The 55831-nt window shown below is 35.0% G+C and carries 74 protein-coding genes and 1 other annotated feature (2 of these 75 running past the window's edge); of the genes, 69 read left to right on the top strand and 5 right to left on the bottom strand.

All coding sequences use genetic code 11. The features are described from left to right. The 4 genes in view from mnmE to rsmG are tightly spaced (at most 33 nt apart) and all read left to right on the top strand, a layout consistent with a single transcriptional unit that may run on beyond the window. Positions 1 to 1167, top strand: the 3' portion of a protein-coding gene (mnmE, locus tag LK443_RS04015; protein ID WP_227932240.1) for a tRNA uridine-5-carboxymethylaminomethyl(34) synthesis GTPase MnmE. It extends 222 nt beyond the left edge of the window; 1167 of the gene's 1389 nt are visible here — the last part of the coding sequence; the start codon falls outside the window, past its left edge; the stop codon is at positions 1165 to 1167. A 33-nt stretch (positions 1168 to 1200) separates the two neighbouring features. Further along, complete coding sequence (locus LK443_RS04020; RefSeq protein ID WP_227932242.1) at positions 1201 to 1680, top strand: NUDIX hydrolase; 480 nt, start codon at positions 1201 to 1203, stop codon at positions 1678 to 1680. 15 nt (positions 1681 to 1695) lie between these two features. Beyond that, complete coding sequence (gene mnmG / locus LK443_RS04025; protein WP_227932244.1) at positions 1696 to 3594, top strand: tRNA uridine-5-carboxymethylaminomethyl(34) synthesis enzyme MnmG; 1899 nt, start codon at positions 1696 to 1698, stop codon at positions 3592 to 3594. A 9-nt stretch (positions 3595 to 3603) separates the two neighbouring features. After that, positions 3604 to 4317 carry a 16S rRNA (guanine(527)-N(7))-methyltransferase RsmG gene (rsmG, locus tag LK443_RS04030; protein WP_227932245.1) on the top strand — a complete coding sequence of 238 codons (714 nt, stop codon included), beginning with the start codon at positions 3604 to 3606 and terminating at the stop codon, positions 4315 to 4317. Positions 4318 to 4384: 67 nt separating this feature from the next. Here rsmG and LK443_RS04035 read toward each other — a convergent pair whose 3' ends face one another. Further along, positions 4385 to 5386 (bottom strand): nucleoid-associated protein, encoded by a 1002-nt coding sequence (locus tag LK443_RS04035; RefSeq protein WP_227932247.1) that lies wholly within the window; start codon positions 5384 to 5386, stop codon positions 4385 to 4387. A gap of 100 nt (positions 5387 to 5486) precedes the next feature. Here LK443_RS04035 and LK443_RS04040 point away from each other — a divergent pair, with 100 nt between their 5' ends. From LK443_RS04040 to anmK, 13 genes are all read left to right on the top strand, one after another. Next, the gene (locus tag LK443_RS04040) at positions 5487 to 5978 is read left to right on the top strand and encodes a methylated-DNA--[protein]-cysteine S-methyltransferase (RefSeq protein WP_227932249.1); all 492 of its coding nucleotides are present in this window, start codon (positions 5487 to 5489) and stop codon (positions 5976 to 5978) included. Continuing rightward, entirely contained in the window at positions 5979 to 6923 is a 945-nt protein-coding gene (locus LK443_RS04045) for an aromatic acid exporter family protein (protein ID WP_227932251.1), read from the top strand. It abuts the gene before it with no gap. A gap of 163 nt (positions 6924 to 7086) precedes the next feature. Next, a complete protein-coding gene (gene rplK / locus LK443_RS04050; RefSeq protein WP_227932252.1) occupies positions 7087 to 7512 on the top strand; it encodes a 50S ribosomal protein L11 in 426 nt (141 codons plus the stop codon). A gap of 100 nt (positions 7513 to 7612) precedes the next feature. Further along, positions 7613 to 8302, top strand: a complete 690-nt coding sequence (gene rplA, locus LK443_RS04055; protein ID WP_227932254.1) for a 50S ribosomal protein L1 — start codon at positions 7613 to 7615, stop codon at positions 8300 to 8302. Positions 8303 to 8592: 290 nt separating this feature from the next. Then, complete coding sequence (murQ, locus tag LK443_RS04060) at positions 8593 to 9504, top strand: N-acetylmuramic acid 6-phosphate etherase (RefSeq protein ID WP_227932255.1); 912 nt, start codon at positions 8593 to 8595, stop codon at positions 9502 to 9504. Then, entirely contained in the window at positions 9504 to 9830 is a 327-nt protein-coding gene (locus tag LK443_RS04065) for a PTS lactose/cellobiose transporter subunit IIA (RefSeq protein WP_227932447.1), read from the top strand. The genes murQ and LK443_RS04065 overlap by 1 nt, the downstream gene beginning before the upstream one ends. A 15-nt stretch (positions 9831 to 9845) precedes the next feature. Continuing rightward, on the top strand, positions 9846 to 10208 hold the full coding sequence (locus tag LK443_RS04070) for a hypothetical protein (protein ID WP_227932257.1): 363 nt from the start codon (positions 9846 to 9848) through the stop codon (positions 10206 to 10208). Positions 10209 to 10225: 17 nt separating this feature from the next. Continuing rightward, a complete protein-coding gene (locus LK443_RS04075; RefSeq protein WP_227932259.1) occupies positions 10226 to 10537 on the top strand; it encodes a PTS sugar transporter subunit IIB in 312 nt (103 codons plus the stop codon). Positions 10538 to 10554: 17 nt separating this feature from the next. Further along, complete coding sequence (locus tag LK443_RS04080) at positions 10555 to 11889, top strand: PTS sugar transporter subunit IIC (protein ID WP_227932261.1); 1335 nt, start codon at positions 10555 to 10557, stop codon at positions 11887 to 11889. Positions 11890 to 11958: 69 nt separating this feature from the next. Next, the gene (locus tag LK443_RS04085; protein WP_227932263.1) at positions 11959 to 13047 is read left to right on the top strand and encodes a DUF871 domain-containing protein; all 1089 of its coding nucleotides are present in this window, start codon (positions 11959 to 11961) and stop codon (positions 13045 to 13047) included. Positions 13048 to 13066: 19 nt separating this feature from the next. Then, positions 13067 to 14497 (top strand): glycoside hydrolase family 1 protein, encoded by a 1431-nt coding sequence (locus LK443_RS04090; RefSeq protein ID WP_227932265.1) that lies wholly within the window; start codon positions 13067 to 13069, stop codon positions 14495 to 14497. A gap of 55 nt (positions 14498 to 14552) precedes the next feature. Then, a complete protein-coding gene (locus LK443_RS04095) occupies positions 14553 to 15398 on the top strand; it encodes a MurR/RpiR family transcriptional regulator (protein WP_227932267.1) in 846 nt (281 codons plus the stop codon). Further along, positions 15398 to 16540, top strand: coding sequence for an anhydro-N-acetylmuramic acid kinase AnmK (gene anmK, locus LK443_RS04100; RefSeq protein ID WP_322563568.1), 1143 nt, complete (start codon positions 15398 to 15400; stop codon positions 16538 to 16540). The genes LK443_RS04095 and anmK overlap by 1 nt, the downstream gene beginning before the upstream one ends. Before the next feature lie 43 nt (positions 16541 to 16583). On the opposite strand, the gene LK443_RS04105 is transcribed toward anmK, so the two are convergent. The 4 genes from LK443_RS04105 to LK443_RS04120 all read right to left on the bottom strand — a co-directional run bounded on the left by LK443_RS04105 (position 16584) and on the right by LK443_RS04120 (position 19143). Then, entirely contained in the window at positions 16584 to 17435 is an 852-nt protein-coding gene (locus tag LK443_RS04105; protein WP_227932269.1) for a BadF/BadG/BcrA/BcrD ATPase family protein, read from the bottom strand. A 96-nt stretch (positions 17436 to 17531) separates the two neighbouring features. Beyond that, positions 17532 to 17798 carry a hypothetical protein gene (locus tag LK443_RS04110; RefSeq protein WP_227932271.1) on the bottom strand — a complete coding sequence of 89 codons (267 nt, stop codon included), beginning with the start codon at positions 17796 to 17798 and terminating at the stop codon, positions 17532 to 17534. A gap of 206 nt (positions 17799 to 18004) precedes the next feature. Further along, positions 18005 to 18196, bottom strand: a complete 192-nt coding sequence (locus tag LK443_RS04115) for a transposon-encoded TnpW family protein (protein WP_227932273.1) — start codon at positions 18194 to 18196, stop codon at positions 18005 to 18007. Positions 18197 to 18627: 431 nt separating this feature from the next. Continuing rightward, on the bottom strand, positions 18628 to 19143 hold the full coding sequence (locus tag LK443_RS04120; protein ID WP_227932275.1) for a hypothetical protein: 516 nt from the start codon (positions 19141 to 19143) through the stop codon (positions 18628 to 18630). A 247-nt stretch (positions 19144 to 19390) separates the two neighbouring features. Here LK443_RS04120 and LK443_RS04125 point away from each other — a divergent pair, with 247 nt between their 5' ends. From LK443_RS04125 to LK443_RS04380, 52 genes are all read left to right on the top strand, one after another. Then, on the top strand, positions 19391 to 20839 hold the full coding sequence (locus LK443_RS04125) for an amidase (RefSeq protein ID WP_227932277.1): 1449 nt from the start codon (positions 19391 to 19393) through the stop codon (positions 20837 to 20839). A gap of 79 nt (positions 20840 to 20918) precedes the next feature. Beyond that, the gene (locus tag LK443_RS04130) at positions 20919 to 22127 is read left to right on the top strand and encodes an NADH-dependent flavin oxidoreductase (RefSeq protein WP_227932278.1); all 1209 of its coding nucleotides are present in this window, start codon (positions 20919 to 20921) and stop codon (positions 22125 to 22127) included. Further along, entirely contained in the window at positions 22117 to 23085 is a 969-nt protein-coding gene (locus tag LK443_RS04135) for an MsnO8 family LLM class oxidoreductase (protein WP_227932280.1), read from the top strand. Before LK443_RS04130 ends, LK443_RS04135 begins: the two co-directional genes overlap by 11 nt. A 14-nt stretch (positions 23086 to 23099) precedes the next feature. Beyond that, positions 23100 to 23432: a glycine cleavage system protein H gene (locus tag LK443_RS04140; RefSeq protein WP_227932282.1), complete on the top strand. Its 333-nt coding sequence runs from the start codon at positions 23100 to 23102 to the stop codon at positions 23430 to 23432. Next, positions 23425 to 24213 carry a protein-ADP-ribose hydrolase gene (locus LK443_RS04145; RefSeq protein ID WP_227932283.1) on the top strand — a complete coding sequence of 263 codons (789 nt, stop codon included), beginning with the start codon at positions 23425 to 23427 and terminating at the stop codon, positions 24211 to 24213. The genes LK443_RS04140 and LK443_RS04145 overlap by 8 nt, the downstream gene beginning before the upstream one ends. A 48-nt stretch (positions 24214 to 24261) precedes the next feature. Continuing rightward, a complete protein-coding gene (locus tag LK443_RS04150) occupies positions 24262 to 25134 on the top strand; it encodes an SIR2 family NAD-dependent protein deacylase (RefSeq protein ID WP_227932449.1) in 873 nt (290 codons plus the stop codon). Beyond that, positions 25121 to 26143, top strand: a complete 1023-nt coding sequence (locus tag LK443_RS04155; RefSeq protein ID WP_227932285.1) for a lipoate--protein ligase — start codon at positions 25121 to 25123, stop codon at positions 26141 to 26143. The genes LK443_RS04150 and LK443_RS04155 overlap by 14 nt, the downstream gene beginning before the upstream one ends. A gap of 61 nt (positions 26144 to 26204) precedes the next feature. Then, positions 26205 to 26324, top strand: a sequence feature (ribosomal protein L10 leader region). A 28-nt stretch (positions 26325 to 26352) separates the two neighbouring features. After that, positions 26353 to 26856, top strand: a complete 504-nt coding sequence (rplJ, locus tag LK443_RS04160; protein ID WP_227932286.1) for a 50S ribosomal protein L10 — start codon at positions 26353 to 26355, stop codon at positions 26854 to 26856. A 61-nt stretch (positions 26857 to 26917) separates the two neighbouring features. Further along, positions 26918 to 27286 (top strand): 50S ribosomal protein L7/L12, encoded by a 369-nt coding sequence (rplL, locus tag LK443_RS04165; protein ID WP_227932288.1) that lies wholly within the window; start codon positions 26918 to 26920, stop codon positions 27284 to 27286. 248 nt (positions 27287 to 27534) lie between these two features. Next, positions 27535 to 28116, top strand: a complete 582-nt coding sequence (locus LK443_RS04170; protein WP_227932290.1) for a xanthine phosphoribosyltransferase — start codon at positions 27535 to 27537, stop codon at positions 28114 to 28116. Beyond that, entirely contained in the window at positions 28113 to 29375 is a 1263-nt protein-coding gene (locus LK443_RS04175) for a nucleobase:cation symporter-2 family protein (protein WP_227932450.1), read from the top strand. The genes LK443_RS04170 and LK443_RS04175 overlap by 4 nt, the downstream gene beginning before the upstream one ends. Before the next feature lie 104 nt (positions 29376 to 29479). Further along, on the top strand, positions 29480 to 30010 hold the full coding sequence (locus LK443_RS04180) for an NUDIX domain-containing protein (protein WP_227932291.1): 531 nt from the start codon (positions 29480 to 29482) through the stop codon (positions 30008 to 30010). Between the two features lie 10 nt (positions 30011 to 30020). After that, positions 30021 to 30173, top strand: coding sequence for a hypothetical protein (locus LK443_RS04185; protein ID WP_227932293.1), 153 nt, complete (start codon positions 30021 to 30023; stop codon positions 30171 to 30173). 722 nt (positions 30174 to 30895) lie between these two features. After that, on the top strand, positions 30896 to 31204 hold the full coding sequence (gene rpsJ / locus LK443_RS04190) for a 30S ribosomal protein S10 (protein ID WP_039849279.1): 309 nt from the start codon (positions 30896 to 30898) through the stop codon (positions 31202 to 31204). Positions 31205 to 31229: 25 nt separating this feature from the next. Beyond that, positions 31230 to 31862 carry a 50S ribosomal protein L3 gene (rplC, locus tag LK443_RS04195; RefSeq protein ID WP_006703267.1) on the top strand — a complete coding sequence of 211 codons (633 nt, stop codon included), beginning with the start codon at positions 31230 to 31232 and terminating at the stop codon, positions 31860 to 31862. 26 nt (positions 31863 to 31888) lie between these two features. Continuing rightward, positions 31889 to 32512 carry a 50S ribosomal protein L4 gene (gene rplD / locus LK443_RS04200; protein ID WP_227932295.1) on the top strand — a complete coding sequence of 208 codons (624 nt, stop codon included), beginning with the start codon at positions 31889 to 31891 and terminating at the stop codon, positions 32510 to 32512. Continuing rightward, on the top strand, positions 32512 to 32802 hold the full coding sequence (gene rplW, locus LK443_RS04205) for a 50S ribosomal protein L23 (RefSeq protein WP_006703269.1): 291 nt from the start codon (positions 32512 to 32514) through the stop codon (positions 32800 to 32802). Before rplD ends, rplW begins: the two co-directional genes overlap by 1 nt. Positions 32803 to 32842: 40 nt before the next feature. Further along, positions 32843 to 33673, top strand: coding sequence for a 50S ribosomal protein L2 (gene rplB / locus LK443_RS04210; RefSeq protein WP_227932296.1), 831 nt, complete (start codon positions 32843 to 32845; stop codon positions 33671 to 33673). Positions 33674 to 33724: 51 nt separating this feature from the next. Further along, positions 33725 to 34006: a 30S ribosomal protein S19 gene (rpsS, locus tag LK443_RS04215; RefSeq protein WP_006703273.1), complete on the top strand. Its 282-nt coding sequence runs from the start codon at positions 33725 to 33727 to the stop codon at positions 34004 to 34006. 19 nt (positions 34007 to 34025) lie between these two features. Continuing rightward, positions 34026 to 34382, top strand: coding sequence for a 50S ribosomal protein L22 (gene rplV / locus LK443_RS04220; RefSeq protein WP_006703275.1), 357 nt, complete (start codon positions 34026 to 34028; stop codon positions 34380 to 34382). Positions 34383 to 34385: 3 nt separating this feature from the next. Then, positions 34386 to 35048: a 30S ribosomal protein S3 gene (gene rpsC / locus LK443_RS04225; RefSeq protein ID WP_006703277.1), complete on the top strand. Its 663-nt coding sequence runs from the start codon at positions 34386 to 34388 to the stop codon at positions 35046 to 35048. A 2-nt stretch (positions 35049 to 35050) separates the two neighbouring features. Then, positions 35051 to 35485, top strand: a complete 435-nt coding sequence (rplP, locus tag LK443_RS04230; protein WP_006703278.1) for a 50S ribosomal protein L16 — start codon at positions 35051 to 35053, stop codon at positions 35483 to 35485. Then, entirely contained in the window at positions 35475 to 35681 is a 207-nt protein-coding gene (rpmC, locus tag LK443_RS04235) for a 50S ribosomal protein L29 (RefSeq protein WP_006703280.1), read from the top strand. Before rplP ends, rpmC begins: the two co-directional genes overlap by 11 nt. Before the next feature lie 24 nt (positions 35682 to 35705). Then, entirely contained in the window at positions 35706 to 35972 is a 267-nt protein-coding gene (rpsQ, locus tag LK443_RS04240; protein ID WP_006703281.1) for a 30S ribosomal protein S17, read from the top strand. A gap of 38 nt (positions 35973 to 36010) precedes the next feature. Next, the gene (gene rplN / locus LK443_RS04245) at positions 36011 to 36379 is read left to right on the top strand and encodes a 50S ribosomal protein L14 (RefSeq protein ID WP_005607465.1); all 369 of its coding nucleotides are present in this window, start codon (positions 36011 to 36013) and stop codon (positions 36377 to 36379) included. Between the two features lie 30 nt (positions 36380 to 36409). Next, the gene (gene rplX / locus LK443_RS04250) at positions 36410 to 36721 is read left to right on the top strand and encodes a 50S ribosomal protein L24 (protein ID WP_006703282.1); all 312 of its coding nucleotides are present in this window, start codon (positions 36410 to 36412) and stop codon (positions 36719 to 36721) included. 24 nt (positions 36722 to 36745) lie between these two features. Further along, positions 36746 to 37285 (top strand): 50S ribosomal protein L5, encoded by a 540-nt coding sequence (gene rplE / locus LK443_RS04255; protein WP_227932298.1) that lies wholly within the window; start codon positions 36746 to 36748, stop codon positions 37283 to 37285. Between the two features lie 26 nt (positions 37286 to 37311). Beyond that, a complete protein-coding gene (locus LK443_RS04260) occupies positions 37312 to 37497 on the top strand; it encodes a type Z 30S ribosomal protein S14 (protein WP_005607459.1) in 186 nt (61 codons plus the stop codon). Between the two features lie 32 nt (positions 37498 to 37529). Continuing rightward, positions 37530 to 37928, top strand: a complete 399-nt coding sequence (gene rpsH, locus LK443_RS04265; RefSeq protein ID WP_006703284.1) for a 30S ribosomal protein S8 — start codon at positions 37530 to 37532, stop codon at positions 37926 to 37928. A 26-nt stretch (positions 37929 to 37954) separates the two neighbouring features. Next, positions 37955 to 38491: a 50S ribosomal protein L6 gene (gene rplF, locus LK443_RS04270; protein ID WP_227932300.1), complete on the top strand. Its 537-nt coding sequence runs from the start codon at positions 37955 to 37957 to the stop codon at positions 38489 to 38491. 59 nt (positions 38492 to 38550) lie between these two features. Next, positions 38551 to 38916 (top strand): 50S ribosomal protein L18, encoded by a 366-nt coding sequence (gene rplR, locus LK443_RS04275; protein ID WP_040507629.1) that lies wholly within the window; start codon positions 38551 to 38553, stop codon positions 38914 to 38916. A 21-nt stretch (positions 38917 to 38937) separates the two neighbouring features. Next, positions 38938 to 39438 (top strand): 30S ribosomal protein S5, encoded by a 501-nt coding sequence (gene rpsE, locus LK443_RS04280; RefSeq protein ID WP_006703287.1) that lies wholly within the window; start codon positions 38938 to 38940, stop codon positions 39436 to 39438. A gap of 13 nt (positions 39439 to 39451) precedes the next feature. Continuing rightward, a complete protein-coding gene (gene rpmD, locus LK443_RS04285) occupies positions 39452 to 39631 on the top strand; it encodes a 50S ribosomal protein L30 (RefSeq protein WP_006703288.1) in 180 nt (59 codons plus the stop codon). Positions 39632 to 39663: 32 nt separating this feature from the next. Beyond that, positions 39664 to 40104 carry a 50S ribosomal protein L15 gene (gene rplO, locus LK443_RS04290; RefSeq protein ID WP_227932302.1) on the top strand — a complete coding sequence of 147 codons (441 nt, stop codon included), beginning with the start codon at positions 39664 to 39666 and terminating at the stop codon, positions 40102 to 40104. After that, positions 40104 to 41402 carry a preprotein translocase subunit SecY gene (gene secY, locus LK443_RS04295; protein WP_227932304.1) on the top strand — a complete coding sequence of 433 codons (1299 nt, stop codon included), beginning with the start codon at positions 40104 to 40106 and terminating at the stop codon, positions 41400 to 41402. The genes rplO and secY overlap by 1 nt, the downstream gene beginning before the upstream one ends. 68 nt (positions 41403 to 41470) lie before the next feature. Further along, positions 41471 to 42130, top strand: a complete 660-nt coding sequence (locus LK443_RS04300; protein WP_227932305.1) for an adenylate kinase — start codon at positions 41471 to 41473, stop codon at positions 42128 to 42130. 112 nt (positions 42131 to 42242) lie between these two features. Then, complete coding sequence (gene infA / locus LK443_RS04305; protein WP_005607446.1) at positions 42243 to 42461, top strand: translation initiation factor IF-1; 219 nt, start codon at positions 42243 to 42245, stop codon at positions 42459 to 42461. Between the two features lie 35 nt (positions 42462 to 42496). Continuing rightward, positions 42497 to 42610 (top strand): 50S ribosomal protein L36, encoded by a 114-nt coding sequence (rpmJ, locus tag LK443_RS04310; protein ID WP_005607444.1) that lies wholly within the window; start codon positions 42497 to 42499, stop codon positions 42608 to 42610. A 23-nt stretch (positions 42611 to 42633) separates the two neighbouring features. Then, complete coding sequence (gene rpsM, locus LK443_RS04315; protein WP_006703292.1) at positions 42634 to 42999, top strand: 30S ribosomal protein S13; 366 nt, start codon at positions 42634 to 42636, stop codon at positions 42997 to 42999. Positions 43000 to 43026: 27 nt separating this feature from the next. Then, positions 43027 to 43413: a 30S ribosomal protein S11 gene (gene rpsK, locus LK443_RS04320; RefSeq protein ID WP_005607440.1), complete on the top strand. Its 387-nt coding sequence runs from the start codon at positions 43027 to 43029 to the stop codon at positions 43411 to 43413. Positions 43414 to 43483: 70 nt separating this feature from the next. Next, positions 43484 to 44428, top strand: a complete 945-nt coding sequence (locus tag LK443_RS04325; RefSeq protein ID WP_227932307.1) for a DNA-directed RNA polymerase subunit alpha — start codon at positions 43484 to 43486, stop codon at positions 44426 to 44428. Between the two features lie 32 nt (positions 44429 to 44460). Beyond that, positions 44461 to 44841 carry a 50S ribosomal protein L17 gene (gene rplQ / locus LK443_RS04330; protein WP_227932309.1) on the top strand — a complete coding sequence of 127 codons (381 nt, stop codon included), beginning with the start codon at positions 44461 to 44463 and terminating at the stop codon, positions 44839 to 44841. A 238-nt stretch (positions 44842 to 45079) separates the two neighbouring features. Further along, complete coding sequence (locus tag LK443_RS04335) at positions 45080 to 45931, top strand: energy-coupling factor ABC transporter ATP-binding protein (protein WP_227932310.1); 852 nt, start codon at positions 45080 to 45082, stop codon at positions 45929 to 45931. Beyond that, positions 45907 to 46767 (top strand): energy-coupling factor ABC transporter ATP-binding protein, encoded by an 861-nt coding sequence (locus LK443_RS04340; RefSeq protein WP_227932451.1) that lies wholly within the window; start codon positions 45907 to 45909, stop codon positions 46765 to 46767. Before LK443_RS04335 ends, LK443_RS04340 begins: the two co-directional genes overlap by 25 nt. Continuing rightward, positions 46768 to 47568, top strand: a complete 801-nt coding sequence (locus LK443_RS04345; RefSeq protein WP_227932312.1) for an energy-coupling factor transporter transmembrane component T family protein — start codon at positions 46768 to 46770, stop codon at positions 47566 to 47568. Between the two features lie 379 nt (positions 47569 to 47947). Beyond that, positions 47948 to 49294, top strand: a complete 1347-nt coding sequence (locus LK443_RS04350) for an ISL3 family transposase (protein ID WP_227931024.1) — start codon at positions 47948 to 47950, stop codon at positions 49292 to 49294. A gap of 356 nt (positions 49295 to 49650) precedes the next feature. After that, entirely contained in the window at positions 49651 to 50403 is a 753-nt protein-coding gene (gene truA, locus LK443_RS04355; RefSeq protein WP_227932314.1) for a tRNA pseudouridine(38-40) synthase TruA, read from the top strand. Positions 50404 to 50462: 59 nt separating this feature from the next. Beyond that, the gene (locus LK443_RS04360) at positions 50463 to 51707 is read left to right on the top strand and encodes an aminopeptidase (protein ID WP_227932316.1); all 1245 of its coding nucleotides are present in this window, start codon (positions 50463 to 50465) and stop codon (positions 51705 to 51707) included. Positions 51708 to 51789: 82 nt separating this feature from the next. Then, complete coding sequence (locus LK443_RS04365) at positions 51790 to 52524, top strand: alpha/beta hydrolase (RefSeq protein ID WP_227932317.1); 735 nt, start codon at positions 51790 to 51792, stop codon at positions 52522 to 52524. A 111-nt stretch (positions 52525 to 52635) separates the two neighbouring features. Continuing rightward, positions 52636 to 54114, top strand: a complete 1479-nt coding sequence (gene gltX / locus LK443_RS04370) for a glutamate--tRNA ligase (RefSeq protein ID WP_227932319.1) — start codon at positions 52636 to 52638, stop codon at positions 54112 to 54114. Between the two features lie 193 nt (positions 54115 to 54307). Next, entirely contained in the window at positions 54308 to 55369 is a 1062-nt protein-coding gene (locus LK443_RS04375) for a PTS transporter subunit IIC (RefSeq protein WP_227932321.1), read from the top strand. 15 nt (positions 55370 to 55384) lie between these two features. Next, positions 55385 to 55831, top strand: the 5' end (the start) of a protein-coding gene (locus LK443_RS04380; RefSeq protein WP_227932323.1) for a 2-dehydropantoate 2-reductase. It continues 483 nt past the right edge of the window; 447 of the gene's 930 nt are visible here — the first part of the coding sequence; it begins with the start codon at positions 55385 to 55387; its stop codon lies beyond the right edge, outside the window.

Below are 55831 nucleotides of genomic sequence, written 5' to 3' on the forward strand. Positions count from 1 at the left end.
TTAAGAGCTCCAAAAACTTTTACACGAGAAGATATTGTGGAAATTAATTGTCATGGAGGGATTGTGGCGATTAATCGTGTGTTGCAATTAGTGTTGCGCATGGGAGCAAGATTAGCGGAGCCTGGGGAATTTACGAAGCGTGCCTTTTTAAATGGACGTATTGATTTATCTCAAGCAGAAGCAGTGATGGATTTAATTCGAGCAAAAACGGATAAATCAATGCAATTAGCGATGCGTCAATTAGATGGTCAATTATCGCATTTAATTCAAAATTTACGTCAAGAAATTTTAAATACATTAGCACAAGTAGAAGTAAATATTGACTATCCAGAATACGATGATGTAGAAGAAATGACTTTGCAATTATTACGAGAAAAGACGCAACAAGTATTGCAAGGGATTCGTGCTTTATTAAATACAGCTAGCCAAGGGAAGATTTTACGAGACGGGTTAAAAACAGCCATCGTAGGTCGCCCGAATGTTGGAAAATCTAGTTTATTAAATGTATTATTAAGAGAAGAGAAAGCCATTGTAACGGATATTGCTGGAACAACAAGAGATACAATCGAAGAATATGTCAATGTCCGTGGAGTGCCTTTACAATTAATTGATACAGCAGGAATTCGTGAAACGGATGATGTCGTAGAAAAAATCGGGGTAGAACGTAGTCGTAAAGCGTTAAAAGAAGCGGATTTTGTATTGTTGTTATTGAACCAAAGTGAAACATTACAAGAGGAAGACATTCGTTTATTAGAAACGACAAAAGGAATGAAGCGAATTATTTTATTTAATAAAACAGATTTGCCTTCAAAACTTTCAACAGAGGATATCGCTCCTTATGCTAAGGAAGAAGAAATTGTCACAACGTCTATGTTGAATAAAGAAGGAATCGATCAATTAGAAGAAAAAATTGCGGGATATTTCTTCCAAGGACAAATGAATGAACGAGATGCAACTTACTTATCAAATACTCGTCATATTGCCTTATTAGAAAAAGCAGAACAGGCATTAGTCGAAGTGCAAAATGGGATTGAAATGGAAATGCCGGTCGATTTAATTCAAATTGATTTTACAAGAGCATGGGATTTATTAGGAGAAATCACAGGAGACAGTATTCAAGATGAGCTTCTAACCCAATTATTTAGCCAATTCTGTTTAGGAAAATAAGAGAAAGCCACTATTGGAGAAAGGGAGTTTCGAATGACAAAGTTAGCAACGATTTGCTATATCGATAATGGAAAAGAATTGTTATTACTAAAGCGCAATAAGAAGCCAAACGATGTACATGAAGGTAAATACATTGGAGTAGGTGGTAAATTTGAAGCGGGTGAATCTCCAGAAGAATGTGCCATTCGTGAAATTTTTGAAGAAACAGGTTTGAAAGTTCATCAAATGGCGTTAAAAGGGATTATTACTTTTCCTGAATTTACTCCCGAACATGATTGGTACACGTATGTGTTTCGAGTGACGGATTTTTCCGGGGAATTAATCGACTCTCCTGAAGGTACTTTAGAGTGGGTTCCTTATGATCAAGTATTGACGAAGCCAACTTGGCAAGGTGATTTAATTTTTATGAGTTGGCTATTAGAGAATCGTCCATTTTTCTCAGCTAAATTTATATATGAAAATGGTGAATACATTCGCCATCAAGTGGAATTTTATACAACGAATGAACAATAGAAAGTAGGAGGAAGTATGGTAACAACTTATGAAGCTGGTAACTATGATGTTATCGTAGTCGGTGCGGGTCACGCTGGAAGTGAAGCTGCACTAGCAAGTGCTCGTATGGGTGCTAAAACATTATTATTAACAATGAATTTGGAAATGGTGGCATTTATGCCTTGTAATCCGTCTGTTGGAGGCCCTGCAAAAGGAGTCGTTGTGCGTGAAATTGATGCGTTAGGCGGAGAAATGGGTAGAAATATCGATAAAACCTATATTCAAATGCGTATGTTAAATACAGGGAAAGGCCCTGCAGTACGTGCGTTACGTGCGCAAGCAGATAAACATTTATATGCGCAAGAAATGAAAAAAACAATTGAACAACAAGAAAATCTTGATTTAAAACAAGGAATTGCGGAACGTTTAATGGTAGAAGACGGTGTTTGTAAAGGGGTTGTATCTCATACAGGTGCAATTTACCGTTCAAAAGCAGTTGTTTTAACAGCTGGAACATCTTCTCGTGGACAAATTATTATTGGAGAATTGAAATATTCTTCTGGAGCTAATAATTCTCAACCGTCGATTAAATTATCAGAAAACTTATTAGAATTAGGATTTGAATTAGCTCGTTTTAAAACAGGGACTCCTCCAAGAATTAAGAGTTCTTCGATTGATTATAGCAAGACAGAAATCCAACCAGGAGATGAAACGCCAAATTTATTTAGTTTTACTTCTAAAGATGAAGACTACCGCTATAATCAAATTCCATGTTGGTTGACGTATACAAATGAAGGGACTCATGAAAAAATTCGTGAAAACTTACATCGTGCGCCAATGTTTACAGGAATTGTAGAAGGTGTAGGAGCTCGTTATTGCCCATCTATTGAAGATAAAATCGTTCGTTTCAGCGACAAACCTCGTCACCAAATTTTCTTAGAACCAGAAGGGGAAAATACGGAAGAAGTGTATATTCAAGGATTATCAACTTCTCTACCAGAAGATGTTCAAATTCAAATGATTCATACAGTAGAAGGTTTGGAAAAAGCTGAAATGATGAGAACTGGTTATGCCATTGAGTATGATGTAGTGATTCCTCACCAATTAAAAAATACATTTGAAACAAAAATTGTGGAGAATTTATTTACAGCTGGACAAATGAATGGAACAAGTGGATATGAAGAAGCTGCCGGTCAAGGGCTTTATGCTGGAATTAATGCTGTTCGTAAAATCCGTGGTGAAGAACCATTTATTTTAGGTCGTAGTGATGCGTATATTGGAGTATTAGTAGATGATTTAGTTACAAAAGGAACGACAGAACCGTATCGTCTATTAACTTCTCGTGCAGAATATCGTTTATTATTACGTCATGATAATGCAGATTTACGTTTAACAGAAAAAGGTCGTGAACTAGGATTAATTTCAGATGAACGTTATGTAGCATTCCAAGAAAAACAAGCAACCATTCAAGCAGAAATTAAACGTATCCAATCCATCCGTTTGAAACCAACTGAACAATTGCAATCATTCTTAGCTGAAAAAGAATCTGCAGAATTAAAAGACGGTATTTTATTAAGTGATTTATTAAAACGTCCAGAGTTATCTTATGATGATTTAATTGGCTTTGCAGAAGAAGAGGTAGCTGTTTCTCGTGAAGTAAAAGAACAAGTAGAAATTTCTGTGAAGTATGAAGGTTATATTGCCAAAGCGATTGAAAAAGTAGAAAAATTAAAACGAATGGAAGCAAAACGTATTCCATCGAATATTGATTATGATGCTATTAATGGACTTGCGACAGAAGCTCGTCAACGTTTGAAATTAATTCAACCAGAAACGATTGCGCAAGCAAGCCGTATTAGTGGGGTAAACCCTGCCGATGTATCGATTTTAATGGTGTATATCGAACAAGGAAAAATTGCGAAAGTTCAAGAATAGGAGAATTGTATGAAACCAGAAGAATTTTATCAAAGACTCCAAGAAGTTCATGGCATTATTTTAACAGAGGTACAAAAAGAACAATTTCATCAATATTTTCAATTATTGGTGGAGTGGAATGAGAAGATGAATTTAACGGCAATTACCGATGAAGAAGGTGTCTATTTGAAACACTTCTATGATTCATTAGCGCTAGGATTTCATCATGAATTGTCGAATCAAACATTGTGTGATGTCGGAGCTGGAGCAGGATTTCCAAGTATTCCATTGAAAATTGTATTTCCAGATTTAAAAGTGACAATTGTGGATTCGCTTAATAAACGAATTACATTTTTAAATACTTTAGTAGAAACGTTAGGATTAATAGATGTGCAATGTTTCCATGATCGTGCAGAAACTTTTGGACAAAATAAAAATTTCAGAGCATTTTATGATGTCGTAACAGCTAGAGCGGTAGCAAAATTAAGTGTACTAAGCGAATTTTGTATGCCATTAGTGAAAAAACAAGGATACTTTTTAGCATTGAAAGCTGCTCATACAGAAGTGGAGTTAGAAGAAGCGAAAAAATCGATTGCCATTTTAGGTGGAAAAGTGGAAGGTGATGTGTCTTTTGATTTGCCATATGAAGGTGGAAATCGTCATGTTGTAACGATTTTAAAAACAAAAGAAACGCCAAATAAATATCCACGGAAACCAGGAATTCCATTGAAAAAACCATTATAAAAGAAGAAAGACTTTTCTGTTGTAGCAGAGCTGGTTCGTTAGCCACTGTTACAAAGAAGAGTCTTTTTTATGCGTTGAATCGATTCATGATTGAGTCGATATTTTTAATTAATACAGAAATAGATCCGTCAGGATTATTGATAAACTCCACCATTTCTTTATTTTCGTAAATGTCACTTGGAATAGTAATTTCAATTCCGTTATCGAGTTTGAATTTTTGTTTGCTGTATTTCTTCTCATATTTTGGCACATTTGTAACAGGAATTTTTTCTAGAATTTTTTCAGTCGTAATTGCTTGGTAAGCCGCTTCTTTTGCTAGAGGTTTATCTTTGAAGACTGTATCGAAAATAATACCAGCATCGATTTCATCACTTTCTTCTAATTGTGTTAAGATTGCTTGCTGTGTCGTTGCAAGTGCTAGATAATTTTCTTCGTCATATTTTTTGGCGACATGTGTGACAGTCTTTTTAATTTCTTTGATTTGTTCCTGTGTACTTGTAGGAGGTGTAATTTCTAAAAATTGTTCAGAGAAATACGGAATTTTTTTACCTTCTACGATATATTTTCGTTCGATTAATTGATACTGACCATTACTTGTATCCACAATGAACGCTTCAGATAATTTTTGAGAAGGATTTGGTAAAATCGCATGATTTTGCAAAACGGTATTTAATACTTGATCATCTTCATAATCTAAAAAATGTGTATATTTAGAGCTATAATCTAAACGCAAAATTGCAAAGAAATTTCCGCCTTGATCATTAATGCCTGATGCAAAGACATAATCAGCTGCAGGGATATCTTCTGCTGGAGCGATGATTTCATATAATTTATGAGCCAGTTGTTGTGTTTTTTCAATAAAAGGGATGCTGTCATCTGCCAAAAATCCTAGAAGTGGTTCTTCTGGAGGTAAGACACCATGACGAGGGTCACTTTTTAATGTTTTTTCAATTATTTTTGTAAAATATTCTGTAATATAGGGATTCGATAAAGGTAATTCTTTTTGGGATAACAGTAAGTTTCCGCTATTTTTATCGAAAATGTGTAAATAAGCTTGGTGTAAAATCATAAAAACTCCTTAAAAATATTAGTAATACAAACATACCACTTCTTTTTTTGTAAGTAAATGGAGTATACTATTTTTATTCTGAGGAATGGGAGGTTGAAAAGTGTTTGAGAGTAGAATACAAACCCCTCTAGGAGAAGTTCGATTAAGAAGTGATGGAAATTCACTAACAGGCTTATGGTTTGTAGGGCAAGTGAATGATGCCAAGGACAACCATGATATTGAGATAAAAGATGATTTGCCAATTTTTGGTCAAGTAGAAAGTTGGTTAGAAAATTATTTTTCTGGAAAGCAAATTCCAATTACGATTCCGTTGAAACCGAAAGGAACCGTTTTTCAAGAAAGAGTTTGGCAACTGTTGCAAGAAATTCCTTATGGAGAAACGATGACTTATGGAGAAATGGCGCAGAGAATGGCAAAAGAAAAAGGCGTAGAAACCTACTCCGCTCAAGCAGTTGGGCAAGCTGTTGGAAAAAATCCAATCAGCGTTTTCATTCCTTGCCATCGAGTGATAGGAAAAAATGGTGCATTAACTGGATATGCGGGTGGAGTTCATAGAAAAGAACAATTGTTAAATTTAGAAAGGGGAAAATAAATGGTGTTAAAAGGGATAAAAATGGTATTGGCGGCATTTGGGTCATTATTAGTGGCACAATATTTTGGATTGTCGTCAGCTTCGGTAGCATCGATTATTGCAATTCTAAGTGTTGGGAATACGAAGAAGTCATCCATCGTAATTGCTTGGAAACGAGTAGTGGCTATGTTATTAGCTTTAACAGTAGCGGTATGTGTTTTTTTAATGTTGGGACATTCTACCATTAGTTTTGGAGTGTATTTAATCATTTATATTCCTCTTGCATTTTTATTAAAAGCAGAAGCAGGGATTGCACCAAGTTCGGTACTTGCGATTCACCTTTGGTTAAGTAATACGATAACAAATAGATTACTATTAAATGAGGCGTTGTTATTATTAGTGGGAACATCAGTAGCTCTTTTATTAAATTGGCATATGCCTAGCTATCAACAAGATATTGAAGATAAAAGACAAGAAATTGAAGATAAATTAAAAGATATTTTAAGAAAAATGGCATACTTTTTACGAATGGGAAATGGAACAAATGATGCAAAACTCATTATTGAAGCAAAAGAAAAGTTAGCCCAGGCGCAAAAACTTTTATTTATTGAAAGTGAAAATCAGTTATTTAGTCAATTTAATAAAGATTTATGTTATTTTGAAATGCGAGCGGAACAAATACAGTTATTAGAAGTGATGGCTAAAAATTTAAATGATTTTCATTGTCCTGCTAGAGAGGCTGAGTTGTTAGCGGAAATGTTTGATTCAACAGCAGAACAATTGCACTTAACGAATACTGGGTTAGATTTAATGGCTGAGATTCAGGATTATATTGATGAATTTAGGAACTTAGAGCTACCAAAAACGAGAGATGAATTTGAATATCGTGCAACATTATTCCAGTTATTAAGGGATTTACAACGATTTATTGACCTTAAAGTATGTTATTTTAGAGATCATCATTAATTTGGAAAAAAATATATCGAAAAAGTTGCAAAACAGCTTGCATTTCACAAGAATTCTTGCTAGAATATCAAAGTGCATTTGTGTGCACTGGAACAAAACGTGGGAGGAGAAATCTTCATCTCCATTTAAACCACGCGCGAAACAATCAAGGAGGTAATGTCTCGTGGCTAAAAAAGTTGTAAAACTAGTTAAATTACAAATTCCTGCAGGTAAAGCTACACCAGCTCCACCAGTAGGTCCAGCTTTAGGTCAAGCACAAGTTAACATCATGGGCTTCTGTAAAGAGTTCAACGCTCGTACAGCAGAACAAGCTGGTTTAATTATTCCGGTAGTGATTTCAGTATATGAAGACCGTTCATTCGACTTCATCTGTAAAACACCACCAGCAGCAGTATTATTAAAGAAAGCTGCTAAAGTAGAAAAAGGTTCAGGCGAACCAAACAAGAAAAAAGTTGCTACTGTAACTCGTGATCAAGTTAGAGAAATTGCTGAATTAAAAGCACCTGACTTAAATGCAGCAGATGTTGAAGCTGCAATGCGCATGGTCGAAGGTACAGCCCGTTCAATGGGATTTGTAGTAGAAGGCTAACAAACATGCAGCTTCCAAAAGTCCCTAACACGAGTGTTTCACTCATGGACTTTGTGGGAGGTAGAACCGTTAAAACCACACAATAGGAGGAAATTATACAATGGCAAAGAAAAGCAAAAAATATTTAGAAGCCGCTAAAAAAATCGATTCTTCAAAAGCTTACTCAGTTCAAGAAGCAATCGCATTAGCAAAAGAAACAGACTTCGCTAAATTTGATGCATCTGTAGAAGTTGCATATCGTTTAGGATTAGATCCAAAGAAAGCTGACCAACAATTACGTGGAGCAGTAGTTCTTCCAAACGGAACAGGTAAAACTCAACGTGTATTAGTATTTGCAAAAGGTGAAAAAGCTAAAGAAGCTGAAGCAGCTGGTGCAGATTATGTTGGTGATAGCGAATTAGCTCAAAAAATCCAAGGTGGATGGTTTGAGTTTGACGTTATCGTAGCTACACCTGACATGATGGGTGAAGTTGGTCGTTTAGGTCGTATATTAGGACCTAAAGGTTTAATGCCAAACCCTAAAACAGGTACTGTTACAATGGACGTAACGAAAGCTGTTGAAGAAATCAAAGCTGGTAAAGTAACTTACCGTGTTGACAAAGCTGGTAACATCCACGTTCCAATCGGTAAAGTTTCATTCGAAAACGAAAAATTAGTAGAAAACTTCAAAACAATTCACGAAACATTATTACGTATCAAACCTGCTACAGTTAAAGGTCAATACGTACGTAACGTTTCTGTAACAACTACTTTTGGCCCTGGGGTTAAAGTGGACGTAGCTTCTCTATAATTTTAACAATAAGAAAAGAGTCGAGTTATCTCGGCTCTTTTTTGTGTTTATAGAAAGGACTTCTTGGGATAGTAGCTGAAAGACGGCAGTAGACTCGCAAAGCGAGTCTCATGTATAAATGCTGCTATGGGAAGTTCTTTTTATTTTTTGATTTGAGGGAAGGACGCCATTGTTAGAAGGGAAAAAATCATAATAACGAAATTACATTTTAAAAATAGTTTCTTTTTTATAAAAAACTATTTCATTGTTAGCGCTTTTATGTTAGAATAAACTTAGAAGGAGGTGGGATAATGACAGAAATAATTAGATTAGATACTGAGAAAAATAATGAACGTACTACTGATATAGATATTTTATCTACAGAGGGCATTCTTAAAAAAATTAATGCGGAAGACCAGAGTGTAGCAAGAGTGGTTGAGAAATGTATACCTCAAATTTCGAATTTAGTAGATAAAATAGTAGAACGAATTAGAATTGGTGGACGTTTGTTTTATGTTGGTGCAGGTACTTCTGGGCGACTTGGTATTCTAGATGCTGCAGAATGTCCCCCAACATATGGAGTAGATAATAATTTAGTAATTGGGGTTATAGCAGGTGGTAATGATGCGATGTTTGTTGCACAAGAAGGTGCAGAGGATTCAATGGAGTTACCTATAGTTGATTTATCGTCGTATCATTTTTGTGAAAAGGATATATTAATAGGATTAGCAGCAAGTGGTAGAACGCCTTATGTGATTGGGGGACTAAAATATGGGCAACAACTAGGAGCTCTAACAGCAGCTATTTCATGTGTTACAAATGCAGAAATTTCAAAATATGCAGATTACTCAATTGAAGCTGTAACAGGAGCTGAAGTTATCATGGGGTCTACTAGGATGAAAGCGGGAACTGCTCAAAAATTAATTTTGAATATGATTTCTACTAGCGTAATGATAAAACTTGGGAAAGTATATAAAAATTATATGGTAGATTTAAAGCCTACTAATCAGAAGTTAATGATTCGCTCAAAAAATATGATTAGAACCCTTACGGGAGTTTCTCAAGAACAGGCAGATTTTCTTTATGAAGAAAGTGGACATAATGTGAAAAAGGCATTAATTATGGAAATTATGAATGTAGATAGAAATACAGCTGAGAATGCGCTAGAAAAAGGGAATGGGCATATTAAGAGTGCTATTCAGCTTCTAGGAGGTGAAATTTGATGCAAGATATGGAATTGATAGTTTTTGAAATTATTAGTAATGGTGGGAATGCAAAAGCATTAGTTTATGAAGCGATAGAGGCTTCTGAAAAAGGAAAATTTAAGGAAGCAAGAGAGCTTCTTAATGAAGCAGATACTTTTTTAAATAAAGCTCATCAAGTGCAAACGGATTTAATTCAAAAAGAAGCAGCTGGAGAAAGAAATGAAGTTACTGTGCTATTTGTTCATGCGCAAGATCACTTGATGACTTCGATAGAAGTTAGAACATTGGCAGAAAATATCATTCGAATGAATGAAAGACTTTGGAAGTTGGAGAATAGAGAGTAGAGAGTAGGAATAAGAATGGCTAGATTTAGAAAATGGACTGTAAAAAATATGGAACAGAATAAAAAATACAAAACTTCTTTAGGGATTACTGATTATGATATTCCTATGTTTGGCTATAAAAGTATTATGTTAATTTTTGTTTCAATTATCCTATCAATGTTTTTGATTCCAACTTTTTGTAATTTGATTCAAATTGATTTTAAATGGCCATTTATTATTGTGGGTAGTATTATAGCGGGATTTACAGTATCATTTTCTCAGTTTTTTATAAATTCCAAAATAGGTATCACAAAATTATTTTGGTTAATAGGTATAATTTGGTCTGTTATTATTGGGATAATCTATTACTTTATTGTTATGACTGGAGTAATTTTATAAAAAGTGGAGGTGAAATTATGAAAATATTATTAGTTTGTTCAGGGGGTATGTCAAGTGCTATTGTTGCTAAAGCTTTACATGACGCTGGTGCAAAAGAAGGTTTGGAATTAGTAGTAGATGAATGTGGTACACAAGCTTTTGCTGAGAAAGTAAAAGAAGACTATAACATTTCACTTGTGGCACCACAAATTAGACATCGTTATGATGTATTGAAAGCTAGCGCAGATGAAGTAGGGGTTCCTTGTTTATTGATAAAACCTCAAGGATACACTCCTCTAGGAGGACCGAAATTGCTTCAACAAATTAAAGAAGAATTGGAAATAAAATAGGAAAGTGGGGATTTTTTATGTTTGATAAAATAACAGAGTTTATGGATACAAAGCTATCGACTCCGATGGCAAAATTAGCTGAGCAGCGTCATTTAAGAGCAGTTCGTGATGGTATTATTGCAACACTACCAATTATTATTGTTGCTTCTATGTTTTTAGTAATTGCATTTTTACCAAATTCTTTACCTAAAGATTGGGGAATTACACAATTTATTCAAGCAAATCAAGCGAAAATTTTATTACCATATCGTGTTTCGATGTATATTATGTCATTGTATGCAGTTTTTGGTATAGGTTTTTCTTTATCATCTTCATACGATTTAGATGGTTTATCAGGAGGGATTTTAGCTGAACTTGCTTATTTATTAACAATTGTTCCTAAAGTTGTTCCAGCTGCCTCTGCAGAAATAAAAACTTTAGCAGAAACTAGTGAGCCATTAAAAAATTATTTATCTTCATTACCTTCAGGTTTTGTTTTACCGATGGCGAATTTAGGGTCAGCAGGTATGTTTATAGGTATTTTATCAGCATTTTTAGCAGTAGAAATTTATCGTTTTACTCAAAAGAGTGGATTCAAAATTTCAATGCCACCACAAGTGCCAGCTTCAGTTGCTAGATCTTTTGAATCGTTAACGCCTACAGTTATTGTATTATTATTAGTTTCTACAATTACAATGTTTATTGGCATTGATGTTCATAAAATTGTAGGAGGAATTGTTGCTCCTTTAGTACAAGCAACAGATTCTATTTTTTCAGTAATCATTATTATTTTCTTAACACAATTCTTTTGGTCATTTGGTATTCATGGCTGGTCAATTGTAGGGTCTTTAGCAAGACCGCTATGGTTAGTATTATTAGATGAAAATACCGCTGCGTTTGCTAGTGGAAGTGCTATTCCGAACATTGCGGCAGAACCATTCTATCAATGGTTTGTAATGATTGGTGGATCAGGGGCTACTATTGGTTTGGCTATTTTACTAGTTTGGCGTTCAAAATCAACTTATGGTAAATCGCTTGGAAAAACAGCTTTAATTCCAGCAATTTGTAATATTAATGAGCCTTTAATCTTTGGAACACCTATTGTGTTAAACCCTCAATTGATTATTCCGTTCATTTTAGCTCCTCTAGTAAATAGTGTAATTGCTTGGGTAGCAATGTCTACAGGGCTAGTAAGTAGAGTTGTTGCGAGTGCTCCTTGGACACTTCCTGGACCAATTGGTGCCTTTTTAGCAACAGGAAGCGATTGGAGAGCGCTTGTATTAAATGTTGTATTAATTGTATTATCAATTTTAATTTATTATCCATTCTTCGTAATGTATGACAAATCATTATTGGCTCAAGAGCAAGAGTAGTAAGAATGTATCTTTTAGCCCTGTTCTTGTAACAGGGCTTTTTACTAATATATTTTAAGGAGAAAGTGAATGAAAAGATTAGGATTGTCGATTTATCCTGAAAAGAGTACCTTGGAAGCAATTAAGGGATATATTAAAGATGCGAGTGAGTTAGGTTTTTCTAGAGTGTTTTCTTGTTTGTTATCTGTAAATAAACCAGCAGAAGAAATAAAAAAAGAGTTTACTGAAATAAATACTTATGCACATGAGTTAAATTACGAAGTTATTGTGGATGTGTCTCCAAGAGTATTCGGGGAATTAAATATATCTTATAAAGATTTATCTTTTTTTAAAGAAATTGGAGCAGATGGAATTCGTTTGGACGCTGGCTTTTCTGGATTAGAAGAATCTATAATGACGTATAATCCTGAAGGGTTAATGGTTGAAATTAATATGAGTAATAATGTTCATACAATAGACACAATAATGGATTATAGACCGAATAAATATAAGTTGTATGGATGTCATAATTTCTATCCACATCGTTTTTCTGGATTGAATTTAGATTTTTATAAGGAATGTACACAAAGGTTTAGTAAATACGGCATAAATACTGCAGCGTTTGTGACTTCACAAGATGAAAGAGCTTTCGGGCCATGGCCGACAACAGAGGGATTACCAACATTAGAAATTCATCGCAATTTACCATTAGATGTTCAAGTAAAACATCATATTGCAATGGAATTAGTAGATGATATTTTAATTTCTAATTGTTATCCAACTAAAGATGAATTAGAAAGTCTAAAAGGATTGGATTTGAATCTTGTAACATTTAATGTGGAACTAGTTAAAGATATTCCTGAAATTGAAAAGAAAATTGTTTTAGAAGAGTTTCATTTTAACAGAGGAGATCAAAATGATTATTTCATTCGTTCAACTCAAAGTAGAGTGAAATATAAAGGACATAATTTTCAAGTTTTTAATGCTCCTAGTGTTATTAAAAGAGGAGATATCATTATTGAAAGTAGTGAATATGGACATTATGCAGGTGAATTACAAATTGCTCTGAAAGATATGGAAAATTCTGGAAAATCGAATGTAGTTGGTAAAGTTGTTGATATTGAGCATTTTATATTAGATGAACTTAAACCGTGGCAGAAATTTAAATTTAGATTATGATAAGTAGGTTGAAAATATCATGAAAATATTATGGGGTGGAGCAACTGCTGCTAGTCAATATGAAGGTGGGTTTGAAGGTGGAAAAGGATTAGATACTCAAGATTGTAGACCTTATTTGCCACGTACTTCTAATGCTACAGAGGAAACTAGATTGTTGACGAAAGAAAAAATAGAAGAAGCTAAGATAAAAAGTTCTAATCAATATTATCCGTTTAGAAATGGTACAAAAGGATATGAACATTTAGAAGAAGATATTGAATATTTAGAGGAATTAGGGCTAGATATTTATAGATTTTCAATAAGCTGGGCTCGATTGTTTCCAAATGGTATAGATGAGTCACCTTCTCCTGAAGGAGTTGCTTATTATGATAAAGTTTTTAAATTATTAGTTAAGAAGAAAATAAAGATTTTTTTAACGTTGAATCATTATGCTTTACCTATAAATTTAGTGGAATGTTATGGTGGTTGGAAAGGGAGAGAATGTATTAAATATTTTCTTCATTTTGTACAATTTGTTTTCGAAAGATGGGGGGAGTTGGTTGATTATTGGCTACCGTTTAATGAAATAAATGCGGGATATTTTAGTCCGTTTAATGGAGTAGGTTTATTAAAAGGAGAAGATGGGTATAATTTATCAGAAGTTTTTCAAGCTTTACATCATCAGTTTGTAGCGAGTGCGAAAACGATTCGTTTAGCCAAACAAATGAAGTTGAAAGGGAAATTTGGATCAATGATTGCTTGTTTTTGTTATTATCCTCTAACAAGTAATCCAGAAGATAATCTTAAATTGTTGTTTGAAGAACAAATGAATCAATGGTATTGCATGGATATTTTATCAAAAGGAGAATATCCCTATTATTCATCAAAGTTTTTTGAATCTAAGAATATTACATTAAATATTACGGGTGAAGATAGAAAGGTATTAAAAGAAAACACTTGTGATTTTGTTTCTATATCGTTTTATACTTCGTCTGTCATTACTGTTGATGAATCGGAAAAAGTAGCAGGAAATTTAGTGGTATCCACAAAGAATCCATATTTAAAAGCTAGTGAATGGGGATGGCAAATAGATCCAGTTGGATTAAGAACTTCATTGCATCGAGTATACGAAAGATATGGAAAACCTGTTATAGTCTCAGAAAATGGATTAGGTGCAAGGGATGTATTAACAGAAGATTATCAAATTCATGATTCTTATCGAATTGATTATATGAAAGCTTATTATGAACAAGCTCAATTAGCTTTTTTAGATGGTGTACCTCTTGAGGCATTTATTGCTTGGGGAATTATCGATATTGTTTCTGCAGGTAGTTGTGAAATGGATAAACGTTATGGGGTAATCTATGTAGATGCAGATAATTATGGTAACGGTAGTTATAAACGATATAAAAAAGATAGTTTTTATTGGTATAAGGACTTTATTCAAAGGTATAAATCTGTGGGGAAGTAATTAAATCAGAAGATATTCAAAAGAAGAATAATCAGATATAAAGAGAGTGTGTAGAATGAGTGTATTATATAAAATTAAAAGTTCAATAAATGCTCTTACAGATACAGAATATGTGATAGCAGATTTTATTTTGAAAAATAGACAACTAGTATTGGATTCTAATGCAAAAGAATTAGGAGATGCTACAAAGACTTCAGCATCTGCTTGGGTTAGATTTGCAAAAAAAATGGGGTATAGAGGATTACCTGCATTTAAAGTAGAGTTAGCTAAAGAGACTGAAATAGCTAGTGTTGAAGATGAAATTGAAACTTTTTTAAATCCCAATGATTCTTTACAATTGTTATTGAAAAAAACTGAAAATATGGTATCTCAAAATATAAAAGAGACTTTTAATTTAATAGATTATCATGAATTAGAAAAAGCAATCGAAGCAATTAGTGGTGCTAAAACAATTTATTTATTAGGTGTTGGAGGAAGTAGTGTTGTTTGTTTAGATTTTTATCATAAAATGACTAGGATTCATCAAAATGTTATATATGATAGAGATTTACATACATTAATGGCGCGAATTGCTCAATTAGAAAAAGATGATGTGGTAATTGTTGTTAGTTATAGTGGAGAAACTGAATCTGTTAATACTGTTGTTAAGAGTGCGAAGAAAATTGGTGCGAAAATTATAGGTGTGACTAAATTTAATTTGAAATCCACGCTTTCTAATTTGTCAGATATTAAACTTTTTGTTCCGATTGAAGAGAAGGAAATTCGATTAGGTTCAATCACTTCTAGAAATAGTCTTCTGATTATTACGGACTTACTGTATTATGGTATTGCAAAAATTGATTTTAATTCAACAAAAGGTTTGCTTGTTCGAACTCGTAATTTCATTAAGGGGGAATTATAGTGTTAGCAGTTGGATTGATGTCTGGAACTTCGTTAGATGGTGTTGATGTAGTTCTTTGTGATATTACCGGTAAAGACGAAGATACTCAGGTAAAGCAATTGAAATTTAAAACATATGGAATTCCTGAATATTTGAGAGAAAAAATAAGAAAATGTTGTAGTAGAGAATTGATTCCTGTAGAGTTAATTTGTTCTCTAAATTTTGAATTAGGGAAGTTATTTGCAGAATCAGTAAAAGCTTTATGTGAAGAATCTTCTGTGAATTTAGAAGACATAGCTTTTATAGCTAGTCATGGACAGACGATATTTCATATACCAAAAGCATTTTCTGATTATATTCCTAGTACATTACAAATTGGAGAGGCTGCTATTATTGCTAATGAATGTAGAACTACAGTAATCTCAAATTTTAGAGTGATGGATATGGCTGTGGGTGGAGAAGGTGCTCCTTTAGTACCTTACAGTGAGTATTTATTATATGCAGATGAAAATCAAGCTGTTGCATTACAAAATATAGGTGGAATTGGAAATGTTACGTTTCTTCCTAAAAAAGGAGATTTTACTAAAGTAATAGCGTTTGATACTGGACCAGGGAATATGATGATTGATGCTGCAGTACAAAAGTTATATGGAGAAAAGTTTGATAAAAATGGAGAGTATGCAAGTAAGGGGAAATTAATACCTCTATTGGCTGAGGAGTTGAAGAAACATCCCTATTTTGCATTAGATATTCCTAAGACGACAGGTAGAGAGATGTTTGGAGAGCATTACACATATGCACTTTTAGAAAAATATCAAGATTATAATAAGAATGATATTATTTTTACATTAACATGGTTTACAGCTTATTCTATTGCCTATCATTATAAAAAATATTTTATTCATCACCATAATTTTGATAAATGTATAATTGCTGGTGGAGGAGCTTATAATGAGTGTCTTATAAATTTAATAAAAAGAGAATTACCAGAAATTGAGATACTGATTCAAGAAGAACTAGGGTATTCTTCAGAGGCGAAAGAAGCGATAGCTTTTGTGATATTAGGCAATCAAACTTATCATATGAGACCGTCAAATGTACCTTCTGCAACAGGAGCAAGTAAAAGTGTTATTTTAGGGCAGATTACCTATCCAACTATATAAAATAAATAAACCTATTGTAGATGGACTGCAATAGGTTTATTTGTTAGAAGTAGAAGATACTTTCGTTTGCTGGACGAGAGGGGATAATTGTTAAAGTCTTATTGTGTGATTCGATTTCAGCTAAAACACTATTTAATACATGGGAGTTGTTTTTAATAACACTACCTTCAAAAGCAACAGTAATATTGTTTTCTTGATTACAAGATAATAAAGCTTTTGCAATATTTTTTCCGGCTTGTTTCGCAATAGATGTTAGAAATAGATTATTGTTGTAATCTAAGTATAATGTTGCTAATTTTGCTACTTCTGTTTTAGGACTGTTATATACTGTGTTTATAATTGATTGACGATTTGGGAAAATTTGTTGAATAGTAGGTAGTAAATCAAGGAAGTCCATAGGACTTTCGTTATAATCTAAGAAGTTTATATATGTTTTTAGAATTTGTTTTCCAATCCAATAACCACTTCCTTCATCACCAAGTATGTGCCCCCAACCACCTTTTTGAATAAATTGATTATTTTTTCTGCATAAAAGTGATGATCCTGTTCCTGCTATAAAAAGATTACCATCTTTATTTTTAAAAGTAGCAATATGACTCATTTTTAAATCTGATTCAATTGAAAATTTACAATGAAGTTTTTCCGCGAATGCTGATGTTAACTCTGGAATGAGGGTACTAGCTCCCGCCATCCCAATACTAATATAGCTAATATTGGAATAATTTACTTTATTTTTTAAAAGTAAAATTTCGATTACTTGAATGACATTGTTAACGGCTGTATCGAAATTAACAATAGGATTTCCCATTTCTCCTTTGATTCTATCGACAGCGTGGTTTTCTTGATATAAAATTCCAATTGTTTTTGTTCCTCCTGCATCAATTCCTATTTTCATGAAAAGACCTCCTTTTGATTAATATCGTAAAGTAAAAACACAAGAAATTCAATGCTAAGAATTTTTTCTTTCATTTCTTAACTAAAAATATGAAGATTATCGTTGTGCAACTAAAATAGCGATTGAAGCAGGATTTGATGGGGTGGAAATTTCTTCTTCCGTTGCATGTTGGAAAATATTTTTCGTAAGGAGTAAACGCCACATACATACAACTGGATAATCATTTCTATCATTTTCTCGTTCTTCATCTAATTTTTTTAATAACTTTTCTGTTGGTAATACTGATAGTATTTGTGGTGATTTTTCTAGTTCCCCTAAATTTTCTTCTTCACTAAATAGGTTTATTTGTGTTACAATGCTCATGTGAAAATTCCTTCTTTGATATTTTTAAACCAACTATATTATACAGGAATTTCCACTATTTTTTTAGTCGTAAAATTACAAAATAAACAAAATTGATACCATAAAATCTTTATTTTACGGGATTTCATGGTGCCGATTTTTATTTTAGTACTACTTCTATAGTATTGATTTCATTGGCTTTATTTAACTACGAAAATAATTCCTACTCAATCACCACTATTCCCCTTAGCTTGTATTACTTTGAATAACTTATCTTGAAATGTTTCCTTGCTCTTTTTGTCAAAATATATCTCTGTTACAAAGGTCTTTCCATTTATCTTTTTTGTAAGAATACCATCAGGTTTTTGAGGTTCTTCTGTCTGTATTTCTTTAATATCTGTTTTCTCATTTTCTGCCATTTAGTTCCTCCTTTCAACTTGCACAAAAAAGATTTCCTGTAATTAGAAACCCTCTTTTGTTTGGTTGATATTTAGTTTTAAGTTGTTATTGTAGTTTATTCTTTGATCTATACTTTCTTGCTAATTTTGAAACTAAAAAAAGAACAGTAAATCTTTTGTGGTTTACTGCTCTTTCCATTTGTTTTTTATTGTTTTTTTATTTGAAGCTATTTTCTATTAGCATCTGCACTTGTCCTAATGGGATATTAAATAGGATACCGTAAATGGACATTCCTAGCAACAATATTGCAACAACTATGCCTATTCCATAAAGACATCCGTTACTAACTTTAGATTTTTTTACTTTTATATTGATATAGCTATATATGAGAAACACCGTAAACATAAAAGTCAAAATATAATTTGGCAACATACTCATTATACTTTACCTTTTAGTTGCAAAATTTATTCCAAAACTCAACCCAGTCACTGTGTTCTTCTCTTTGGTCAATGTAAGTGAATGTTTCTTCGTCATACCAATCGTGATTTACTATATCGTCAATAGTCTTAGGAACAAAAAAGTTGAAAAATTCTTTCTTGAATGAGTTTCCGTATTGTAGATAATAGGAACCTACCATCTTGGTGAAATTAGTTTTCTTTACATCTTGTGGTCTATAAAGAAGTGCTTCACCAACCTGAGTTAAATCAGGGCTTACCTCAAGAAAAACTAAACTTAAATCGCTTTTTTTATAGCCAAGTATAAAACTTCTGTACTTATAGGAAACAGTACGAAGTACTGCGAAATTAGCTCCACCTATATCTTCTGAATAAGCATAGATTATTTTATATTCTGAGCCATTATCTACTTTCCTATCAAAGATTTCTCTCATCAATGACTTGTTTCTATCACTTTTTGCTTTATCTAGTTCAACTTCTTTTTTCCCTCCAAACAGTCCGAATAGTCCCATTTTTTGTTCCTCCGTTCATTTTGTTTTTGAATATAATTATATTTTATTTTATTGTACTACTTTTTAGTTATTTTTTCTATCTGGCATCAATTATTTTTTCGTTTGTTGCACTTGACTTGACAATTCACGAAGAATTTTTTCATTTTTTAACTGAAAATATGAAGATTCTTCCCATGCATTCTCATTGCCAATAAAGAATGTACATGTATATAATAACAATGCGAAATAGTGTGAAAGAGGTGTGGAGATGTTTCAAGATGCGACTAGTATGGCGCAAGCGGTTCGGGATAAGAAAGTGAGTCCGTTGGAATTAGTGTTAGAAACGATTGAAAAGGCGGAGCGATTGAATCCAAGATTAAATGCGATTGTTTCGACACGCTATGAAGAAGCAATAGAAGAAGCGAAGAAGTTTCAAGTGAATAATCAACCTTTTGCCGGAGTTCCCTTATTTTTAAAAGACTTAGGGCAAGAGAAAAAAGGGACACCGTGTACCTATGGTTCTCGTTTGTTGAAAGATTATATTTGTCATGAGACAAGTCATTTCGTGAAACGTCTAGAAGAACTTGGGTTTATTATATTAGGAAGAACAAATACGCCTGAGTTTGGGTATAAAATGGTGAGTGATGCTCAGTTACATGGTTCTGTTCGTCATTTTTTAGATGAAACCGTAAATGCTGGTGGTTCCAGTGGGGGTGCTGCTGCGATTGTTGCTGCAGGAATTTCGCCAATGGCAGCTGCAAGTGATGGGGGAGGTTCAATTCGTGTACCTGCTAGCCATAATGGATTGATTGGGTTGAAGCCGACTCGTGGTCGTGTTCCGGTGGGGCCTGGTTCTTATCGTGGGTGGAATGGAGCGACGGTTCAATTTGCTTTAACAAAAACGGTGAGAGATACTCGAAAGTTGTTATGGCATTTACAAACGTGTCAATTAGAAAGTCCGTTTCCATTGCCTTTGTTGCAAGAAGAACATTTATTTTCTCCTAAATTCAATCGTCCGTTGAAAGTAGGGATGTTATTAAAGCATCCAATTGGTGGGAAAGTTTCCGGTGAAGTGGAACAAGTTATTCGTCAAATGGCGAAGAAATTTGAATTAGATGGCCATGAAGTGAGTGAAATCACAGAAGACCCGATTAATGGAGTTGAACTTCAAAAAGGCTTTTATCTCATTAGTGAGGCAGAGACTGTTGTGATGTTTCAAGGGATGGAGAAACAATTGCAACGTCCGATGACTCGATCCGATATGGAATTGATGACATGGGTCATGTATCAAAGTGGGCTAATGGTGACAGGTGCTGATTATGCACGAGTTGCGGGTGATTGGGATCGTTATGCGGAAGCGATGATGCAACTTCATGATACGTATGATGTGTTATTATTGCCTACGGTTGCTCATACTGCACCGAAACAAGATGCATATTCTCTAGATGCTAACTTAATCGGGAAGATGGAGCATATTCATGAATTATCACATGAAGAACGTCAAGAAGTTGTATGGAAGATGTTTGAGTCGAGTGTGGAAGATACTCCATTTACTCAACGAATGAATATTACAGGTCAACCAGCGATTAGTCTTCCTGTGGGTTGTTCAAGTGAAGGGATGCCAATTGGAGTGCAATTAGTGGCTGCAAAAGGTAGAGAAGATCTATTGCTAGCAATTGCTGAACAGTGGGAACAAGATGAGTTGTGGAAGTTTTGATAAAGTTAAAAAAATTTCCAGCATAAAGTCAGAAAAGTGTTACAATAGAAATATGTGTGGTTAAGGAAGGTGTTTAAATTTGAAAACAATAGAAGCATTGTTTGAACCTTTTACATTGAAGGGGGATATTGTATTAGACAATCGTTTTGTGTTATCGCCAATGGTGACGAATTCTTCAATGGAAGAAGGGTATATTACGCAAGATGATTTATTATATGCAAAGAGACGTGCAGGTTCTGCTGCTTTACAAATTACAGGGGCAGCGTATGTCAATAAGCAAGGGCAACTATTTGAATTTGGATTTAGTGCAATGGATGAGGCGGCTATTTCAGGATTGAAGAAATTAGCGCAGGAAATGAAATCTCAAGGAGCAACGGCTATTTTACAATTAACTCATGCAGGACGTTTTGCCAGTCATGCATTGAATCGAGATAAAACGGTTGTAGGTCCCAGTGCAATGAAATTACAATCGCCATTTCCTCATGAAGTACATGAGATGACGATTGAAGAAATTCAACAAGTAATTGAAGATTATCGTCGTGCAACTAAAATAGCGATTGAAGCAGGTTTTGATGGGGTGGAAATTTCTTCTGCTCAACGATTGTTAATTCAAACATTCTTCTCTACTTTTTCGAATGAGAGAATAGATGAATATGGATCACAATCTTTAGAAAATCGCTCTCGTATTGGAATTGAAGTGTTGAAAGTCGTTCAAGAAACCATTCAACAATATGCGGGAGAACAATTTATATTAGGATTTAGAGCGACTCCAGAAGAAACTAGAGGGGATCAGATTGGCTATAGTATTGATGAGTTTCTAGAATTTTTCCATCAAGCTTTAAACATTGCTTCCATTGATTATTTAGCGGTTGCGAGTTGGGGTCATGATGTATTTCGAAATAAAATTCGCGCAAAAGGTCCTCATCAAGGTGAATTAGTGAATGCTGTGATTTATAAAGCGTTAAAAGGAAAAGTTGCGGTGATTGCTTCAGGCGGGATTAATAGTCAAGAGAAATCGTTAGAAGCCTTAGAACATGCCGACCTTGTTGGCTTATCGACTCCGTTTATTACGGACCCAGAATTTGCCGAAAAAATTAAAGAAGGTAAACCAGAAGAAATTCAATTGTCGATTAAACCGGAGAATTTAGAAGAATTAGCCATTCCACAAGCGGCATTTAAAGATATTGTGCCATTAATGGATTTTGGAGAATCGCTTCATAAAGATGCTAGAGATTTCTTTAGAAGTTTAGAAGTGAACTATAAGGAGAGAGCTGTCGATGAAAATTAGTATACTGGATTATGGTGTAGTTGATATTGGAAAGACAAATGAAGAAGCCATTCAAGAAACAATTCAATTAGCTCAAATTGCAGAAGAATTAGGCTATGAACGTTTTTGGGTGGCAGAACATCATGAAGTAAATGCTTTATCGATTAGTGCGCCTGAAGTAGTGATTCCAGCGATTGCTTCTCAAACAAAGAGCATTCATGTTGGTTCAGGTGGTATTATGGGCTTGCATTACGCTCCTTATAAGGTAGCAGAAGTGATGCGCTCGTTAGAAGCACTATTTCCAGGCAGAATCGATATCGGATTAGGAAATTCAATTGGAACGAAATCTGTTTCAACGGCTTTGAAAAGTCATTATACGAAACCTCAGTTTGGTGAATGGATAGCTGATTTACAAGAAATGATTCAGTCTAATGAAGCTGTTCCTTATACAAAGAAAGTTCCAGAACAATTTTTATTAGGAATGGGCGGAGAATCTGTTCATATTGCTGCGAAAAATGGCTTAGGATTCGTTTATGGAATTTTCCCGTATATTCCACAAGAACCTCTTGTACTTGCAAAAGAATTATCAACTGATTATCGTAAAGAGTTTCAATCGGTCAATGGGACTGAATCACGCTTTATTTTAGCGGTTTTTGTAGTTATTGCAGATACTGAGGAAAAAGCGGAAGAGATGGCTAAAGCATTAGATTTATGGATGTTAGGAAAACAAGATTTTAGTGAATTTGAAACATTCCCAACTAAAAAAGATGTTGAAACAAGAAAAGTAACTCCAGCAGAAAGAAAAACAATCGAAGACAATCGTCAACGGTTAATGGTTGGAGATTCACGGGCAGTAAAAGAACAACTGGATGAATTATGCCAAGTTTGTAATCCGGATGAATTATTAATGATTCCACTAGTTGGAGGATTTGAAAATCGTAAACGTGCGTTAGAATTACTAGCGCAGTTGTATCAGTAGAAAGGAAGAAAACAATGAGAAAATTTGCAAATTTTTTATGGATTGATAAAGAAGGAGACCGTTATACGATTCGTATGACACCAGAATTACAAGATGATGTGGGTACAATTGGTTTTGTTCAATTTAGCCAAGATGACGTGTTAGAAGCCGAAGAAGAAATTGTTAGTATTGAAGCTTCTAAAACAGTGATGTCTATTGTGACTCCAATTGGAGGAAAAGTAGTGGCATATAACAAAGCGGCAGTAGATGAGCCAACATTATTAAATTCTGAAAAACCAGAAGAACATTGGTTAGTTGTATTAACAGATGTTGATGAAGCGCAATTTATGGCATTAGAAGATGAATAAAGACACACAAGTTACTCGATTACAGCAAATGATTGCATTTTTGATGGAAGAAAGAGGCGAAGCCATTTCAGATTTCTCTGGAAAATCAGAAAAAGAATTAGAAGAAATTTGGCGAGGATTGGTTAATATTAGACCTGCTAGTCCATCAGACATTCGTTATTTAGAATTAGAAGCGGCGTATTTAAGGCAATACCATACGGGCGCAATTGTTGGGTTGGAAAGTTGCCAAGATACAAATGCAGAGAGAGTAAAATTATATCATGGAGACTTATGTCATTTAGAAGTGGATGCAATTGTAAATGCGGCGAATAGTGATTTGTTAGGATGTTTTATTCCAAATCATCGTTGCATTGATAATGCTATTCATACTTTTGCAGGAGTCCAGTTAAGAGAATGTTGTCATCAAATTCAACTCGCTCAAAATAAAAAAGAGCCGATGGGATCTGTGAAAGTGACACCAAGTTATCATTTACCATGTGATTATGTTTTTCATACAGTGGGTCCTTTTATTCCGCCTGGAAAACCCGTTACGGGTATTCGGAAACAATTATTAGAGAAATGTTATATGAGTTGTTTGAAAAAAGCAGAAGAAATGAAGTTAGAAAGTATTGCTTTTTGTGGGATTTCAACAGGTCAATTTGGTTTTCCAGTAGAAGATGCTGCACAAATTGCAGTTTCGGTTGTAAAAGGTTGGGTAAAAGAACACGTCTTTCCAAAAACGGTTATTTTATCGACGTATACCAATGAAGAACAAATGGCCTATAAAAAATTATTACAATGATGAGAGAAGGGAGGAAAAGCAGTGGAGTGGATTACACCGATACAAAAGATGGAGAGTCAGGCGCAACAATTAAAAAGCTTATTTGAAGAAGCGGATGCTATTGTTGTGGGGATTGGAGCGGGAATGTCTGCTGCAGATGGGTTCACTTATATTGGGGAACGTTTTGAGTCAGCTTTTCCAGATTTTATAGAAAAGTATCAATTATTAGATATGTTACAAGCAAGTTTATTTCAATTTGCAAGTTGGGAAGAGTACTGGTCTTTCCAAAGTCGTTTTATTGCATTAAATTACTTAGATCAACCAGTGGGAGCGGCTTATGTAGATTTGAAAGAAATGCTTGAAACAAAACCTTATCATATTATTACAACGAATGCTGATAATGCCTTTGAAGTAGCAGGATTTGATATGGAAAAAGTATTTCACATTCAAGGGGAATACGGATTGTTACAATGCAGTCAACATTGTCACCCAAAAACTTATCGAAAAGATGAGTTGATTCGTGAAATGATTGCTCAGCAAAAAGATATGAAAGTTCCCTATGAATTGATTCCATTTTGTCCAGAATGTGGAGCGCCATTAGAGATTAATAAGCGTAATGCAGAAAAAGGAATGGTGGAGTCTGCAGATTTCTTTGAACAAAAAGCACGTTATGATGCCTTTTTGAAACAATATGAAACTGGGAAAGTCGTCTATTTAGAAATCGGAATTGGATTTACAACACCACAATTTATTAAAACGCCATTCCAAAAGAAAGTTACAGAAAATCCAAATGCAGTTTATGTGAGCATGAATCATAAACATTATCGAGTGCCTTTAGCCATTCGAAATCGCACCCTACTATTATCAGATAATATTGCAACATTAATACACGAAACACATCAATTATTAAAAGAAGAAGGAAAGCTTTATGTATTTGATTGAACCAATTAGAAATGGAAAGTATGTTACAGACGGAGCAGTAGCTCTTGCAATGCAAGTGTATGTGCAACAAAATGTATTTTTAGATGATGATATTTTATTTCCTTATTACTGTGATCCAAAAGTGGAAATAGGTAAATTTCAAAATACAGTGGCGGAAGTAAATGAACAATATTTAAAAGAACATAACATTCAAATCGTTAGAAGAGATACAGGTGGTGGTGCCGTTTATGTAGATTCAGGTGCTGTAAATGTTTGTTATTTAATTCAAGATAATGGAGTGTTTGGAGATTTCAAGAGAACGTACGCTCCTGCAGTTCAAGCTCTTCATGAATTAGGAGCAACTGGAGTAGAACAAACGGGTCGAAATGACTTAACGATTGATGAAAAGAAAGTTTCTGGAGCAGCGATGACGATTAGTAATGGTCGTGTGTATGGAGGCTATTCTTTACTATTAGATGTTGATTATGATGCGATGGGAAAAGTTTTAAATCCAAATAAAAAGAAATTACAATCAAAAGGGATTCAATCTACAAGAGCAAGAGTAGGTTCGATTCGTCCGCATTTAGCTCCAGAATATCAGGACATTACGATTGATGAGTTTAAAAACTTAATGACTTGTAAGTTGTTAGGAATTGATTCCATTGATGAAGCCAAACGTTATGTATTAACAGAAGAAGATTGGAAAGCGATTGATGAACTGACAACTAAAAAGTATAAAAATTGGGATTGGAATTACGGAGAATCACCACAATATAGCGACTATCGTGATGGAAGATTTAAAGCAGGAACAATTCAAGTTTATTTAGAAGTAGAACAAGGAAGAATTACAAAATGTAGTATTCGTGGTGATTTCTTTTCTAAACGAGAAATTCAAGATGTAGAAACTCAATTAATAGGCATTCGTATGGTAGAGGAAGATATTAAAGCTGTATTAGACACGTTTGAGTTAACAGAATATTTTGGAGCAGTAACTTCTGAAGAGCTTACAAAACTCATTTTAGGAGAGTAAGCAAAAAATATTCAAAAATACAAAAAAATAGTTGACAAGGGCTTTTGGTTCCTGTAAACTGTTTTCTAGTTGAATGCGACCGAAGACAGTAGGAGGCGTTAGCCTTAATATCCTACCGAGGGAGAACAAGTTGATCTTATTTCTCTATGTCTTTGTGGGCATAGAGTTTTTTTATGCCCTACCTAAAATTCAGGAGGTGAAACACGAAGATGAGTGAAGCAATTATTGCTAAAAAAGCGCAACAAGTTTCTGAAGTTGCTGAACAATTCAAAAACGCAACATCTGTTGTAGTTGTGGATTATTTAGGAATTACAGTAGAACAAGCAACAAACTTACGTACAGAATTACGTAACGCAGGTGTACAATTTGCAGTTGTAAAAAACAGCATCTTATCACGTGCAGCTAAAGAAGCTGGTTTAGAAGGAATGGATGACATTTTCAAAGGACCATCAGCTGTAGCTTTCAGTAACGATGACGTAGTAGCTCCTGCTAAAATCTTAGCTGACTTTGCTAAAAAAGTTGAAGCTTTAGAAATTAAAGCAGGTGTAGTCGAAGGTAAAGTTTCTTCTAAAGAAGAAATCGAAGCTCTTGCAAAATTACCAAACCGCGAAGGCTTACTATCAATGCTATTATCAGTATTACAAGCACCAGTTCGCAACACTGCATTGGTATTCAAAGCCGTTGCAGACCAAAAAGATGGCGCAGCTGCTTAAAGTTAGCTAGCTAATCAAAAAAATAATAAAAAATAATGAACCAAAATGGAGGAATTTTAAAATGGCATTAAACATTGAACAAATCATTGCTGACATTAAAGAAGCAACTGTATTAGAATTAAACGACTTAGTAAAAGCAATCGAAGAAGAATTTGGCGTAACAGCAGCAGCTCCTGTAGCTGTAGTAGCTGGTGGCGCTGGTGAAGCTGCTGAAGAAAAATCAGACTTCGATGTAGAATTAACATCTGCAGGCGACAGCAAAATTAAAGTAATTAAAGTTGTTCGTGAAGCTACTGGTTTAGGATTAAAAGAAGCTAAAGCTTTAGTTGATGGCGCTCCTGGAATCTTAAAAGAAGGCGTTGCTAAAGAAGAAGCAGAAGCATTAAAAGCTCAATTAGAAGAAGTTGGAGCTTCTGTAACATTAAAATAATTTTTAATGACTATTTAGAGGTCGGACGAGTATGTCCGGCCTTTTTTTTACCTAAAAATGAATGTTTTTAGTACATCTAAAATTAATTATTCGTTTTTAATCGAAATTTCATAATCAATCTATTGATTTTATAAAAGAATAGTATTAAAATACAGATATTCCGAATTTATAACAACAGAAATGTATGTTTTTGGTTAGGATAAGTGTTGTGAGGAAGTAAGAAAACTATTTGATTAGTAGGAGGACTTATGAAATTACTAGAAGAACGCATTTTGAAAGACGGTCATGTTTTAGGTGAGAATATCCTTAAAGTGGATTCCTTTTTAACTCACCAAGTGGATATTCGTTTGATGCATAAAATTGGAGAAGTTTTCGCAGAAAAATTTGCGAATGCGGGTATTACAAAAGTTGTCACGATTGAAGCGTCCGGTATTGCTCCGGCGGTTTATGTAGCTGACAAATTAGATGTTCCAATGATTTTTGCAAAGAAATCCAAAAACATTACGATGAATGAAGGAGTATTAACTGCTGAAGTGTATTCCTTTACTAAAAAAGTAAGTAATACGGTATCTATTGCAAGAAAATATCTGTCTACTGAAGATAAGGTGTTAATCATTGATGATTTCTTAGCGAATGGCCAAGCGGCTAAAGGTTTGATTGAAATTATTGAACAAGCAGGTGCTAAAGTAGAAGCGGTAGGGATTGTTATTGAAAAATCATTCCAAGATGGTCGTGGAATGATAGAAGAAGCTGGATATCCAGTATTATCTTTAGCTCGTATTGAACGTTTTGAAAATGGGAATGTTATTTTTAAGGAGGCAGACTTATAATGCAACAACAAAAACATTCGCAAGCGGCTCTTTTAGGGTTACAACATTTATTAGCAATGTATTCAGGTTCAATTTTAGTTCCAATTATGATTGCTACATCTTTGGGATATTCTAGTGAACAGTTAACATATTTAATTTCTACAGACATTTTTATGTGTGGAGTTGCTACATTATTACAACTTCAATTAAACAAACACTTTGGTGTAGGACTTCCAATTGTATTAGGGGTTGCGTTTCAATCTGTTGCTCCGTTAATTATTATTGGAAAGAGTCACGGTAGTGGGGCAATGTTTGGAGCTTTAATTGTTTCAGGAATTTATGTCATTTTAGTGTCAGGATTTTTTTCTAAGCTAGCTAATTACTTCCCGTCTATTGTAACAGGATCAGTGATTACAACCATTGGATTAACATTAATCCCAGTAGCAATTGGGAATATGGGAAATAATTCTCCAGAACCTACTGCGCAAAGCTTATTATTAGCAACAACTACCGTCGTTATTATTCTTTTAATGAACATTTTTACAAAAGGTTTTATTAAATCTATTTCTATTTTAATTGGATTAGTTGTAGGGACTGCGATTGCAGCAAGTATGGGACTTGTTGACTTTACTCCGATAAGAGAAGCTTCAGTTGTTCATGTTCCATCTCTATTCTATTTTGGAACGCCAACTTTTGAATTCTCATCTATAGCAATGATGTGTATTATTGCTACTGTTTCAATGGTTGAATCAACAGGTGTTTATATGGCTTTATCAAATATTACTGGTGAAACTATTGATTCAACTCGTCTTCGTAATGGTCTTCGTGCAGAAGGAATGGCTGTATTACTTGGAGGTATTTTTAATACATTCCCTTATACAGGTTTTTCTCAAAATGTAGGTTTAGTAAAAATTTCAGGAATTAAAACTCGTCTTCCAATTTATTATGCAGCAGCCTTTTTAATGGTATTAGGACTTTTACCAAAATTTGGTGCTTTAGCTCAAATTATTCCGAGTCCAGTTATTGGTGGAGCAATGATTGTGATGTTTGGATTTGTATCGCTTCAAGGGATGCAAGTCTTATCAACGGTCGATTTTGTCAATAATGAACATAATTTCTTAATTGCAGCAATTTCAATTAGTGTCGGAGTTGGTTTTAATAATAGTAATTTATTCGTTAGCATGCCAACAGCTGTTCAAATGTTCTTTTCAAATGGGATTGTAGTAGCGAGTGTTTTAGCAATCTTCTTAAATACAGTATTAAATCGAAAGAAAAATTAAAAAAATTATTTTTTACAAATTAGTAGAGAAGGTCTGGAGGATCTTCTCTTTTTTGTGTTAGAAGAAAAAAGAGATATAATAGGAATGTGATTGGAGGAAGATGCATGAAAGATTTACATTTTTATTTAGAACTAGAAGACAAGGAATGGGAAAAAACAGGAGAGCAAAAAGATCGACATTGTGCTAGAGCGATTGTTGTGGATGAAGAGGATCGATTTTATTTTGTTCAAATTACTAGAGATGATTTATTTGGACAGGGAACTTATATAGAAACTGCCGGTGGAGGTTTGGAAGATGGTGAAAATGCAGAAGAAGCTGTTTTACGAGAAGTCAAAGAAGAATTAGGTATTGAAACTGAACTGCTATGTAAAATTGGAATCGTGAGTGACTATTATCATGCGGTGAATCGTCATAATATGAATCATTATTATTTATGTCAAATGAAGAGTCGTGGAGAACAAGAATTACTAGATTATGAAAAAAATGATCTTCAAATGAAGGTATTAACGCTTGGATATGAAGAAGCGGTAAAATTGTATGAAAGACAAACAGACAAAAAACTAGGAAGATTATTAACGAATCGTGAGTTACCGATTTTAAAAGTAGCCAAACGATGGCTAGAGGAAAATCGATAGGAGGCGAAAAATGAATCAATCCTATTATTCTTTTGAAATATTGTCTCATTTATTGGATATGAATCAAATACAGTTGCCTCCAGATGAATTTAAAGGGATATGGGAAGTGTTGCAAGAAGATAATTTAGGTGAAGTGAAAAACAGCTTTTCTCCATTAGGATAATTAGTTGCAAAAGTATTCGAGCTAGAGCCTCTAAAGGCGTGACAATATTATTTTGTAGAATGTGGAAATCGAGCGGTGGCTGTTACGAGTAGTTCTTATTTGTTAGCAGTATTATATTAACGGCTGCGCCGGAAGAACCAGATATTCGAGTTTGTACAGAGAGATAGAAGGAATGTAAAGTTAGAGAATTAAAAGTTCTCTAGCTTTTTTAGTGACTTTAGTCATGTTAAGTAGTGACTTTAAGCGCTCAACAATGAAAAAAGAATTAGCTATACTATAAATGTAAAAACGTAAAGGAAGTGATTGGAATGACAGAAGTAAAAGAAAATAACAAAATGAAAAAAATTTAAAAAATAAATTTTCTAGAGAAAAATTGTATTGGTTTTCATGATTTTTAAGGCTCGGGATTAAAGAGCTAGAAACGTTGATATAACAATGTTTCTAGCTGTTTTTAGGTAAAAATGAAACACACGGGGGCGTTTGTATAAAAAAAGATTGATAAATCAACAAAAAAAGCTTGCATTTTTTTAAATTAGCATGTATACTATTAAAAGTGTCGCAGGGGATAACTATGTCCACATGCGATACCCCCTGTAAAGGAAACAGGGGTAGCTATGAAACGAGAGGTTGCGACACACCCGGACGCTTTGCCACGGAAGGGAAACGTCGGAAATTCGCGTGGAGCTAGTCTTATGACAACATTAGACGAAGGAGGAAAGAAAATGGCAAAACAAAAAATCCGTATCCGTTTGAAAGCTTACGAACACCGTGCGCTTGATCAATCAGCGGAAAAAATCGTAGAAACAGCAAAAAGAACTGGTGCTAGCGTAGCTGGTCCAATTCCATTGCCTACAGAAAGATCGCTATATACAGTTATTCGTGCGACTCACAAATATAAAGATTCTCGCGAACAATTTGAAATGCGTACTCACAAACGTTTGATTGACATTGTTAATCCAACGCCAAAAACAGTTGACGCCTTAATGAAACTTGATTTACCAAGTGGCGTTGACATCGAAATCAAATTATAATTTATAGAAAAATGGAGGTGTAACCATGACCAAAGGAATCTTAGGCAAAAAAGTAGGGATGACTCAATACTTTACAGAAGCAGGTGAACTTATTCCTGTAACAGTTGTAGAAGTAACTCCAAACGTTGTTCTTCAATTAAAAACAATCGAAAACGACGGTTACGAAGCTGTTCAATTAGGTTTCGACGACTTACGTGAAGTTTTATCAAATCGCCCTGCAAAAGGTCATGTAGCAAAAGCAAATGCTACTCCTAAGCGCTTCATTCGTGAATTCAACAATGTCGAGCTTAGCGAGTACGAAGTAGGACAAGAAATCACTGTGGATGTATTTAAAGCAGGTGACATCGTTGACGTAACAGGAACATCTAAAGGAAAAGGTTTCCAAGGTGCAATTAAACGTCATGGTCAATCTCGCGGACCAATGGCTCACGGTTCTCGTTACCACCGTCGTCCTGGTTCAATGGGTGGAGCATCATTCCCTTCACGTGTGTTCAAAGGTAAAGCATTACCTGGACAAATGGGTGGCAACCGTATCACTATTCAAAATCTTGAAGTGGTTAAAGTTGATGCAGAACGTAACGTTATCTTAATTAAAGGTAATGTACCAGGATCTAAAAAATCATTAGTAGAAATTAAAACAGCTATTAAATCAAAATAATTCAGTAAGGAAGGAGGAACGAGAGAATGACAAAAGTTACATTATACAAACAAGATGGAACAACAAATGGAGAAATTGAGTTAAACTCAGACATCTTCGGAATTGAACCAAATGAAAATGTAGTATTCGACGCAGTAATCATGCAACGCGCTTCATTACGTCAAGGAACTCACGCAGTTAAAAATCGTAGTGCAGTAAGCGGAGGCGGCCGTAAACCATGGCGCCAAAAAGGAACTGGTCGTGCTCGTCAAGGATCAATCCGTTCACCACAATGGCGTGGCGGAGGTATTGTATTCGGACCAACACCTCGTTCATATAGTTACAAATTACCAAGAAAAGTACGTCGCTTAGCGATTAAATCAGTATTATCACAAAAAGTATTAGATCAAAAGCTTGTTGTAGTGGAAGCATTACAATTCGACGCACCAAAAACAAAAGAGTTTGCACAAGTATTAGCTAACTTAAAAGTTGACACAAAAGTGTTAGTAGTTGTTGAATCTTCAAACGAATTTGCACAATTAGCTGCACGTAACATTCCAAACGTAACAGTTGTTGATGAAACACAAGTTACTGTTTTAGATGTTGTAAACAACGATAAATTAGTATTAACACAAGCTGCTCTTTCTAAAGTAGAGGAGGGACTTCAATAATGGATGCACGTGACGTAATCAAACGCCCAATCATTACTGAAGCTTCAATGCTTGCTACTGACGAAAAGAAATATACTTTCGAAGTAGACGTACGCGCAAACAAAATCGAAGTACGTCAAGCCGTAGAAGAAATTTTTGGTGTTAAAGTAGAAAAAGTTAACATCTTAAATGTACGTGCTAAATTCAAACGTGTTGGCCGCTATGCTGGTTACACAAACAAACGTCGTAAAGCAATCGTGAAGCTTACAAAAGACTCAAAAGATATTCAAATCTTCGCTGAAGAAGCATAATCTTCGAAGCAAAACTACTATTATATAGGAGGAATTAGACGTGGCGATTAAAAAATATAATCCAACCTCAAACGGCCGTCGTAATATGACAGGTTATGATTTCAGCGAAATTACAAAGTCAACACCAGAAAAAACTTTGTTAGAATCATCAAAAAACAACGCTGGTCGTAACAGCCAAGGTAAAATCACTGTACGTCACCAAGGTGGCGGACACAAACGTGCTTATCGTGTGATTGACTTCAAACGTAACAAAGATAACGTTGAAGGAGTTGTTCACTCAATCGAGTACGATCCAAACCGTTCAGCAAATATTGCTTTAATTCACTATGTTGATGGTGTGAAAGCATATATCATAGCTCCAAAAGGTTTACAAGTAGGACAACGTATTGAATCAGGCGTTAACGCTGATATTAAAGTAGGTAATGCATTACCATTAGGAAGCATTCCAGTCGGTACTGTTATCCACAATATTGAAACAAAACCAGGAAAAGGCGGACAATTAGTTCGTTCAGCTGGTACAAGTGCACAAGTACTTGGTCAAGAAGGTAAATACACTTTAGTTCGTTTGAACTCAGGTGAAGTTCGTATGATTTTAGCAACATGCCGTGCAACTGTTGGTACTGTTGGTAACGAACAACATGAATTAATTAACTTTGGTAAAGCTGGTCGTGCTCGTTGGAAACGTAAACGTCCAGAAGTTCGTGGATCTGTAATGAACCCTAACGATCACCCGCACGGTGGTGGTGAAGGTCGTGCACCAATCGGACGTCCAACACCAGTATCTCCATGGGGCAAACCAGCTCTTGGATACAAGACTCGCAGCAAGAAAGCTCGTTCAAACAAACTTATTGTTCGCGGTCGTAAAAAATAATTATTAAAACAAATCTGATTCTATTAAAATTTTGGAAGGAGGATTTCCATAATGGGTCGTAGTTTGAAAAAAGGACCTTTCGTTGATGAACATTTGATGAAAAAGGTTGAAGCAGCTCAAGGAAGCGACAAAAAAGTAGTGATCAAAACTTGGTCTCGTCGTTCAACAATTTTCCCAAACTTTGTTGGACAAACAATTGCTGTATATGACGGCAGAAAACATGTTCCAGTTTATATTCAAGAAGACATGGTAGGACACAAACTAGGTGAATTCGCACCAACAAGAACTTACCGTGGTCATGCAAATGATGATAAGAAGAGTAAACGTAAATAACGAGGGGAGGACTTAAACTATGTCAGAACAAATCACATCTGCAAAAGCAGTTGCTAAAACAGTTCGTATTGCACCTCGTAAAGCTCGTCTTGTTGTCGATCTAATTAGAGGTAAAAAAATCGGTGATGCAATTTCAATCTTGAAATTCACACCACGTGCAGCTTCACCAATCGTAGAGAAAGTGTTGATGTCTGCAATTGCAAATGCTGAACACAATTTCGACTTAGATGTTGAAAACTTATATGTAAGTGAAGCATACGTGAACGAAGGGCCAACAATGAAACGTTTCCGTCCACGTGCTAAAGGTTCAGCTTCACAAATCTTAAAACGCACAAGCCACATCACTGTAGTGGTATCAGAGAAGAAGGAGGGATAATCAGTGGGTCAAAAAATTCATCCAATTGGAATGCGTGTTGGAATCATCCGTGACTGGGATTCAAAATGGTACGCAGAAAAAGATTTCGCAGAATTCTTGCATGAAGATTTAAAAATCCGTGATTATATCCGTAAACAATTAAGCGACGCTAGCGTTTCAACAATTGAAGTTGAACGTGCAGCTAACCGCGTTAATGTTTCAATCCACACTGCAAAACCTGGTATGGTTATCGGTAAAGGTGGATCTGAAGTTGATAAATTACGTACAAACTTAAACAAATTAACAGGTAAAAAAGTACACATCAACATCGTGGAAATTAAAAAACCTGATTTAGATGCAAAATTAGTTGCTGAAGGAATCGCTCGTGACTTAGAACGTCGTATTGCATTCCGTCGTGCACAAAAACAAGCTATCCAACGTACAATGCGTGCAGGTGCCAAAGGGATTAAAACAATGGTATCAGGTCGTTTAAACGGTGCAGATATCGCTCGTTCAGAAAGCTATTCTGAAGGAACAGTTCCATTACACACATTACGTGCAGATATTGACTACGCTTGGGAAGAAGCAGATACTACTTACGGAAAATTAGGTGTTAAAACTTGGATTTACCGTGATGAAGTATTACCAACAAGAAAGAACAACAACTCTGAGAAAGGAGGGAAATAAACATGTTAGTACCAAAACGTGTAAAACACCGTCGTGAATTCCGTGGAAAAATGCGCGGGGAAGCTAAAGGTGGTAAAGAAGTAGTATTCGGTACATACGGTTTACAAGCAACAGAATCTCACTGGATTACAAACCGTCAAATCGAAGCAGCTCGTATTGCAATGACTCGTTATATGAAACGTGGTGGGAAAGTATGGATTAAAATTTTCCCTCACAAATCATATACAGCTAAAGCTATCGGGGTACGTATGGGTTCTGGTAAAGGGGCACCTGAAGGTTGGGTAGCGCCAGTTAAACGTGGTAAAATCATGTTTGAAATTGCTGGAGTTTCAGAAGAAGTAGCTCGTGAAGCTTTACGTTTGGCATCACACAAATTGCCAGTTAAAACAAAATTTGTGAAACGCGAAGAAAATGGTGGTGAATCGAATGAAGGTTAATGCACTTAGAAAAGAACTTAAAGGGTTATCCACTGCTGAACTTGTTGAAAAAGAAAAAGAATTAAAGCAAGAACTATTCAACTTACGATTCCAACTTGCTACTGGGCAATTAGAAGGTACAGCACGCATTCGTGAAGTACGTAAACAAATTGCGCGTATCAAGACTGCATTGCGTCAAGAAGAATTGCAAAAATAATCATCAGCAAAGGAGGCAATGAACATGACTGTAGAACGTAACCAACGTAAAGTGTATCAAGGTCGCGTTGTTTCAGATAAGATGGAAAAGACTATTGTAGTTGCTATTGAAACTTACAAGCGTCATAAAACTTACGGAAAACGCGTTAAATATACGAAAAAATTTGTAGCTCATGATGAAAATAACTCAGCTAAAATCGGTGATATTGTTAAGATCATGGAAACTCGTCCGTTGTCAGCAACAAAACGTTTCCGTTTAGTTGAGATTGTTGAAGAAGCAGTAATTATTTAATTTCAAATTGTGTATACATTTGAAAGGAGGAACCAATAGTGATTCAAACAGAAACTCGTTTAAAAGTGGCTGATAACTCAGGCGCTCGTGAAGTATTGACAATTAGAGTTCTAGGCGGATCTGGCCGCAAAACAGCTAACATCGGTGACGTAATCGTTGCATCTGTTAAACAAGCAACACCAGGTGGGGTTGTTAAAAAAGGTGACGTTGTTAAAGCTGTAATCGTTCGTACGAAATCAGGAGCTCGTCGTAAAGACGGTTCTTACATTAAATTCGACGAAAACGCATGTGTAATCATTCGTGATGACAAGAGCCCTCGTGGAACACGTATCTTTGGACCAGTTGCACGTGAATTACGTGATAACAACTATATGAAGATCGTTTCATTAGCTCCAGAAGTATTATAATTCTCATCAAAATCGAAGGAGGTGTAACACATGCACGTAAAAACTGGTGATAAAGTTAAAGTAATCTCAGGTAAATACAAAGGAAAAGAAGGAGTAATCCTAAAAAGTTTTCCAAAACAAAACCGAGTTCTTGTTGAAGGTGTGAACATTGTTAAGAAACATCAAAAACCATCTCAAGCTAACCAAACAGGCGGCGTAGTTGAAATGGAAGCACCAATTCATGTTTCAAACGTAATGCTAATTGACCCTTCAACAGGTGCAGCTACACGTGTTAGCTACAAGGTTGAAAATGGTAAAAAAGTTCGTGTGTCTAAACGCACAGGTGAAGTACTAGATAAGTAATTTTAGGAAGGAGGACCATCCTGCATGAATCGCTTAAATGCAAAATACAAAAACGAAGTGGTAGCTTCTTTAATGGAAAAGTTTAACTACAAATCAATTATGGAAGTACCTAAAGTAGAAAAAATCGTTATCAACATGGGTGTTGGTGATGCTACATCAAATGCTAAAAACTTAGAAAAAGCAGTTGAAGAATTAACATTAATTTCTGGTCAAAAACCAGTTGTTACTACAGCTAAAAAATCAATCGCTGGTTTCCGTTTACGTGAAGGTATGCCTATCGGTACTAAAGTTACTTTACGCGGCGAACGTATGTATGATTTCTTAGATAAATTAGTAACTGTTTCATTACCTCGTGTACGTGACTTCCGTGGAATCTCTAAAAAATCATTTGACGGACGTGGAAACTACACTTTAGGTGTGAAAGAACAATTAATCTTCCCTGAAATTGACTACGATCGTGTAGACAAAGTACGTGGTATGGATATCGTTATCGTAACTACAGCTAATTCAGACGAAGAAGCTAAAGAATTATTAACTCAACTTGGAATGCCTTTCCAAAAATAAAATAAAACTCACAGGAGGCGAGTAGTTTGGCTAAAAAATCAATGATCGCAAAGAACAAACGTCCAAAAAAATATTCAACACAAGAATATACTCGTTGTGAACGTTGTGGTCGACCACATTCAGTTTATCGTAAATTCAAACTTTGCCGTATTTGTTTACGTGAGCTTGCCTATAAAGGGCAAATCCCAGGAATGAAGAAAGCAAGTTGGTAATCATTACTACTTGATAAAGGAGGTACTCATTAATGGTTATGACAGATCCAATCGCGGATTTCTTAACTCGTATTCGTAATGCGAACATGGTTCGTCACGAATCTTTAGAAGTTCCGTCATCAAATATGAAAGTGGCTATTGCTAACATCTTAAAATCTGAAGGATTTATCAAAGACTTCACAGTTGAAGAAGATGGCAAGCAAGGTGTCATGAAAGTATTCTTGAAATATGGAAAAAATAACGAACGTGTAATCACAGGATTGAAACGTATTTCTAAACCTGGTTTACGTGTGTACGCTAAAACAGGCGAAGTTCCTAAAGTATTAAACGGTTTAGGTATCGCTATCGTATCAACATCTGAAGGTGTTATTACAGACAAAGAAGCAAGAGCTAAAAACGTAGGTGGAGAAGTTCTAGCATACGTTTGGTAATCTAGAAAACAAGGAGGTGCAGCCAAGTGAGCCGTATCGGAAATAAACCAGTTGTTATCCCAGCAGGCGTAACAATCGACTTAAAAGACAATACAGTAACTGTTAAAGGTCCAAAAGGTGAATTATCATATACATTCAACCAAAATATCACATTAGTTCAAAACGAAGGTAAAGTTGTTTTCACTCGTCCAGATGACTCAAAAGAAAACAAAACAATCCACGGAACAACTCGCGCAGTATTCAACAACATGGTTGTTGGTGTTACTGAAGGATTCCAAAAAGAATTGGAATTAATCGGGGTTGGGTATCGTGCTCAATTACAAGGAAACAAACTTGTATTAAACGTTGGATATTCTCATCCAGTGGAATTCACTCCAGAAAAAGGATTAGAAATCGAAGTTCCTTCAAATACTAAAGTAATCGTTAAAGGTTATGACAAACAAAAAGTTGGCGAATTAGCTGCTAACATTCGTGGCGTACGTCCACCAGAACCATATAAAGGTAAAGGTATTCGTTACGTTGATGAATTTGTACGTCGTAAAGAAGGTAAAACAGGTAAATAATTTTCGTAATTATTTACCTTTTGTTGCGCTATTAGTCGCATAAAAATATATTATAAGAGGTGAAAATTGTGATTACAAAACCAGACAAAAATAAAGTGCGTCAAAACCGTCACGCACGCGTTCGTCGCAAAATTTCTGGTACTGCTGAGTGCCCACGCTTGAACGTTTTTCGTTCTAACAAAAACATCTACGCTCAACTAATTGATGACGTAGCGGGTGTGACGCTAGCAAGTGCCTCTACTTTAGATACAAATGTAGAAAATGGAACAAAAACAGAGGAAGCTGTTGCAGTTGGTAAATTAATTGCAGAACGTGGACTTGAAAAAAATATTAAGAAAGTAGTCTTTGACCGTGGTGGATACTTATACCATGGACGTGTAAAAGCTTTAGCTGAAGCAGCACGTGAAAATGGACTAGTATTCTAGGAAAAGGAGGACCCACAATTCATGGTTAATATTGATGCAAGAAACTTAGAATTAGAAGATCGTGTAGTTGCGATTAACCGCGTTACAAAAGTTGTAAAAGGTGGACGTCGTTTACGTTTTGCTGCTTTAGTTGTTGTAGGTGACCGTAATGGACATGTAGGTTTCGGTACTGGTAAAGCTCAAGAAGTACCAGAAGCTATCCGTAAAGCAATCGAAGATGCTAAGAAAAACTTAATTGAAGTACCAACAAGTGGTTCTACAATTCCTCACGAAGTTATCGGACGTTTCTGCGGTGGTAATGTGTTATTAAAACCAGCTCAAGCCGGTTCAGGAGTTGCTGCAGGTGGACCAGTTCGTGCCGTTGTTGAATTAGCAGGTATCGCTGACGTAACTTCAAAATCTTTAGGTTCAAACACACCTGTAAACATGGTTCGTGCTACAATCGAAGGTTTGAAACAATTAAAACGTGTTGAAGATGTTGCTGCATTACGTGGCAAATCAGTTGAAGAATTATTAGGATAGGAGGACATTGAAAATGGCAGAATTAAAGATCACTTTAAAGAAAAGCTTGATTGGACGTCCTCAAAACCAAATCGATACTTGTAAAGCTTTAGGCTTAACAAAAATTCGTTCAACAGTTGTAAAACCAGCTAACGATGCTATCAAAGGCATGGTTAACACAGTATCACATCTAGTGGATGTTGAGGAAGTTTAATTAATCAACTTATAAGAGGAGGTGCCCGAAACATGAAACTTCATGAATTACAACCAGCAGAAGGTTCTCGTAAAGAACGTAACCGTGTTGGTAGAGGTCAAGGTTCAGGAAACGGAAAAACTGCTGGACGCGGAAGCAAAGGTCAAAAAGCTCGTTCAGGCGGTGGCGTTAGATTAGGATTCGAAGGTGGACAAACTCCATTGTTCCGTCGTTTACCAAAACGTGGTTTCCAAAATATCAATCGTAAAGAATACGCAGTCGTAAATCTAGAAACATTAAACCGTTTCGAAGATGGTCAAGAAGTGACTGCTGCTGTACTAGTTGAGACTGGTATCGTTAAAAACGAGAAAGACGGTATCAAAGTATTAGCAAACGGAAAACTTGAACGTAAGTTAACTGTTAAAGCAAATAAATTCTCTCAAGCAGCAAAAGAAGCAATTGAAGCTGCAGGTGGAACTGTAGAGGTGATTTAATGTTCTCTCTACTGAAAAATGCGATCACAACAAAGGATATTAGAAAACGTCTATTATATACACTAATGGTATTAGTAGTATTCAGAATTGGGACGCATATTACAGTTCCTGGTGTTAATGCATCAGCTATTGAATCATTTGCATCGTCAGGTTTCTTTGGAATTTTAAATACATTTAGTGGTGGGGCTTTATCAAACTTCTCAATCTTTTCGATGGGGGTTTCGCCTTACATCACTGCGTCAATCGTTGTTCAATTATTACAAATGGACATTCTTCCTACTTTCGTAGAATGGGGTAAGCAAGGGGAAGTTGGTCGACGTAAGTTAAATACTGCTACCCGATATTTAACTATTGTTATTGGATTCTTCCAAGCATTTGCAATTTCATTTGGATTCAATACGTATGCTAACTATGGATTAATTAACAATCCAAGTATTTCAACATATTTATTGATTGCATTAGTTTTAACTGCAGGAACAATGTTTGTTACTTGGCTAGGAGATATGATTACTGTAAATGGGATTAGTAATGGGGTTTCCATTATTATCTTTGCAGGGATTGTAGCTCGTATGCCACATGACATTTATGAATTTTATGTCAAACAATTACAAGGAAAAGCTGATGAAGAGTTATATCGTGCTTATGGATTTACCGCTGCTTTAGTAGTTGCCATTATTCTTGTTGTGATGTTAGTTGTTTATATTGAACAAGCGCAACGTCGTTTACCAATCACATACTCTAAACGTCCGACAGGAGCAAACGAAGCTTCATGGTTACCATTGAAGATTAACTCTGCAGGGGTTATTCCTGTAATTTTTGCAAGTTCGTTTATAGCATTGCCTCAAACTGTATTAAGTGCTGTTCACGGTCAATACAGTGAGGAAAGTTGGTATCAAGTTGCAACAAATATATTTGATTACCAAAAACCAGCAGGTGCAAGTTTATATATCTTTTTAATAGTAGTATTTACTTACTTCTATGCATTTGTGCAAGTAAACCCCGAAAAAGTTGCGGAAAACTTACAAAAACAAGGTGGTTACATCTTAAGTGTAAGACCTGGTAAAGAAACAGAACATTATATTTCTGGTATGCTTTTACGATTGAGTACAGTCGGAGCACTTTACTTAGGTGGTATTTCATTATTACCTATGATTGCTGCTGCTTTGTGGAAGCTACCACGTGGTTTAATGTTAGGTGGAACAAACTTACTAATCGTAGTTGGGGTTGCACTTGAAATTAGCCGTCAAATTGAAGGTCGAGCAATTAAACGTAAATATAAAGGGTTTATCCAAGAGTAATGAGGAAGATTGACAAAATATTTTTGAATGTTTTGTCTTTTCTTCATCTGCAATGTAAAGGAGATATTATGAATATTATTTTAATGGGATTACCTGGAGCAGGTAAAGGAACTCAAGCTGAAAAAATTGTTGCTACTTATAACATTCCACATATTTCAACTGGTGACATGTTCCGTGCTGCAATGCAACAAGGAACAGAATTAGGACTAAAAGCTAAATCTTTCATGGATAAAGGTGAATTAGTTCCTGATGAAGTTACAAATGGAATTGTTAAAGAACGTTTACAAGCAGACGATACTAAAAACGGATTTTTATTGGATGGTTTTCCAAGAACTCAAGCTCAAGCAGAAGCACTTGATAAAATTATGGATGAATTAGGTCGTAAAATTGATGCTGTTATCAATATTGATGTAAATCCAGAAATTTTAATGCAACGTCTAACTGGACGTTTCATTTGCAGAAACTGTGGAGCTACTTATCACAAAATCAATAAACCAACTAAAGTAGAAGGTACATGTGATCGTTGTGGAGAACACGAATTCTACCAACGTGAAGATGACAAACCTGAAACTGTTGAAAATCGTATTCAAATTAATATTGAACAATCAAAACCAATCTTAAACTACTACAATGCAAAAGAAGTTTTACATAATGTAGATGGTGAAAGCGGGATTGATCATTTGTTTAACACAATTCAATCAATTATGGGCGAACCGCACCAAGCTTAACCTGTTATCTTGCATTTATTGTAGCTGAAATGGTATAATTAGAAAGTTAGATAACGGTAGAAGTCCGTCAGTAAAATCCGTAACAACTTTTTAAAAGTGAGGAGGATGAAGCATGGCAAAGGAAGACGTAATTGAAATTGAAGGTATTGTTAATGAAACATTACCAAATGCGATGTTCAAGGTCGAACTTGAAAATGGTCATGAGGTTTTAGCGCATGTATCTGGTAAAATCCGGATGCACTATATTAAGATTTTACCGGGCGATAAAGTAACGGTTGAATTATCACCTTACGATTTAACGCGCGGAAGAATCACATATCGCTTTAAATAATGGACTCCGTTAATGATATAAAGGAGGGAACTTAAATGAAAGTTAGAGCATCAGTAAAACCAATTTGCGAAAAATGTAAAGTAATTAAACGCAATGGTAAAGTTATGGTGATTTGTCAAAATCCCAAACATAAACAACGTCAAGGATAATTTATAAGGAGGTACTTAAAAGTATGGCTCGTATTGCAGGTGTGGATATTCCACGTGAGAAACGTGTTGTTATTTCTTTAACCTATATCTACGGTATCGGTGTTACGACTTCTAAACAAGTATTAGCTGCTGCTAATGTAAGTGAAGATACTCGTGTTCGTGATTTATCAAATGATGAATTAGACCGTATCCGTGCAGAAGTGGATAAACTAAAAATTGAAGGTGACTTACGTCGTGAAGTGAACTTAAACATCAAACGTTTGATGGAAATTGGTTCATATCGTGGTGTTCGCCATCGTCGTGGTTTACCAGTTCGTGGTCAAAATACTAAAAACAATGCTCGTACTCGTAAAGGCCCAGCTAAGGCTATTGCAGGTAAGAAAAAATAATTTAGAGAAGAAGGAGGTTAATTCTTCATGGCAAAGAAAGTTGTACGCAAACGCCGCGTGAAAAAGAATATTGAATCTGGTGTAGCTCACATCCGTTCAACATTTAATAATACAATTGTTATGATTACAGATGTACATGGAAATGCTGTTTCATGGTCTTCTGCAGGTGCTTTAGGATTTAAAGGTTCTAAAAAATCAACACCATTTGCTGCTCAAATGGCTGCTGAATCTGCTGCGAAAGGTTCAATGGAGCATGGTATGAAAACAGTTGAAGTTTCAGTTAAAGGTCCTGGTTCAGGTCGTGAAGCTGCAATTCGTTCATTACAAGCTACTGGTTTAGAAGTTACAGCAATTCGTGACGTAACACCAATCCCTCATAATGGATGTCGTCCTCCAAAACGCCGTCGTGTGTAATGGATTGTTATTGTTGAATTTTGTTGGACAATCGCACATTGTACGTACGTTTTGAAAGGGGTAAAAAATAATGATCGAAATTGAAAAACCAAAAATTGAAACGATTGAGATCAGCGAAGATGCTAAATTTGGTAAATTCGTTGTTGAGCCACTTGAACGCGGTTATGGTACTACATTAGGGAACTCATTACGCCGTATTCTATTATCGTCACTCCCTGGTACTGCAGTAACAGATATCCAAATGGATGGCGTGTTACATGAATTTTCAACAATAGATGGCGTGGTAGAAGATGTTGCTGCAATCATTTTAAATATTAAGAAAATTGCATTAAAATCTTTTGGCGAAGATGATAAAGTATTAGAAATCGATATCATTGGACCTGCTGTTGTTACAGCTGGGGACATCAAACATGATAGTGATATCGAAATCCTTAACCCTGATTTATATATTTGTACAGTAGCTGAAGGTCATCGCTTCCATGTTCGTATGAACGCTAGAAATGGTCGTGGTTATGTTCGTGCTGACTATAATAAATCTGAAAATATGCCAATTGGTGTAATCCCAATTGATTCTATTTATACTCCGATTAGTAAAGTGAACTACCAAGTCGAAAATACTCGTATTGGTCAAAAAAATATTTATGATAAATTAACGCTTGATGTATGGACAGATGGATCAATCTCTCCAGAAGAAGCAATCAGTTTAGCAGCTCGTATTTTAACAGAGCACTTAAATATTTTTGTTAATTTAACAGATGAAACTCGTCAAGTAGAAATTATGGTCGAAAAAGAAGAAACTCAAAAAGAAAAAATGCTTGAAATGACTATTGAAGAATTGGACTTATCTGTTCGTTCTTATAACTGCTTAAAACGTGCGGGAATTAATACTGTACAAGAGTTAACAAATAAATCTGAAGCAGAAATGATCAAAGTTCGTAACTTAGGTCGTAAATCGCTTGAAGAAGTTAAACACAAATTAATCGAATTAAATTTAGATTTACGTCGTGAAGACTAATAGAAACTCTTAAGAAGGAGGAATATTAAAAAATGGCTTATCGTAAATTAGGACGTACAAGTTCACAACGTAAAGCGTTATTACGTGACTTGACAACTGACTTAATTATTAACGAACGCATCGTTACAACAGAAGCTCGTGCTAAAGAAATCCGCTCAACTGTTGAGAAAATGATTACTTTAGGTAAACGTGGAGATTTACATGCTCGTCGTCAAGCAGCTGCATATGTTCGTAACGAAGTAGCAGATGTACGCGAAGAAGGCGAAGAAATCGTTGTTGAAACTGCTTTACAAAAATTATTCAATGGTTTAGCATCACGTTACAGCGAACGTCAAGGTGGATACACTCGTATTCTTAAAACTGAACCTCGTCGTGGTGATGCTGCACCAATGGTTATCATTGAATTAGTTTAATAAATAAACAAACACTTTTCGATGGTTGAAATGAGCGTCATGATGGTAATAATCATCTTTCGGTTGTGAGATGAGAAGTCTGAGGCTACTGTAAAGTAGCCTTATTCTTTCTCATGATTATTTAGTCTAGCTCGCTGTCTCCCCGCCAGCGTTGGCGGGAAGGCACTTCATCATGAAGGTGTCTTTTTTTGTTTATATACATATTTTGTTTTTTATACATATTATAAAAGGTTAAGAGGTGAATGAATTGACTCAACCAGTTATTTCAATTAAAAATATTTATTTTAATTATCAGAATCAAGATACTAGAGAAGCATTATCAGATGTATCATTAGATGTTTTTGAGGGAGAATGGTTAGCTATTATTGGGCATAATGGTTCAGGGAAATCTACACTAGCTAAAATGATGAATGGTTTATTAGAAGCTTCAAGTGGAGAAATTTATATCGACGGTGAATTGTTAATGGAAGAAACGGTTTATGAGGCACGTCGTAAGGTAGGAATGGTATTTCAAAATCCAGATAATCAATTTGTTGGAACAACTGTAGAAGATGATATTGCTTTCGGATTAGAAAATATTGGGATGTCACGTGAGGAGATGGTTCAAAAAATCAACGCTTCTTTAGAGATGGTTCGTATGACTTCGTTTAAAGAGAAAGAACCAGCACGTTTATCTGGTGGTCAAAAACAACGTGTTGCGATTGCGGGAATGATTGCATTAGCACCAAAGGTAGTTATATTAGATGAAGCGACTTCCATGTTAGATCCTCAAGGTAGATTTGAAGTGATTTCAACGATTCAACAACTTCATAAAGATAAAGGTATCACAGTCATTTCTATTACTCATGATTTAGATGAGGCAGCACAAGCAGATCGTGTACTATTAATGGAAGGCGGAAAAGTAAATCGTATTGGAAAACCTTCAGAGATTTTTGGAATGGGAACAGCATTAGTGGATAAAGGATTAGATGTTCCTTTTTCGGAAAAATTAAAAGCCGTTTTAAAAGAAAAAGGTTTGAATGTGCCAAATGAGTATTTAGATGAAGAAGGGTTGGTGGAATGGCTATGGACATCCGTTTTAAACAAGTAGGATTTGCTTATCAAGCGGGGACGCCGTTTGAAATGAGAGCATTACATGATGTTACTTTTTCAGTAAAAGATGGTTCTTATGTAGCCATTATTGGTCATACTGGTTCTGGTAAATCGACGATTCTTCAACATTTAAATGCGTTATTAAAACCAACTGAAGGTGTTGTAGAATTAGGAGAAAAAACGATTGATTCAACTACTGGGAATAAAGACTTAAAACCTTTACGTAAAAAAGTAGGAATTGTTTTTCAATTTCCAGAAGCACAATTATTTGAAGAAACTGTAGAAAAAGATATTGCTTTTGGACCCAAAAACTTCGGAGTTAGTGAAGAAGAATCGTTAAAAATTGCTGCTGAAGTCGTAAAAATAGTTGGATTACCTGAAGAAGTTTTGAAAAAATCACCATTTGATTTGTCGGGCGGGCAAATGAGACGTGTTGCGATTGCCGGTGTATTAGCGATGAAACCAGAAGTGTTAGTTTTAGATGAACCAACGGCTGGTCTTGATCCAAAAGGTCGTTTAGAAATGATGGAGATGTTTTATAAATTAAATAAAGAACAAAAAATGACCATCGTTTTAGTGACACATCAAATGAATGATGTAAGTGATTATGCAGATCATGTGATTGTGATTGAATCTGGAAATGTTGTAAAGGAAGGTTCACCCAAGGAAGTGTTTGCAGATGCTTCTTGGTTATTAGAAAAACAATTAGGCGTTCCAACGACTTTAGCTTTTGTTGAAAAATTAAAAGAAAAAGGTTGGTCTACCGATAAAATGCCTTTAACTTTAGATGAGTTAGCGAATGCTATTTTAGAAAAACGTGGGGTGAATGAATAAATGTTAGATAAATTGTTATTAGGACGCTATTTACAAGGTGACTCTTTTGTTCATCAATTGGATCCTCGCACCAAATTTATTTCTACATTCGTGTTCATTATTATTATTTTCCTTGCGAATAATTGGTTAACTTATTTAATTTTAGCAATCTTCACATGGGTAGCTTTATTAGCTTCTAAAATCCCAATGAAATTCTTTTGGAATGGTGTGAAACCACTATTGTGGGTCATTTTATTTACTGTTGTATTGCAAATGTTGTTTACAACTGGTGGAGATGTTTATTTTGAATGGAGCTTTATTAAAGTTACTTCCTTTGGTGTTATTAATGCGATTTATATTTTTTTACGTTTTGTATTGATTATTTTTATTTCTACATTGATGACATTAACAACACCCCCTTTACAAATTGCAGATGCGATGGAATCGATTATGAAACCTTTAGGGAAAATTGGTGTTCCAGTTCATGAGATTGCATTAATGCTATCGATTGCTTTACGTTTTGTTCCTACATTAATGGATGAAGCTCAAAAGATTATGAATGCACAACGTGCTCGTGGCGTAGATTTTGGAGAAGGTAATTTATTTGAACAAATGAAAGCTATTATTCCGATTTTAATTCCATTGTTTGTGAGTTCATTTAATCGGGCAGAAGATTTAGCGACTGCAATGGAAGCTAGAGGATATCAAGGTGGAACTGGTAGAACAAAATATCGTGTGCTAACATATGGTCAGAAAGATGGAGTAACAGCTCTTACACTTGTTGTTTTAACAATTGCTCTAGTTGTTTTTAGAGGACAGTAATGCATATGGAAAATGATTTAACACTATTAAGATATTTATTGAGAAAAATCTATCATGCAGAAACACGAATGAAGAAATTAAAAACGTGAATGCTGTTTGATTTTTTTAGCGAATGCAAATTTACATATTTCGAATACAACTTGGGATTATATTTTCGTTTTGTGGTTAGATAATGTTGTCGTAGATTTTATGATTTATAAAAATGTATAAGAGATTTCGCGAAACTTTGATTCGCTAAAAGTAGTAGTTGTTCGCTTAATGAAACAACAATTGCATTAAAGACTTTCCCGTAGTAGAAGAATGATTTTCTTGCTACGGGAAAGTCTTTTGGTTGTTCGACAAATCCTGTTGGTGAGAAATCACCGACAGGATTTTTTACATGCAAAAAAGAGAAATCCGAGTTATGATTAAGTCGACTAAAACAAATCAAAGGAGGATTTCTCTCATGGACTATTGTATACGAAAATTACTAAGATTAACAGAAGAAAATTTTATTACGGATGAAAATTGGTTAGAAATCGTGACAGAAAACAATGAAACAGTTCATAAAATTAATGGAACTTGGACAAGTGCTTGTACTTCTTGTCTATATTGTTCTAGCGAAAATGTGATGAAACATTCTCCTATGGAACATAAAATTAGAATTCCACACCTATTTGGACATAAGACTATTTTAGACCTTAAAGTACAACGATTCATCTGTAAAGATTGTCATAAAACATGGGTTGCAGATTGCCCTCTTGTTCCAAAAAATAGTAATATTTCTTATGATTTAGAGTGTCAAATTATGTTGTATTTAAAAGAAAACTTCTCTAGAAAAGCAATCGCTAAACTCCTTTCAATTTCTGATAAGACTGTTGAAAGAGTGATGAAAAAGTTTAAAATAAAAACAATGCAGCAGTATCATTATTTACCTAAAGTGCTTTGTTTAGATGAATTTAGAGGCGTTAAAACGCAACAAGGGAAAATGAATTTCATTTGTTTAGATGGAGAAAATCGCCAATTAATTGATATTTTGCCTGGTAGAACACTTCATGAAATGATTTCATTCTTTATGAAGTTTTCTCGTAAACAACGTTTAAAAGTAAGATATTTAGTGATGGATATGAATGCTTCTTATCAAAATCTTATTAAAACTGTATTTCCAAACGCTGTTATCGTAGTAGATCGATTCCATATCATTCAACATATGAATCGTAATTTTAATCAACTGCGCATTGTGATTATGAAGCAATTCTCAGCGAAATCAACACAACAGAAGACATTGAAACGTTACTGGAAAGTACTCTTAAAGCCTAGTGATGAATTAGATGAAGAAAAATTAAGGTACAATTATCACTTCAAAACCTATCTTACTCAAGCTCAATTGGTAGAAAAATTATTGAGTTTTGACGAAGTGTTATCAGATGCATATGATTTCATTCAAGAACTTAGAAAAGCCTATAAAAAGAAAAATTACGAGGCATTTATGACATGTATAAAGGAAATTCCAAAACAATTACCTTATGAATTTAAGAAGAAGTTTGAAGTGTTTAAACGTTTTAAGAATGGGATTTATCAAGCTTTTACGACAGGATATTCCAATGGAGCTATTGAAGGAACGAATAATCTCATTAAAGTAATTAAACGTGTTGCATATGGATATCGAAATTTTGAGAATATGAAATTAAGAATCAAGATTATTAAAGGTTGTTTCTTTACCCCGGTCAATAGAAAGTCATTATGAGTTAAAAAAGTATGTATAGAGTCGTTTTAACTTGACAATGAGCCTCCATGGGCATGTTGAATTGGGGGAAGCGAAAAATAATATCAAATTTCACAGCCCCCAAACCGCTAATCGCGGATAACATGCCCCTGCTCATTATAAAGTTAAAACTAGATTTCGTTCATAGTTATGTTTGTGGTTGATTGTTAAATTAATTAAATCGTTAATTTTCTTCCACCTTGTTCATTTAAAATTAAAGACTTAATTTGGTGTTAAATTTAATCCACCAACAGAATTTGTCGATGAGCCAGTCTTTTCCACTTTTTGAACAGGGATATGGTACAATAAGACGAAGGAATTATGAAGGAGGAAATCGAGTGGGATTTCGTTATAAAGTCATTTTAAGTTATGATGGAACGAATTATGTAGGGTTTCAAGTGCAAGAAAATGGTAACAGTATTCAAGCAGAATTAAATAAAGCACTGAAAAAAATGACAAAGGGATTGTATATTCCGGTTTGTGGTTCCGGTAGAACAGATTCAGGAGTACATGCAAATGGACAAGTGATTCATTTTGACTATCCGACAAAAATTGAAGAACAAAATTTACAGCGAGCAATGAATAGTTTATTGCCGGATGATATTTGTGCAAGAGAAGTGATGGCCGTTAGTGATGACTTTCATGCAAGGTATAGTGTGACGGGAAAACGATATATTTACCGAGTAAATATTCAAAAATTTGTCAACCCATTTAGTCGTTTATATACTCTTCATCATCCTTATAGAGTTAATGTGAATCAGATAAATGAAGCTTTACAAGTTGTTATCGGAGAACATGATTTTACAAGTTTTTGTTCTACAAAGACGGATAAGGAGTCGAAAGTTAGAAGTGTTACGAAGGCGGAAGTGGTAGAGCAAGATGGTGAATTAGTCTTCACGTTCGAAGGAAATGGATTTTTATACAATATGATTCGTATATTAGTGGGAACGAGTCTGCAAATCGGTGATGGATTAAGACCTGTTTCAGATATGAAAGAGATTTTGGTAGCAAGGGACCGACAAAAAGCAGGGCCAACAGCTCCTCCTCAAGGCTTGTATTTGGATGAAGTTTTCTATGAAGAAAAGGAATAATGCAGTTTTATCAAGAGTATGTTACAATAGAAACGGATTTAATTTAAAGGAGAGATTCGATGGTATTAGAAAATTTTGATGTAAATTTACAAAAATATGCAAAATTGCTAGTGTCTACAGGGATTAATGTTCAACCAGGACATACGGTAGTCATTTATGTGGAAGTGGAACAAGCTGCATTTGCACGCTTATTAGTAAAAGAAGCCTATCAATTAGGAGCAAGCGAAGTTATCGTTCAATGGAGTGATGATGAAATTAACCGTGACCGTTTATTATATGCTGCTGAAGAGCGTATTACGACTGTTCCAGAATATAAAGTACAAGAAATGCACTATTTATTAGACCATAAAGCAAGTCGTTTAAGCATTGTCTCTAAAGATCCAGATGCTTTAAATGGAGTAGATACAAGTCGTCTTGCAAAATCAATGAAAGCTACAAGTGTTGCGTTAAAACCAATGCGTGTTGCAACTCAATCGAATAAAGTAAGCTGGACAGTAGCAGCTGCAGCAGGTAGCGCATGGGCTAAAAAAGTATTCCCAGAAGCAACATCAACTGAAGAAGCTGTGGATTTGTTATGGAATCAAATCTTTACAACTTGCCGAGTATATGCAGATGATCCAGTTGCAGCTTGGAAAGAACATGAAGAAAAATTAGATAAAAAAGCAGCTGTTCTAAATAAAGAACAATTTGCTAAATTACACTACACTGCACCAGGAACTGACTTAACTCTTGGAATGCCTAAAAACCATGTTTGGGAAAGTGCTGGAAGCTACAATGCACAAGGGGAGCACTTTATTGCGAATATGCCAACAGAAGAAGTATTCTCAGCTCCAGATTACCGTGTAGCAGATGGTTATGTAACAAGTACAAAACCATTAAGTTATAACGGAACTATTATCGAAGGAATTAAAGTTACTTTTAAAGATGGTCAAATCGTAGAAGTTTCTGCTGAAAAAGGCGATCAAGTAATGAAAGATTTAGTATTCGAAAATATGGGGGCTCGTGGATTAGGAGAAGTTGCCTTAGTAAGCGACCCTTCTCCAATTTCTCAATCAGGGATTACATTCTTTAATACATTATATGATGAAAATGCTTCAAACCACTTAGCAATTGGTTCAGCTTATGCGACAAGTGTTAAAGGTGGAGAAAAATTTGAAACTGAAGAAGAATTAGCTGCAGCCGGATTAAATCGTTCAGACGTTCATGTGGACTTCATGATTGGTGGTCCAAATATGAATGTTGATGGTATTCGTGAAGATGGAACAGTTGTACCAATCTTCCGTAATGGAGACTGGGCGATTTAATGACATTGAAAGCATCCTATCCATTGTTAACCTCAGATGGATGGGATGTTTTTTTATGTAACAAACGAAGGGAGTTGAAAGTATGACTCGACAAAGAAAATGGTTTTATGGAATTTTTGGAGCGTTATTTGCACTGATTTTATTATTTTATGGCTTGATTCTCATGTTTACTTATCGTGGAACTCCTGAAGCAATGGAGAAGTGGAATAAGCATTCATATGTGAAAAAGAATCAGTATTATCGATTTGAAGCAAAGGGAGAAGAACAAGCGAACCTATTATTCTATACAGGAGCTTTAGTAGAACCTCAAGCGTATGTTGGAATAGCAGAAGGGTTAGCACAAAATGGCATTACGACTTATGTCATTGAATCTTCATTAAACTTACCCATTTTTGAAATGGGAACAATGGAGACGATTGTAAAAGAAGAAAAGTTGGATAAAGTTTATGTAGCAGGACATTCCTTAGGAGGAGTTGTTGCGAGTTTAGATGCATTAAAGTTACAAAAAGAAAATCATTTAGCAGGAGTGATTTTATTAGCTAGTTATCCAGATAAAAGTGTTGATTTCAGTAGTAGTCATATTCCAGTTTTATCGATTGTAGCCAGTCATGATAAAATTTTGAAATGGGAAAAATATGAAGCTAGCAAGTCTCGTTTGCCTAAGACTAGTGAAGAACTCATGATTGAAGGTGGAAATCATAGCGGCTTTGGAATGTATGGCGAACAAAAAGGAGATGGTGCTCGCTCGATTTCAAATGAAGAACAACAACAGAAAGTGATTGAAAAAATGACGGAATTTATGAGAAAAGCAAAATAGTTGGCTGATTACAATTAGAATTTTAAAGAAAAAGCATTAAAGTCATAGCAATTTTACTGAAAAAGTTTTACAATAGAAACGATAGACAAATTAGAAGGGAAGTTATTTAAAATGGCAGATAAAGTGCGTGTACGTTATGCACCAAGTCCAACAGGGCATTTGCATATTGGTAATGCAAGAACAGCTCTATTTAATTATTTATTCGCAAGACATTACGGTGGAGAATTTATTATTCGTATTGAAGATACTGACCGTAAGAGAAATATTGCTCATGGAGAAGAAAGTCAATTAGAAAACTTAACTTGGTTAGGAATTGACTGGGATGAAGGTCCAGATAAATCAAAAAATGTTGGCCCATATCGTCAATCAGAACGTGAACATATTTATAATCCATTAATTGAACAATTAATTGCTGAAGATAAAGCTTATAAATGCTACATGACTGAAGAAGAGTTAGAAGCAGAACGTGAAGCACAACGTGCAAATGGAGAAATGCCACACTATAGTGGTCAACATGCTCATTTAACACAAGAACAACGTGATGCTTTTGAAGCAGAAGGACGTACTCCAGTTGTTCGTTTCAGAGTTCCTCAAAATAGAACGTATACTTTTGATGATATTGTTAAAGGTGAAATTACTTTTGAATCTGGTAGTGTAGGTGGCGACTTTGTTATTTTAAAACGTGATGGTATGCCAACATATAACTTTGCAGTAGCAGTGGATGATCACTTTATGGAGATTACTCATGTATTACGTGGGGATGACCATATTGCTAATACTCCTAAACAAATGATGGTTTATGAAGCTTTTGGATGGGATACTCCTAGATTTGGTCATATGACATTAATTATTAATACAGAAACTGGTAAAAAATTATCAAAACGTGATGAGTCTATTTTACAATTTATTGAACAATATAAAGATTTAGGCTATTTACCAGAAGCAATGTTCAACTTCATTACTTTATTAGGATGGTCTCCACAAGGGGAAGATGAAATTTTCTCAAGAGAAGAATTTATTCAAATTTTTGATGAAAAACGTCTTGGAAAATCTCCAGCAGCATTCGATCCTAAGAAATTAGAATGGATTAACAACACTTATGTGAAGAAAACTCCATTAGAAGAAGTTGCACCATTAGCAATTCACCAATTACAATTAGCAGGTTTATTACCTGAAACATTGAGTGAAGAGCAACAAGTTTGGGCGAATAAATTAGTAGCGTTATATCATGATCAAATGAGTTACATGAATGAGATTGTTTCTATTTCAAGTTTATTCTTCCAAAAAGACTTCGTTGTAGAAAATGATGAAGCAAGAGAAGTGCTTCAAGGTGAAACTGTACCGACTGTACTTCATGCATTTAAGGCTCAATTAGAAGCTTTAGAAGTGTTTGATGAAGCTAGTGTGATGGCAGCGATTAAGGCTGTTCAAAAAGAAACTGGTGTAAAAGGTAAGAATTTATTTATGCCAATTCGTGTGGCAACAAGTGGTCAAACTCATGGCCCTTCTTTAGGTCAAACGATTGAATTATTAGGGAAAGAACGTAGCCTTGTACATTTAAACGAAGCGTTGGCTTTAATCCAAGCTTAGATATTGCGAATTAGACTTCCTGTGATAGTAGCATTAGGACGCCAGCAGCCCTAGCGGTCTCATGGCTATGCCCATACTACTATAGGAAGTCTTTTTTTATAATGAAAATATCAGAGTGTGGATTGAAAATAATAGTTTGTTTTCAAAAAGATTATGATATAATCAGTCCATTGAAAAGAAAGGGGGAATGAATATGGATACAAATAAAACTTATTCAGCAAAAGAGTTTACAATGACCGTATTAAATGCATTAGCATTAGGGGTAGTTGTAACTTTAATTCCTGGTGCGATTTTAGGTGAATTAACAAAAGCGTTATTACCAGTATTTCCACAAGGACAATTAATTATTCAAGCAACTCAAGTCGCTAATACGATGATGGGTGCTATTATTGGTTTAATGGTAGGACATTTCTTTAAATTTACTCCGATTCAATCAGGAGCCATTGCTTTAGCAACTGTTTTTGCAGGAGGTGCGCCAGGCTTTAATCCGGATGTTAAAGGTATGGTGTTCTCTGGTACTGGGGATATTATTACAATGGGAGTAACAGCAGCATTAGCAGCTGGATTTATTTTATGGATTGGAGATAAAGCAAAAGCTTATTCGATTATTGTGATTCCAACAGTTACATTAGTCGTTATTGGTGGGATTGGAAGACTTTCGCAACCATACATTGTTAAAATTACAGCATTAATTGGTCAAGGAGTGGAATTCTTATTAACCTTACAACCAATTATTATGTGTATGTTAATTGCGATGACTTTCTGTATTTTAATTGTGTCACCATTTACAACAGTAGGGATTAGCTTAGCAATTGGATTGTCAGGCATTGGTTCTGGTGCGGCGAACTTAGGAATCTGTGCGGCAGGTTTTGGTTTAGCAGTTGCAGGATTAAAAGTTAATTCAGTAGGAACTTGTATTGCACACTTTATTGGATCTCCTAAAATGTCAATGGCAAATGTGATTGCAAAACCTAAAATTTTATTGCCAATGTTATGTTCTTCAGCATTATTAGGTGTTTTAGCAACAGTCTTTTCCATTCAAGGAACTCCTGCTAGTGCCGGGTTTGGATTTAGTGGTTTAGTAGGTCCAATTTATGCTTTAAACTTAATGGAAAATGGATGGACAGCAGGAAATATTCTATTAGTAGCAATTGTTTTCGTAGTTGCACCAATTATTTTCAACATTATTTTTATCCATGTGTTCGAAAAAGTGGTACAATGGATTCAACCAGAAGATTATAAAGTAACGGTATAATAAGGAGGAATTATAATGAAAATTGCAATTGCAGGTGCTGGAGCAATGGGATGTCGCTTTGGTTATATGTTAACAAAAGCAGGACAAGAAGTTGTTTTAATCGATGAATGGCCAGCGCATATTGAAGCAATTCGTACAAATGGATTACAAGTAGTAGATGGAAATACAACAGATACATTACAAATCCCAATCTACAGACCTGAAGAAGTTCATGAAGAAGTAGATGTGGTTATCGCATTTACAAAATCAATGAAATTAGGAGAAATGCTTGAAAAAATCAAAGCAATTATTCATGAAGATACAAAAGTAGTATGTTTATTAAATGGTTTAGGTCATGAATATACAATGGAAAAATATGTTCCACGTAAAAACATTATTATGGGTGTAACGATTTGGACAGCAGGAATTAATGCGCCAGGTGTGGCTCGTTTAGGTGGAACAGGTACTGTTGAAATTCAAGCA

This window comes from Granulicatella elegans (assembly GCF_020735385.1).
In the GTDB taxonomy this organism is placed as follows: domain Bacteria; phylum Bacillota; class Bacilli; order Lactobacillales; family Aerococcaceae; genus Granulicatella; species Granulicatella elegans_B.

Bases quoted from the DNA above. Each gene is read 5' to 3' on its own strand.
- LK443_RS04095 (WP_227932267.1), top strand. From the start codon at position 14,553: ATGAGTGTATTATATAAAATTAAAAGTTCAATAAATGCTCTTACAGAT.
- rplP (WP_006703278.1), top strand. From the start codon at position 35,051: ATGTTAGTACCAAAACGTGTAAAACACCGTCGTGAATTCCGTGGAAAA.
- LK443_RS04150 (WP_227932449.1), top strand. From the start codon at position 24,262: ATGGAGAGTCAGGCGCAACAATTAAAAAGCTTATTTGAAGAAGCGGAT.
- LK443_RS04070 (WP_227932257.1), top strand. From the start codon at position 9,846: ATGGCTAGATTTAGAAAATGGACTGTAAAAAATATGGAACAGAATAAA.
- LK443_RS04085 (WP_227932263.1), top strand. From the start codon at position 11,959: ATGAAAAGATTAGGATTGTCGATTTATCCTGAAAAGAGTACCTTGGAA.
- mnmG (WP_227932244.1), top strand. From the start codon at position 1,696: ATGGTAACAACTTATGAAGCTGGTAACTATGATGTTATCGTAGTCGGT.
- gltX (WP_227932319.1), top strand. From the start codon at position 52,636: ATGGCAGATAAAGTGCGTGTACGTTATGCACCAAGTCCAACAGGGCAT.
- LK443_RS04080 (WP_227932261.1), top strand. From the start codon at position 10,555: ATGTTTGATAAAATAACAGAGTTTATGGATACAAAGCTATCGACTCCG.
- LK443_RS04065 (WP_227932447.1), top strand. From the start codon at position 9,504: ATGCAAGATATGGAATTGATAGTTTTTGAAATTATTAGTAATGGTGGG.
- rsmG (WP_227932245.1), top strand. From the start codon at position 3,604: ATGAAACCAGAAGAATTTTATCAAAGACTCCAAGAAGTTCATGGCATT.
- rplD (WP_227932295.1), top strand. From the start codon at position 31,889: ATGACAAAAGTTACATTATACAAACAAGATGGAACAACAAATGGAGAA.
- rpmC (WP_006703280.1), top strand. From the start codon at position 35,475: ATGAAGGTTAATGCACTTAGAAAAGAACTTAAAGGGTTATCCACTGCT.
- rplV (WP_006703275.1), top strand. From the start codon at position 34,026: ATGTCAGAACAAATCACATCTGCAAAAGCAGTTGCTAAAACAGTTCGT.
- LK443_RS04115 (WP_227932273.1), bottom strand. From the start codon at position 18,196: ATGGCAGAAAATGAGAAAACAGATATTAAAGAAATACAGACAGAAGAA.
- rplC (WP_006703267.1), top strand. From the start codon at position 31,230: ATGACCAAAGGAATCTTAGGCAAAAAAGTAGGGATGACTCAATACTTT.
- LK443_RS04110 (WP_227932271.1), bottom strand. From the start codon at position 17,798: ATGAGCATTGTAACACAAATAAACCTATTTAGTGAAGAAGAAAATTTA.
- rplA (WP_227932254.1), top strand. From the start codon at position 7,613: ATGGCAAAGAAAAGCAAAAAATATTTAGAAGCCGCTAAAAAAATCGAT.
- LK443_RS04375 (WP_227932321.1), top strand. From the start codon at position 54,308: ATGGATACAAATAAAACTTATTCAGCAAAAGAGTTTACAATGACCGTA.
- LK443_RS04325 (WP_227932307.1), top strand. From the start codon at position 43,484: ATGATCGAAATTGAAAAACCAAAAATTGAAACGATTGAGATCAGCGAA.
- rpsJ (WP_039849279.1), top strand. From the start codon at position 30,896: ATGGCAAAACAAAAAATCCGTATCCGTTTGAAAGCTTACGAACACCGT.
- rplQ (WP_227932309.1), top strand. From the start codon at position 44,461: ATGGCTTATCGTAAATTAGGACGTACAAGTTCACAACGTAAAGCGTTA.
- LK443_RS04360 (WP_227932316.1), top strand. From the start codon at position 50,463: ATGGTATTAGAAAATTTTGATGTAAATTTACAAAAATATGCAAAATTG.
- LK443_RS04075 (WP_227932259.1), top strand. From the start codon at position 10,226: ATGAAAATATTATTAGTTTGTTCAGGGGGTATGTCAAGTGCTATTGTT.
- LK443_RS04105 (WP_227932269.1), bottom strand. From the start codon at position 17,435: ATGAAAATAGGAATTGATGCAGGAGGAACAAAAACAATTGGAATTTTA.
- rpmD (WP_006703288.1), top strand. From the start codon at position 39,452: ATGGCAGAATTAAAGATCACTTTAAAGAAAAGCTTGATTGGACGTCCT.
- LK443_RS04180 (WP_227932291.1), top strand. From the start codon at position 29,480: ATGAAAGATTTACATTTTTATTTAGAACTAGAAGACAAGGAATGGGAA.
- infA (WP_005607446.1), top strand. From the start codon at position 42,243: ATGGCAAAGGAAGACGTAATTGAAATTGAAGGTATTGTTAATGAAACA.
- LK443_RS04170 (WP_227932290.1), top strand. From the start codon at position 27,535: ATGAAATTACTAGAAGAACGCATTTTGAAAGACGGTCATGTTTTAGGT.
- LK443_RS04155 (WP_227932285.1), top strand. From the start codon at position 25,121: ATGTATTTGATTGAACCAATTAGAAATGGAAAGTATGTTACAGACGGA.
- LK443_RS04365 (WP_227932317.1), top strand. From the start codon at position 51,790: ATGACTCGACAAAGAAAATGGTTTTATGGAATTTTTGGAGCGTTATTT.
- LK443_RS04120 (WP_227932275.1), bottom strand. From the start codon at position 19,143: ATGGGACTATTCGGACTGTTTGGAGGGAAAAAAGAAGTTGAACTAGAT.
- LK443_RS04185 (WP_227932293.1), top strand. From the start codon at position 30,021: ATGAATCAATCCTATTATTCTTTTGAAATATTGTCTCATTTATTGGAT.
- LK443_RS04125 (WP_227932277.1), top strand. From the start codon at position 19,391: ATGTTTCAAGATGCGACTAGTATGGCGCAAGCGGTTCGGGATAAGAAA.
- rplL (WP_227932288.1), top strand. From the start codon at position 26,918: ATGGCATTAAACATTGAACAAATCATTGCTGACATTAAAGAAGCAACT.
- rpsE (WP_006703287.1), top strand. From the start codon at position 38,938: ATGGTTAATATTGATGCAAGAAACTTAGAATTAGAAGATCGTGTAGTT.
- rpsK (WP_005607440.1), top strand. From the start codon at position 43,027: ATGGCAAAGAAAGTTGTACGCAAACGCCGCGTGAAAAAGAATATTGAA.
- LK443_RS04045 (WP_227932251.1), top strand. From the start codon at position 5,979: ATGGTGTTAAAAGGGATAAAAATGGTATTGGCGGCATTTGGGTCATTA.
- rpsS (WP_006703273.1), top strand. From the start codon at position 33,725: ATGGGTCGTAGTTTGAAAAAAGGACCTTTCGTTGATGAACATTTGATG.
- rpsM (WP_006703292.1), top strand. From the start codon at position 42,634: ATGGCTCGTATTGCAGGTGTGGATATTCCACGTGAGAAACGTGTTGTT.
- LK443_RS04090 (WP_227932265.1), top strand. From the start codon at position 13,067: ATGAAAATATTATGGGGTGGAGCAACTGCTGCTAGTCAATATGAAGGT.
- rplE (WP_227932298.1), top strand. From the start codon at position 36,746: ATGAATCGCTTAAATGCAAAATACAAAAACGAAGTGGTAGCTTCTTTA.
- LK443_RS04135 (WP_227932280.1), top strand. From the start codon at position 22,117: ATGAAAATTAGTATACTGGATTATGGTGTAGTTGATATTGGAAAGACA.
- LK443_RS04145 (WP_227932283.1), top strand. From the start codon at position 23,425: ATGAATAAAGACACACAAGTTACTCGATTACAGCAAATGATTGCATTT.
- LK443_RS04300 (WP_227932305.1), top strand. From the start codon at position 41,471: ATGAATATTATTTTAATGGGATTACCTGGAGCAGGTAAAGGAACTCAA.
- rpmJ (WP_005607444.1), top strand. From the start codon at position 42,497: ATGAAAGTTAGAGCATCAGTAAAACCAATTTGCGAAAAATGTAAAGTA.
- secY (WP_227932304.1), top strand. From the start codon at position 40,104: ATGTTCTCTCTACTGAAAAATGCGATCACAACAAAGGATATTAGAAAA.
- rplX (WP_006703282.1), top strand. From the start codon at position 36,410: ATGCACGTAAAAACTGGTGATAAAGTTAAAGTAATCTCAGGTAAATAC.
- rplW (WP_006703269.1), top strand. From the start codon at position 32,512: ATGGATGCACGTGACGTAATCAAACGCCCAATCATTACTGAAGCTTCA.
- rplJ (WP_227932286.1), top strand. From the start codon at position 26,353: ATGAGTGAAGCAATTATTGCTAAAAAAGCGCAACAAGTTTCTGAAGTT.
- rplO (WP_227932302.1), top strand. From the start codon at position 39,664: ATGAAACTTCATGAATTACAACCAGCAGAAGGTTCTCGTAAAGAACGT.
- LK443_RS04340 (WP_227932451.1), top strand. From the start codon at position 45,907: ATGGACATCCGTTTTAAACAAGTAGGATTTGCTTATCAAGCGGGGACG.
- LK443_RS04020 (WP_227932242.1), top strand. From the start codon at position 1,201: ATGACAAAGTTAGCAACGATTTGCTATATCGATAATGGAAAAGAATTG.
- LK443_RS04035 (WP_227932247.1), bottom strand. From the start codon at position 5,386: ATGATTTTACACCAAGCTTATTTACACATTTTCGATAAAAATAGCGGA.
- rpsH (WP_006703284.1), top strand. From the start codon at position 37,530: ATGGTTATGACAGATCCAATCGCGGATTTCTTAACTCGTATTCGTAAT.
- LK443_RS04140 (WP_227932282.1), top strand. From the start codon at position 23,100: ATGAGAAAATTTGCAAATTTTTTATGGATTGATAAAGAAGGAGACCGT.
- murQ (WP_227932255.1), top strand. From the start codon at position 8,593: ATGACAGAAATAATTAGATTAGATACTGAGAAAAATAATGAACGTACT.
- LK443_RS04345 (WP_227932312.1), top strand. From the start codon at position 46,768: ATGTTAGATAAATTGTTATTAGGACGCTATTTACAAGGTGACTCTTTT.
- rpsQ (WP_006703281.1), top strand. From the start codon at position 35,706: ATGACTGTAGAACGTAACCAACGTAAAGTGTATCAAGGTCGCGTTGTT.
- LK443_RS04350 (WP_227931024.1), top strand. From the start codon at position 47,948: ATGCAAAAAAGAGAAATCCGAGTTATGATTAAGTCGACTAAAACAAAT.